Below are 51,618 nucleotides of genomic sequence, written 5' to 3' on the forward strand. Positions count from 1 at the left end.
TTACTTCCTATTTTGAGCAAACACCACTTGCTCAAATTACTCATTTGATATCGATCACTTATACTCCGCAAAAATTGGTACCTGTCCCCCATCGCTTTAATACTGTAAAGCGGTGGGGGGGAGAGGCACCTGATTTCCTATAGCAACGAGCACTGATAAAATTCCTGATGAGAAACTCTGATGTTTAGTCTCTGTATCTGGTAATAGATTCTCTGCTCATTTTCCCTAGATTCCAAAAGTGTTACTCTCTTCTTATCCACATATATCTCCCTTAACCATCTAAAAAGCTTTGCTTTTTAGATAACCTCCACAACCACAATCGAGACGACATTGCATTTGGTGGCATTAAAACAATAAAAATTTATCCCACCTAAAAATACCTCCTCTTTCAATCTCATCTCGATTGTAGCTATAGAATTCAGTTCAATTCCAGCTTCAAAACAAACCAAACCCATCACGCATTCGCATACTCCCTCAACCTCCTTGCTACCTCTGCCACCTCCTTCTCCACATTCACATTCTTATCCTCGTTCTGCTCTCTCTTCGGTTTCACCTTGTGCTTCCCCTCCCGAAACCAATCTGGCACAATCTCCGCAGAAACCTTACCACCAGTTCGATAACCACCTGACTTGCGTGTCGATTTCTGCTCCCGACGACGCCGATACTCCACTTCTTCCGCTCGAGCATCGTCCACATTACGAATCCCCTTCTTCACCCAAGAATCAAGGATTGCTTTTACATATCCCCAGTTCGAACTCCCACGTTCCAGTGCACGTTTCATGGCATACAAAACTAAAGCCTCACCTAGGTCATCGATCCAATGAATCATATCCTCTGCAACATAGGGGCTAACCAAACCGAAATTTTCCTGGAAAAATTGAATCGCGTCTGTTGTGTTTGTTGTATCTTTTTGTTTCGTATTGTTTAGTTTAACTAATGGGTCAGCATTTCCGCTCACATTGTGGTCCAAACTGTGGTTCATACTGTGGTCCATATTGCGGTTCATCTTGTGGTTCACACTGTCGTCCACACTTCCGCCCATACTACCGCTCAACTCAGGCATCTCATCATTCCCCTGAGACATCATCCCATCTAACGAAACAATCTGATATGCAGCCGCTTGATTCCCACCTCGTGACTTCACACAAATATAGCCCTTCTTCTGCAATTCCTTCCTCGCTCTTTTAAAAGTGCTTTCTGTTAAATTTGCTTTACTACAGAGCACAGACATCGCGACCGTAATTTCCTCCTTCCAACCTGCTCGATTATTAACATGCATCAACACATGCCAAAGATTCGCTGCCGTAGCTGTCAACGGATTCGTCTCCAATTGAGTATAAAATGCATTAACTTGTCTTATGTAATTCATCGATTCCACCCCTTCAAATTAATAAACGCTTTCTACTGATGCAAGGCGCTAGAAAAAGCGAAAAGAATTACCAGCATACTCCTAACAGCCTCTATAATTCTATTAACCTCTTAACAAAATTCTGGGAGTAACAGTGCACGAGCCGGGAACAACATCAGTTCATATAGGAGTTAAAAGAGCCGTCTTCACACATTTTTTTTAGTTTTTTCCTAACTTCTTTTCCCCAGCTTTTTACAGCTTCGTCGGTGGTATTTTCTTGAATGGCGATGTCCTTCACTGACATGTCTCCTAAGATGTAAAAGTATACCCACTTCCACTGATTCTCGGTTAGTCGTGATTTTAGTTGTCTCCATTGAGTCGGATCATCAAGTTGGATATCGGAGACACTCGGAAGTGGATAGGTAGTATGACTATTACGGATATAATTGCCGTCCATTAATTGTGTCTTCGATTCTTCGCGGCTTTTCTCTTCTGCTTGGAGTATTCTGTCTTTCTTTCGTAGCAAATCAATTAATCTGTTGCGGATAGTGTAGTTGAAGTAAGTTGCGAGAGGTCCTTTGTCTGGTTGATATTTCTTGTACGCAACCCACATGGCGTATAACCCTTCCATATAAAATTCCCTAGACGGATCGTAAATTCCTAATCTTTGCATCTGGTAATAGATTCTGCGCTCATTCTGCTTAAATATTTCTTCAAAACTCAGATCGTTATCCTTATTCATTTGTTTACTCCCTTTCCATAAGTTCCTTCATTTTCACCACTATCAAATTAGCAAGGTGATAGGTTAATCCTATATAAAAACAAAAAGGGCTGCATCCTGCCTAACTTCTCATTTCCTTGCCTAAAATAATATTTTCTCTAGGGAAAATGAAGAAATACATAAATTAACCCCTCCTAAAAATCAACTTTCTGAGGGGGTATGTAAGTTAACTAATTTTCATAGTCAAAAGTGGTACGCATAAGCGTACCACTTAAACAATTTCGATATGGTAGATTTTTCAATATAGACATATCACTGGATTGTAGGGAAAATGATGGAAAAGAAGGTTAAAATAAAAATTAATGAATTAATTGCTCAACGGGGAATCTCTATCAGAGAATTATCTCGCTTAACGGATATACGTCATGCTACTTTATCTGAGTTATCCAATCAAAAGAGGCAAAATATAAACTTTAATCATATTGAAAGAATTACCGAGGCATTGAATATAGATGACATTAGAGAGTTAATTGATCTCAAAAACGTCAAGGATGAATAATAAAATGGATCCAAATGTAGAAGCAAAATATCCTAGCAAAATCTTTCTTTTTGTCTTTCAGCCGCTATAACAATCCAAGCTAAATGAACTTCTCCTATTTCAATAGTTCTTAAAATACATCACCGTTAAGTAAAGGAGTTCTTCCCCCATGAACGAATTCAAATCCGATTATATTCCTACCAGAGAAACAATGGCCTTGTTACCATACACACCTTTAGGGGACACTAGCCTCGTAATAGAACATAACGAACAGTTCATCGTTCGGAAATCCCCTATCGAGCTAATCAAAAAGGCTTGTTTAGAAAATCACTCCACGTATGACGGAAGAAGGGATGCTGTCGTATACCAAACCGGTTACAAACGAAAGGTTCCAATTCCTATCAACCCAGGGAGTGATCTCTATTCCTTTCCAACTCATTCCACAACGGATCCACATTGCAGTTGGTTATTCTACCATAGCATTTCCAATATAAAACCAGCATCCGGATTAACAAACCCACAACTTAGAACAATTATTACCTTTCATAATGGCAAGCAGATCCCTATAGACATTTCGTATTACACATTGAAAAAGCAAATGGGGCGTACATTAACATGTATTTTTGTGTTTTCTTCTGAAGGCAGGGAAATGTTGATATCGAGGTAGAATTGAGTATGTAAGGAGCTTTAATGAACAACGTCAATCTTGGGCTGTTTTAAAGTAGATATTAGGAAGTGCTGCGCTGTTGGATAGTGCTCTTAATATAACAAGGACCAATATGTGAAAGGTTTAATGAAGATTACCAATGAATTGATTTGAGAATTGCACAAAAAGATTAGCCACTCCACTCTATTTAATGAGTGGCTTTTAATCCTAAGGTATCTTCCTGCAATGTTTTCAAAATAACCTCGATCCATTTCAAGTTCTTTAATCAAATGAAAGCATTCTTCATGAGCAAACGTGTAAAAGTCTCCTATAATTACTAGACTCTGGTTTTACTTTTTCCCGACAACCTCCACAATGAACTTTGCCATACATATGCATATTAACCAGTCTTCCTGATTTAATAAAAACTAAAGTTACTTTTAAAAGTTACTTTTCTCCCCCTAGCTATGTTCTATTTCTGTTGTATTTGTAGGAAGGGATTTATTATGGCTCTAGCTGAATCAGTGAGTGGTATTGAAAAGTTATGATAATACCCACCCTTTACACTTATCATATTCGACATAAAGCGGGTATATCCTCTAAATTCTTGGAGTTCCTGCGCTTTCTGAGGAATTAGATCCGATACTTATCATGCGATTATATCAATTAGTGGTAGATGAAGATAATGAGTATTAGCCGTTACAGGAATTGACTGCATTTAGCTTTGGAAACCGACTTGAATTTCATAACTTTTTAGATAGTCTTCCAGATATAATTGGTTTGAATGATAAGACTTCTATTGTTGTTAATTATTCTAAAGCCAATATTTTTTATTTAGAGCTTACTAAATTTCTAATACCTATAATATATTCCCAATTCCCATTCAAAAGTCTCGCTAGTATAAGTTTACATCATGCCGCCCATAAGTCCTTTTGTTTGTAACATATTTCACGACAGATAACATAAGTTGATTAACGTGCGGCATACAAACATTTTCACAGGGTACGTCTTGTAATATTTAAAACAATGGATAACTGTTTTTCACGGTATTGCGTTACTCTTTTGTTACTCTTAGATAAAGCCTACCTTTGTTGGCTAGATTTTATTTCGCACAGCCTAAACCAGTGGAAAGATTTGCTTAGACCGAATCTTTTAGGTTCTTTTATGCCTGTATATAATTGAATAAATGGTAACTTCAACAAACATGTTCAAAAGTTTGGCTATTTTTATAATATCCCACATAGCATAATGAATGTAATTATATGTTGTGAGCTAAAGCAATTATCTTAATTTTATTAGAAAGGAATCTTTGGGAGGCTAATAAAGAGACAAAGCACAGCATTCGTACGTAATCTTGTGCTTTGTCATGCATCATTGATTAATACTGAATTAAAATTGCTCTATTTAACTATAGTAGACGCCTCTTTTGCGAGCTCATTAATTGATTGTCTAGCTTCTATACGAGAATTAATTGTTTCTTTAATAGTATCACTAATAGATTGCTTTGTTTCTTCAGCATTTGGAATAGGAATTATTACTTCATCTAATCTATTACCAATTGTATCAATTACATCTCGAGTAAACTGTTTGGTTCTAATTTGACGTTTAACGATATATGAGTTTAATAAACCTAGCAAAAGATAAGGATCTAAATACTGCTTTTCCAAACTCCTAATTTTGTATAAGCCACCACAAAACAAAGACTTCTCATTATAAGTGGTTATCATACAGGAAGTACCTATTAAATAGGTACCGTCACGTACTAATAAAATATCTTCAGCCTTAACATCTTGCTTTTCTGCATATTCATTATAAATATCCTCTGAAATACCTTGTTTTGCATTATATTTTATTTCCCAATTGGAAAAGTCACTTGTTCTTAAAAATGGAATATCTCCAGTTCCATATGCCATTTTTCCTATTTCATCACCAGTAAAATAACTAATAATATTTTTTTTCTTCAACTCTCCCATTGAAATTAAGGTACATTTTTCTTGTAATTTTTCTAACTCCTCTTTAATTGATGGATCATAATATTTAGGTATGAGGATATTATTTTCAATAGAACTTGAAGAAATTGTAAAGTTATTAAATCCACCAAATTCTAAGGTAACAGTATCAGAAGAAACGACTTCGGCGATTTCATCTATCGAAAGTGCTTTATACTTATTAACAGCTTCAGGTGTTCCTGTCAAAAGTACTTCTTCAATAATCTTAGGGCTATGTTTTATAAATGCCTTACCTGTGTTCCTTGTTTTTATTGCAGTTTGAGCAGAAGAAACAATTTCTTTTCTTAATTTTTTTGACTTTGGAATTGGTATTATTATTTCATTGAACCTTTGACCAATTGTATCAATTATGTCAGCAGTAAATTGAACAGACCTTATTTGTCTTTGAACTATATCTGAATTAAGTAATAAGAAGAAAAGCTCTGGTTCGAGTTCATCAGTGCTTTTCATTCTAATTTTTATTATATGTGATTGATAAATTATCTCTTTATCTAATTTAGTTATAAAACAATTATGTCCAATTAAATACGTTCCATCTCTTACTAAGAGTATATCTCCTTCTTGTACATCCTGTTTTTCTACGTACTCATCATAAATATCTCTAGCAACGCCTTGTTTTGGAATAGTTTTTATTTCCCAGTTGGATATATCAGAAGTCCTAACAAAGGGGATATCACCTGTTCCGTACGCACTTTTACCAATTTCATCTCCTGTGGAGTGTTCAATTATCCCCTTTTTAACTAGCTCCCCTACTGTAATACAATTATGGGATTCGCTTAATTCACTTAATACATCTTTTATTTCAGGATCATAATATTTCGGTATATATATATCATTCTTAATTTGTTTAGAATTCAACATAAAACTAATCATTTTTTATTGCACTCTTCCTATGAAAAATTTCAGCAACTTTTGGTATATCATCTAGTAATATTTGTTCACCCTCTTCATTAATTCTATAAGTAGGATTTCCACGACTGTCATGACCACACCACTTGACATCACTCATAAAGATATTATAATTATCAGGGACATTATCAGTTTTTTCACATATTACTACGCAAGTTTTTGCATGCGTATGCGGTTGAAATAAATCTTCAGGTAAAGTAACTATTGCTAGTATCTTAGTTTGCTTTGTTAAATAATCAACAACATACCTGTATTTCGGCATACCAAATATACTCTCTAATAAAACTATTCCAAGCTTACCACCAGGTGCTAATAAATCCAAACAACGCTCAATAAAAAGTATTTGAGGCGGTTGTTTATCTTGAAGTTTACCTTTTTCAAATGTATCGTTATCTTTATTTTGCTTCCAGACATGTCCTAATTCATAATTATTTAATATATCATCAGAATCTATTGCGAGCTTTTTTCCAAAAGGTGGATTTGTTAAAACCACATCAAAGCCACCAAAGTTAATTTCACTCCTAGTATCGTCGGACCAATTAAAATTACTTTCCAAGCTATTTTCACAATAAACTCCACCACGACCATCGCCCAGTATAGCCATATATGCCTTCGCTACCTTACTTAAGAAATTATCTTTATCTATTCCTCTAAAGTTTCTAATAGCAACTTTTTGTTTTTCAGCAAATATCTCATGATCTGGCCATCCATATTCTTTACCTTGCTGTTCGACCTTATTCCACACATACCTTAGACCTTCAACTAAGAATCCACCACTTCCACATGCTGGGTCAATTATTTTGTCATTAATACCGGGATCTACCATATCTATAATCATTTTAACCACATTTCGCGGTGTAAAGAATTGCCCTTGACCGCCTTTTAAAGAAGGACCGATAAAAATTTCAAATGCTTCAGCTACAGCATCCCTTTCACTATCAACTAAACAATAGTTTTGCAATTCCCCGACAACGTATGTTAATGATTCTTCATCAAGAATAATTGAATCAGCAACTTCGATGACATCATCATATTGCATTTTAACCTTTTCAAACAAGGTAACTATTCTTTCTTTAACTTTATTGCTTTTTTCTCCAATTCCTGCTCTAAAAGTTACAACATCATCTGTTCTAGTAAATCTTTCATCATAAATCTTACAGAAAATAAGATTTATCAATTGTTGTGCAAAAACTTCATCTCTAGTTATTCCAACAGCATTTGCTGCTAAATAGTTACGTATAGCTTTAAATACACTTTTTAAATTATGTGCAGGTTTTAGGTCCATGCGTTTAAAATATCCAATATCTTCAATTCTTTGACCATAAATTGGAATATTAGGGATTTCATTGAAGTGTACTTCCCCGTCTTTTTCTGACTTCAATAAAAACAGACGATTTTCACCATTAAACCAAACACCTAACTTAGCCTTAGAGAATCGTAAATAAGCTTCTAGCTGATCCCTTCCATCCTTTCTAGATCTTTTCTTACATTCTACAATTATATATGTGTTTTCTTCTTTTTTTGCTTCAGAAGTAAATATCGCAATATCAACAGGGTATTCTTTCTTTGTATCCGATGGCCTCACCTTTACTCGCCATTGAGGCCGTGTTTGTATATATTCTTTTGGATAACCATAATCTTCTACTAAAGCTTTTGAAAAAACCTGAACCGCTTCTCTTTCTTCAGGAGTTTCTTTAACCTGTTTTCCAGATATAAAATCAATTAAATAGCCTTCTTTTAGTTCATTTTTTTCCTCAAGCATACTTATTTCTCCCTACATTTTTCTTTAGTATAACATGAATAAAAGTGTAATTAGAACAAAATACGACATATTTCCTACCATTATGTTTACTATTAAGAAAAAGCCGTTTTAATCATATAAATTAGTAAAAAATAGATACTGTAAAAAGTTTGATACATGACTTCCAGCTAACTTCCATCATATGCCATGTTTATAAGAACCTTCTTTTTTATATCCCCTTTGACTAGAAATAGTAAATTACAAATTTTCTGTTCCATAATGCCCTATTAGGTGTGATGAAACCAAGTTCAAATATGAATGAGTATTTATTTGCTCCGTTTATCTACCAAAAGTTTTATAATTTCTTTTATTTGGTTTAATTCTATGTCTGTAACCTAATCTAACTATCCGGTGTAATTCATCTGTGGCCTTACCATTAATAACACTGGATATGTATCCTCTATCCAACGGAACTCCATTGTTGGTAATACCTTCATCAGCAGATTCCTCTAATATTTTTCTAATGCTATTAGAAATTGCATACCTCTTTATTATCCACTTCTCCAATGTATAAGTTTCGTAGTTTTCAACTAATTCTATGTATTTCTTTAATCGCTCTACTTCCTTTTTTGCTTTATCAATTGTAATAAGTTTATTTGACATGTCCATCTCCCCTTTATCTAAAAAGGATATTGTTATAATTAATTGTTATTTCTCAAAAATATTCTCATAATGATATGAAAGATAACTAGTAACTAAATCTCCTCTATTGTAGGCACTTTTCTTATTATGAAAGTGATTGTTAGGGTCAATATGCTTAATTAAAAGCGAATGTGGTTCAATGGCAATGGATCCATAATCAAATTCAGTATGATGCGTTGGGCACAGTATAATGATATTTTGTCTTATATCAGGACCCAGGTGTGCCCCACCTAACGGACGTAAATGATGCCCTTCTGCATATCCCTTTCCATTTGGCAATTTAATGGTTGTACCACAAACCTGACACAGATAATGATTTTCACTTTTTATATTGCGTACTAGCGCCGTATCTCTAATTATTCTAGATAAAATTGTTTCTATCCTTCCTGGATTGGAAACATCTACTTGAAGCGGTTTATTATCAGTGGGGATTTGAGTAATAAGCTGAAATTCAAACTTTCCTAATTTCAAAATCATGTTATCTCAGCTCATCCCTCAAAGGAATAATTGCATCATCCAATATCTTTCTCCACTGTCGTTTCATCTCTGGTCCATATTTTAATGGCTTTGCATCAGGATTGACAGCTTTATACTGCTCAAAATCCCTGCTATTAATTATGTCACTAATATTTGGTATTGGATCCATTCCAACTAGATATTGAACCTTTGATAAATGGAGTGCTTCTTTGTCAACAAACCATGTGTTCGCAAAGTCTACAATCGCTTTATTTTGTGCATCTGTGAAGTAAGCACGTTTGACAATGAAAATATCTTCATCTGCAGCAACTTCCTCATCATCAATCGCATTTAAAATCGCACGGTACACTTCTTTAACGATTTCTTTCTTCTCTAATTTTTGCAAGGCGTTCTCAATATCATCACGAATATTCTTATTATTGGCTGAGTAGGTTTCTAGTAACTTGTCAATATAGCTTGAGTCCACATCATAAATTTTAACAGCATTTTCCCCGTAAAATTCAATATCAGAGAAATCTACTTCTTCTCCTCCTCCACCATCATCTACCTCGATTAATGAACCTTTCACCGTATTATAAACACCGACAGATTCTTCGATAATCTTCACTTGACCTTGCAACGCTTTGGAAGATTCCACATCATCGTTGTATTCGTTATATGTGACGAGTGCTTCATACGCATTATTAAACTCTTGGAATGCTTTTACAAATTCTACTCGCGTTTCAATTGCTGTATGCTCATCGATTTCTCCAATATTTGGCGAAACACTTTTTAACTTTTTATGCGCTTTTTTGAAACGTTTCTTTGATTCCTCATACGTTGGATAAATGAGTGTCGATGCTTCATCTTCATTAGAATACACTTTGGTTGCCTCTTGGACATTGTATTCCATCGTATGTGGCTTTCGGAAAGTCACGATTAATCCCTTTTCTTTACCAGGATAGGTTCGGTTTGTTCGCGAAAAAGCTTGAATCAAATTGGCATATTCCAAATTACGATCTACAAACAAAGTTTGGACAGTCGGTGCATCAAAACCAGTTAATAAACGCTCAACAACAATAACAAGATCCACTTGTTTTCCAAACTCTTTAAACTCTGCTCTTTTACGTGCCAAGCGATTATTAATATCACCATTGTAGCGATCGATACTCTCGAGCGACCATGCAGTATCGTAATAATCGTTGTATTCTTTTATAATTTCCTTCATTTCATCTTGGTTTGCTGCTGCCTTTTCATCGTTTTCTTGTAAAGAATATGTAATCGCAATTCGCGGAAAATCTGGATCTTCCATTGTTCTTCCTGTTCGAATTGGTTGATTAGCAAACACATTCTGTAACCATTCTGGATCCTTCGTCATCTCTTTTATCGCATGATAATACTGTTTTGCCATATTAATCGAACTCGTTGTTAAAATGGCAGACTTTTGCGGACGACCGTTTTCAAAATTAAATTTCATATAAGCATTATTTGGTCTGAAAATCTTCCGAATCACCTGTTGAATATGCTCTTCCTTTTCATAAATAGCAGGATCAAGATAGGTCTCTTGCTCGATTCCATCCATTTGGTCAATCAATCGATTTATTTCCTCATCTGTATAATCTGCGTACTTGGTAAGTACTCGCAGTTGATCAAAAATAGTATTTTTCACCGATGTTTGCTCAATTGTATTTTCATGTTCGACTTGAAAGCCTAGCACCGCACCATCTTCTAGCGCATTTTTAATCGTGTAGGTATGCAAGACATCGCCATATTGGTCACGTGTTGTCCTTGCTAAGTTCCCTTTCGCCTGCTTTTTATTAACTTCAAATATCGGTGTTCCAGTAAATCCAAACCAGGTGGAATTAGGGAAAAATTCTTTCATGTCCTCCATTCCTTCGGCGCTTAAAGCACGATGACATTCATCAACAATAAAGACGATATGTTGGCCAAGTAATTTTTTAAAACGTTGTGTACCTTTCTTCTCTTCTACCTTTTCTGCATATCTAATAGCAGATTCTAGCTTTTGACGCGTCGTAATGATGACTGTATTGGTATTCGCATCCGATAGCAACGTATCACTTAATTCTTTCGCACTCCCTGTTCCGACAATTAAACTATTCGACCGTGCATTGCCAGTTGAAATTCCCGTATTATACTCCGATGCAAATTTTGTAAATTCGGAAGTTGTCTGGCTATCTAAGTCTTTCCGGTCAATGAGCATAATCGTCCGGTCTACACCCGGTTTTTTAGCGAGTAACTTTGTAGAAACAAAACTCGTTAATGTTTTACCTGAACCTGTCGCGTGCCAAATATAGCCGGACTCATGTTTACTTGCAGATCTATATAACGCTTGGATGGCATGGATTTGATACGGTTTTAAGACCATTAACACTTTATTATCTTGGTCTTCACTTACAATCGTATAATCAGCAACTAACCGGTGCGCATCGGGAATATTTAACGCTTGTTTCACAAATTCATAGAGATTCTCTATTTTTTGATTGTCTGTCGTTCGCCAGCTAAAGAGAAATTTCTTATGCATATCTTTCGGCATGGCATTGGCAAAATAGCGTGTCGTTTGTTCATTGGAAACTACGAATAGTTGCAGCGTAGAAAAGATATTCCCACGAAACATTCCTTCTTCTGCATACTTCTTAATTTGATTAAATGCTTGAAACACACCATCTTTCGCGCTCGCTTGTTTTAATTCAATTTGAACAATTGGCAAACCATTAATTAAGAGCGTTACATCAAAGCGACGATTCCTATCTTCTACCGATGCTTTTTGCTTGGCGATTTGATGAACGACTTCATACCGTGAAATTCCTCCGCCAATATCATGATTCGAGTACAATACGACTGACATCGGTCCCAATTCAACATTTTCTCGTTCAATCGTAATACGAGCAATGCCATTCTCCCCTTTAAGCCATTTCGCGGCTTCAAACGGAGTTTTTGTTCGTAGTAAAAGTTCTGTTTTAATCGTGTCGAATTCTTTATCTGTAATCGGATGTTCACCAATTTCTGATAAGTTATTTTGCGTAATAATCTGCCGTAAATTATTCCATAAATCAGCTTCTGACTTTAGTTCTGGACGATAATTCCATTGATTATATCCTTCTCCTAGCACTTCAATGAGTCGGCGTTCGACTTCGGATTCATTGTTGAGAGATAGATTTGTCATGACTCTCCTCCTTTCCACTTTTTTATCACTTATACGAACATTTTTTGTAGGAAAGCTTTTTTGGTTTGTTTTAGGATTTCTAGTTCTTGCTGATGAAGAGTGATGAGATTGTCGAGTTGCTGGAAAAAGGCACCGATTTTCTTTTGTTCCTCAAGATTAGGCGTGATTTGTGTATGGAATTTTTCAAGTTCTCGCATACCTAAATTTGGCTGAGTACCGGTAGATGCTTTATCTTTTACTTGGTTTTGCATCTTTCTTGTTTGCAATAAGAAATACAAAAAGTACGGATCAGACACTTCACCAACGCGCATGGCAGCTAATGGAGACCAAATATTAAAACGCTCTTTAGTTTCAACGATTGCCGTCTTACCCACAGTTGAACCTGACTTAACCAAGAAGACATCGTGATATTGAGGTCTGTACTTTTTAGAGTACAACTCATCAGTCTCTTCAGAAATATATCCACGTTTTCTGTCAAAATCAATCTGATTATCAACGATTGCATCAACTGAGATAAATGGGATTCCACTCTCTTCAAGTTTGGGAGTTTCATGAGGTCCATCAGTAACAGGCTCTGCCAACATTTCACGAAGTTTACGCTGTTCCCAAGTGTTAGTAAAACCCGGAAACCTAATTTCAGGTACAGTCTCTCCTTCTTGTGGAAACATTTTTTGCAAGAAGCCCTCTTTTGATTGTTTGAGGGTTTCTAGTTCTTGCTCATGAATAGCAATTGTATCGTCTAATTCATCAAAAAAATCTCCAATCTCAATTTGCTCATTTTTAGAAATTGGCAATACTATATTTAAAGATAGGAGGTTTTCCGGTTTAACAGATTGGCGCTTTGTAACTGTTCCTTCTTCATATTGTAGAGCTCGCTGTTTAAATGCATTGCTTTTAACAATTAATTCAATAAATGATGGTATTTGATTTGTTTCAAATGTAACGTAGATTGGTGATATTACACCCTGACCATGTTTGTTTCTATCAATCGCTCCATATTTTAAGTTTGAGGGGTTATAAACAATATCATCTAATTTAGTTAGCAAATATGTTTTTTTTGTAGAATCTTTTGTTAAGAAATCTCTATTATTAGTTTTTCTCTCACTACGACCAATAACTCCTTGGCCAGCAGCAAATGCTAGAAGTGGTGCTTCTTCTGAAATTTTTTGTTTTACTTTTCTTTCTTTTAAAATTTCATCTAATTTACGGTCTTCCCAATACTCGTTAAAACCAGGAAACCTAATCCCTGGTATCTTATTATTTCCCACGATTAAACACCTCTAATGCGCCTTTAATCCATTCATCATTTTCCTTGTCATATTGCAGTGAAGAAATAGTTTCATACAAACTATCTTCCAATTCCGCTTTATCTTTCCGAATATCTTGAATCGATGCCCCAAGCGCGGCCATATCAACTGGCTTTTCTTCTTCAAACGTATCTACATAACGCGGTATGTTTAAATTAAACTCATTCTCTTGAATTTTTTCAAAAGAAGCTAAGTACGCATACTTCTCCACGTCTTCTCGGTTTTTATACGTTTCAACAATCTTATCTATATTTTCTGTTGTTAGCTTGTTTTGGCTTTTTCCTTTAGTAAACTCTTTACTCGCATCTATAAAGAATACATCACGGTTGTTTCTATTTTTCTTTAAAATGATGACAGTTGTAGGAATCGACGTTCCAAAGAACAGATTCGCTGGCATACCAATTACTGCATCAATACTGCCATCTTCTAATAACTTCTGTCGAATGGTGCCTTCTGCCGCACCACGGAATAAGACACCATGTGGCAGGACGATAGCCATTGTTCCAGAGTCCTTCATATGATAGTAACCATGCAGGAGAAAGGAGAAATCCGCTTTAGATTTCGGTGCTAGTTTGCCATATCGATTGAAACGTGAATCATCTAAGAAAGATGCGTCAGATGACCATTTTGCTGAATATGGTGGATTCATTAAAACAGAATCAAATAAATAAGGCTCATCTGTCGGCCAATCTTTGTTTAATGTATCACCATTACGCAGACGCATATCTTCTTTGCGAACGCCATGCAAGATTAAGTTCATCTTCGCCAAGTTGTACGTAGTTGTGTTTAGTTCCTGTCCATGATATTTCACGCTATCCGGGTGATTAAGATAATTTCGTACATTAAGCATCAATGAGCCAGATCCCATTGTCGGGTCATAGACACTAAACAATTTCCGATCCTCTTGATCAATCGTAACAATTTGCGCCATCATGTCTGATACTTTGCTTGGTGTATAGAATTCTCCAGCTTTTTTTCCAGCTTCTGAAGCAAATTCACCGATTAAAAACTCATAGGCATCACCAATAACGTCACCATCGTGACCAATCACATCAATTTCATGTAGTTTCTTTAAGACCTCAGAGATTGTAATGTTTCGTTGCTGATCGTCTGACCCTAGTTTTTTCGAAGTTAAATCAACATCATCGAACAAACCACTGAATTGGTCGTAACTCGTTGATAAATTGATAAATGCCCTGTTCAAATCATTTAATTGGAATGTATTTTGCTTTGCTTGTTCAGCTAATACATTAAATAAATAATCTGGCTCGATATGATGTCCTAGCGTATCAACAAGTGTTTCAATTAAGTCATCTTTCACATCTTCATCTGCTAATAAATCTCGATATAATGCTGCTTGTTTTTCTTGTGTGTTGTATTCTTCTGGTGATTCATCTGCCAACTCTACTACTTTTACTAATAATTTATCCGATAAGTACTTGTAGAAAATTACCCCCAGTAAGTAATCTTTATATTCGGACGCATCCATTTTACTGCGCAAGCTATCTGCAGCACTAAATAATTTTGAATTTAATTCAGACATCGTATTTCCTCAACCTTCTATTATTTTCTATTTCTTCAATGTTTCTTTTAATATCATAAATAGTGTTCCTTGAAATACCCACTTCTCGATGTATGTCCATCACACTATTTTTTTCTTCTAACAATTGTACCACTCTGTCATAAATAACTTTATCTTTACCAGTAGCCCCAACATGATACTTTTTCTTACCACCCCGGAATTTGCCCTCTTTCTTAGCAATTTCTATACCTTCTTTTTGTGCTACCCTTATCCGTTCTCTTTCCTCATCGACCATCCAAGAGAGCAATGTTAACACTAAATCAGAGACTAATTGCCCCATACCTTCCAGTTCTCTATATTTCCTAGTATCAAGAACCGGCATATTCAGGACAACAATATCAATGTCTTCATCCATTAATGCTTTCCATTCGTCCCGGATTTCTTGCTTGTTCCTTCCAAATCGGCTGAGATCATGAACAACCAAAACATCCCCAAAGCGCATTTTAGACCGCATTTCATTATAGGCTGTACGTTCTTTAAAGTTTTTACCTGATTCTTTTTCTTTAATGATACGGTCACAACCAAATGCCTCAAGTTCTTTTATCTGCCGAGCGAGGTTTTGTTTTTTTGAACTAACCCTGGCATATCCAATAATCAACTTTTCCACCTCATTCATTGAACAAGTCAGTTTGAACAAACCTATATATTGATAGTACTACATTTCCATTTGTTTAACCAGAGTGTACTCAAGGTATACAAATATTAATAAATTTAGTTTCCGATTTTATTCGCAATATAAATAACTGGGAAATAGCCCCTTTTTCGTCGAATATGTATTACAATAAATTTAAAAAGACAATCAGGGGGATTCAATATGTTACAAGATAAGCAGTTATTTGTAGGAAACTTTAATTGTACTTTTGGTAGGAATAACGATCCGATGCTAGATTACTTTTTCGATATAGTTTTTCCAGCATTTAAAGAGGGAGAAAAAATATCCAAAGATCCAAGTAGGAAAGACTTTTTTGTTTTTGAAAATATAATGTTAACGATGCAAAATGGTGTATTTGTTATAGGTGGGTTAATTGTTAAAAGAACCGAACTTGAAGTAAAATCTAATTATGATGAGCTAGGCAATCTAATACCAACTGATAAAAAAATTCCTTCAGATCCCTATTCGTATTTCATGATTAACCTTAAGAATCATAGAATGACTATAGTCAAAAACCAGAAAGGGAGCCCAACCTTAAAAGACTTCGAAAAAGCTTCAAAATATCTACTGCTTGATTATGTAAATAATTACAATCAAAAATTAAGTTCAGGTGAAGAGAAGTTACCTAGACCGTACGTAAATGTTGTATCGATTCCTCATTCCGGCACAATAAAAGAGGAATTAAAAGAAGTATCTAAAATTGAATACTTAACATTAAAGTTTTTCCCGAAGAATAGAGATGTATCACATGAAGATACATTTGAATACCTAGGGAATATGCTTGAACGAGCTGGAAGTAAAACTGGGAACACAACGATAAATACCCCTAAAAATCACGATGAGGTAGGCAAGATTATTGAGGAAACAGAAGCTTTAGCAAAACCTACTCTTAGAGTTCACTATAATGACGGAAGAAAAAGAACATTGAAGCATAATGATTTCAGTGAGACATCTCACATACAATTAGACGAAGAATTTTCTTTTAGTGAAAATCTAAATGTGATTTCTGGAAAGGTTATTAACCAGGAAGGATATAACACATTAAGTGAAGAAAACAAGAAGTTGTATGACAAATATTATTCCCAATTTGAAGAGTTTTATGATCAGAATAGGTGATATCTTTGAATGATAAATTACGCGAATCAATATCTGATCTTTTAAAAGATAAGAATTCGGACAAAGTTATTTTGAGTGCTTTAAAAGTAATGTTACCAACAAGAAGAAGATGGGAATTTTTGCTTTTTGTATTTGTGTTTTTATTTTTTAGCTTTAATACAATATTAAAGATAAAAGAGCCGGTTAATTCTGTCTTAGAAAGTATTAACACGATTAATATTGTGCTAATACCTATTCTTACAATTGCGATTACTGGCTATGCTATATTTCAAGCTCTTGTTAGTGGCAAGACTCTTATAACGCTTATGGAAGTTTCGGGAGGAGAGTATAGTAAGTTCAAAGAATATAACTTTTTCTTTTTATCTTTCTCGGTAGTTTATCTTTTCTCTATAATACTAAATTTTTTTCTTGGTATATTTTTCTTTAATATCGAATCAGATTGGAGTATTCCTATTTTTAATAATGAGTTAAATTACTTATTATTTACTTTAGCATACTCACTTTATTTAACATTTATTATAAACTTACTAGTTGAAGTAAAATGTTTCTTGATAAATCTTTATCAAATATTTGTCACAAACGCAATAGCAAATGGAATTGAATATATTAATAAGGATTCTAATAATAAAGATGAATAAAAATAAACATAACAATAATTAAAGCCTCACTCAGGAGGCTCTTTTTTTTTTGACTACAATTTCACCACACATCTCCGCACCATAGGTCAGACTCAACGGGGCTTAATTCATACTTAAAACCACAAATCATATTAAGATTATTGAAAAAATTTTCCATTTATATCTCATCAAATTTTAGATGTATAATTTGAAAAATAACCCCTACCAAAAATAAGATGGTAGGGATTATGGTAGGGAACTATATAATTTTTAACTTATTTCTTCCGTCTAGATTAGTATAAATACTGTTAAATAGGCGTTCTCTCTTCAAATCAAGTTATGTCTTTATTCCCACTCAATTGTAGAAGGGCTTTACTATTTAAAATCATAATTTCTTGTCCAATTCAATTCTGGATTCTATGCAAAGCTAAGTTTATAGTTCTTTTTGTCCAAGTCGCTAAATTCACCAAAAAAACTTCCCTCTATTTGTGATAAGGATCCCACTCATCATAAACAACCTCAAGCTTCCCCAAAATACCCTGCAAATCCTCATTTTCATAGAACCCATTAAAAACATCCAACAGCGCTGCCTCTTCCAATCCCTCAATAGACACTGTCTCAGTATGAATCCGATTGTATTTCGCTTTAATTGTAAGTCCCTTTTTATGAAACATAATTCCTTGTTCTTTCAATTTTTCCATTAACAGAACCCGTTTATCTGCTTCTATCGGGCCAACCTCTAACGTAAAGTATAATGATCCTTCGTTAATACTAATCCAAAATAAAAATGGTCCATTATGCCACCACCACTTTTCTCTTGTTTCTCCTAGCTTCTCTTTATACGCATCAAATAATAGGATTTCAAAGGGTAGATGTCGCTTAGATACACGATAGTGATTTTCACTTATGCCTTTTGTTTCCATCCATTTTTTAAATGTATCTTGAACTTTAATTTCCGTATCATCAAGTACTGGCAGCTCCACATGCATCTTTGCGTTGAATGAATTTACCTGCTGATTGATTTTCTGAAAGTCTGTATCATTTTCTAACTCAAATAAATCTCGTATTTCCATCTATGTTCACTCCGTTTTTTAGCTGCAATTATGTCTGCATTTTCATTCTATCATTAGAACATTTAATGTGCGATTCACCACAATCAATCTATACATACTTAAAGGCTTGTAGTATATAAACATACTACAAGCCTTTACAATAATGATCTATAAGTCAGTCCCTTCAGGTTTCTAACGTAATTTATAGGCTAAAATCTATTTAGTGTCGAATTTTATATGACGTTCCAAGTACATTCTTTTTATTTGTAACAATATAAAAATTGACCCCATAGTCGCAAGATATGAATGTTTCGACAATCATAAGTTCCACCCCTGATTAATAGAAATATAATGTATATGCCATATAAATTATTAAAAATGAGGTGAAAAGTTGTATTTTTTAAAATCTATTTCTGATGAGGTTCATTTATCTCAAAAAACATTCAGTAACTATAAAAAAGTAAGGAAGCTCCTTATAGTGTCTATTTTTGCCTGTATCGCTGCCATTCTCCAGACTGCAGGCGGTCTTCTACCTGGTATAGGATATTTTATAAGTCCGCTTGCTACTGCACCTATCCTGTTATGTTCCATGTTTTCTATTCGATTTGGAGTAATGTCCTATTTTCTGACCATTATGCTGTTATTCATCTTACAGCCAACGGAACTAATTATATTTCCCTTTACTACAGGATTATTAGGACTTGGCTTAGGAGCAGCTTTTTCCATTTTTAGAATGAGAATAAGTATGATTGCTTCTGGTGCAATTGCTTTAATGCTGGGGGTTATGATTCTTCTATATATTTTCCACTTTCCAGTTTTAGGCCCAGTTGCCTCTGATTCCTTTTCTCTTCTAACAACTGGAGGTATTGCTTTATTTGCTTTCCTTTATAGCTGGTTATGGGTTGAGGTTGCTTTAATTATTTTTAAAAGGATAAAAATAATGATAATCGTTTAGTAATTCTCTCTAGTTCATCAAACAATCTCAAAAATGGTGCCCTGGTTTAAATCAGTCACTAGCATAGAGTTGTAAACCCCTAAAAATAGCCGACTTTGATTTAGATTCGTTCCCAGACTAACATAATAAGCAGATTGTGACCCAAAATCATAATCGGTTTGGATTACACTGAAATCATTTTGTTTACCGTCTGGTCTCACTCTCGTATAGGCTAAAGCACCTCTAACCGGAGATTGAGATTCTTTCCTTGCGATATCGGTAAATACAACACTTCCTGTTAAACTTGGAATTGCATTTCCCATATAGGGTTGCACTCCTGTAAGTGCAGTTCCTTCAAACTTATCAGGTCTTTTATCTTGATGAAAATAACTAGTTAAAGGCTTGAGACGACTCCCTGAAAGTGCTACTGCTTCATCGTAATAAGCAATTGTTTTCTTATCTATGGACGAATTATGATTGCAGTCTTCTAGAATCGACGTAGGAAAAGCACCTTCCCATCCTCGCCAGCCAAAGTTAACCAACCCTTCCCGGTGACTTTCAGAATCCTGAAGCTCGGTAACCGGTATTGGTTGATAACTTCCGAATGAAAAGATGGACTCTACCAAATCCTGTCCAACAATCCCCGTATATTTCATGTACTGATTATCAACCCGTTGAAACGAAATCCCCGGTATGTTGCGAACCCCTTTGGCCATTACGGTAAGTGAATCCTGAATCGTTGCGGGAAGTTCATTAAAACGCGTAACAACGGGTGGGTTGTTGATCAATGTATTCTGGCACACATCGATTTCAATAATTTTACCGGCTATTTCCATATTATCCTGACTTAAATTAAATGGATCATAGCCTGATCCACCGTCTCCAGTTGTTAGCACTAGTTTTCCTGTTTCAGGCGAGAAGTTTAAACTATTGACACCATTATGATTGGAAAATGGTCTTCTTAGGTTAAGTAATGTACGTCGTTTTTGAGGCATACCATTAACCTGTAAACACCATTCTTCAACGGTATCAATATGATCATATAACGATTCTCTGTTTACCCACTTTAAATTTAACGTATTAGGATCACACGGGTCAGGATGAAAGTCTTTAGGAAGAGCCCCTGGTCCTTGTGTTCCAGCCACCGAATAATGAAGATAGAACAAACCGTTATCATAAAATTCAGGATGAAATGCCAGTCCTAACAATCCCCGTTCATCATATCCACCATCAGCACCTAGTTCTATGATTGAAGAACGAATATCTAAAAATAGCCTTATATCCCGATTTCCTATGTAAAATATTTCTCCTACTTGGGTTGCCATAAATAATGTTTCCATGGAGTCACCTGGAAGTATGGTCGTTGTCAAGACGGTGGGTAAATTAATATTCCTTACAATGGGTTGTAATCTAACAGTAACGGCTTTCAACTAACTTGACCTCCTCTTATTTTTCTCTTTTTATAAGAGTATGATTAAAACGGTTAGATGAGTACCGAATTCACAATCGGTGAATTTGAATAAACACTGGCACTGTTTTTTAAAGGAAGGGTGCTTTTTATAATGTTTTGGTTTCGTATTTTCTTACTGATAATATAAAATTTAAAAACCGCACCTACTTAAAGAAATAGTTCCTGTCCCCCAACGCTTTACAGTATTAAAGCGATGGGGAACAGGAACCTGATTATTGGTCAAACTTACATTGTTGATGGTGGAAAAGATACCATTTAACCCTTTAAAATAAATATGTAGTTTATAATTTAAAATAAAATCCCTAAATTGATCGCTTTTTAATGCGACAATTTAGGGATTTCTTATTTGGGGGAATCGGGGCAGTTACCACTTCGCTTTCACTTTAACGTAGCAAGGTACTGACGCTTTATATCAAGCTCATAATTACCCGAATAACCATCCGCATGTATTGTTTGTTCTATTGTTTTCATCAATGGCTGGAAAAGTGATAACTCCTGCTGATTCAACTCGGGCAAGAATATCTGACTTACCTCTGGCATTTAGTCATTATAACCTACTATTATTGGACGCCAGCTCTCCATAAATTTTAACAAGAAATAGCGAACAGTACTTAGCACTGTTCGCTATCGCTTTAACGCAATTGGCCTGGGACAAGGAACTGGGGTGCACCACACATGCCTGTCCCTCTGTCCCCATCTTATAATAACATTCCAGCAATCGCTGCACTTAATAGGTTTGCTAATGTACCGCCAATAATGGCAAGGAAGCTATATCTTGCAAGAAATTCACGGCGAGATGGAGCAAGTCCGCCAATACCTCCAATTAACATACCGATCGCGCCTAAGTTTGCAAATCCACATAAAGCAAAGCTGATGATCGCTACGGTTTTATTTGAAAATGTGTCTATATCTTGCGCAAAAGTACTAAATGCTACAAATTCATTTAAAACAAATTTTTGTCCAATATACGACCCTGCTTGCAGTGCTTCATCCCAAGGAACACCGATCACGAATGCTAATGGAGCTAATAGGAAGCCAAGAATACGTTCTAGTGTAAGATTATCAAAACCGACAATACCACCGATCCATTCAAGACCAAGGTTCACTAATGCAATAAGGGAGATAAACGCAAGGATTAGTGCACCGATATTTAGCGCAATTTTTAGTCCGGTTGATGCACCTTTCGAAGCCGCATCAATGATATTAACGGTATCTTTATCTCTTTCTAGTTTTATCACTTCGTTCTCTGTTTGTGTCTCCGTTTCTGGTAATAACATTTTTGCCATTAGTAGACCAGCTGGAGCAGCCATAAATGCTGCAGCAATTAGATAGTCTAGTGGAACACCAAGAAGGGAGTATCCAACTAGCACAGAACCCGAGACAGAAGCGGCTCCACCTGTCATGACAGCAAATAATTCTGATTTAGACATTTTTTCTAAATATGGCTTCACGACGAGTGGTGCCTCCGTAATTCCGATAAATATATTCGCTGCAGCGGACATGGATTCAGGCTGTGAAGTTTTTAACATTTTGGCTAAAAATCCTCCAACCGCTTTTGTGATAAACTGCATGATTCCTAAATAAAACAAGACAGAAATAAGAGATGAGAAAAAGATAATTACGGTAAGCACCTGAAAGGCAAATACAAATTGTACGCCTTCCCCAGCAAGTACGCCACCGAATATAAATTGGATCCCCTCATTCGAAGTATTAATAATACTTTGTACGAAATTCGTGATCCAGCCTAATATCTGACTACCTGTTTCCCACTTTAAGACAATAACTCCAAAGGTAATTTGAAGTAAAAGTGCACCGATGACAGTGCGAGCATTGATTGCTTTTTTATTTGTAGATAGTAAAAAGGCAATACCTAATATAACGACGATTCCTAACATTCCCCATAAAATTTGCATAGTATGTTTTCCTCTCTCTTGGTGTGTTCACAATGAAGTTAAAAGGATTTTAATACGTCCAATAATTGATCCTTAAACATGTCTCGATTCACTTCTTCACAAACGATAACATTCGGTTCTTTTCCACTACGATTGTTCCTATCGACCAGACTATAACCTCTCGTTAACTCCCCTTTTGTTTCCACATCTACATAATATTTCGTGGCTTTTGTCATCACGTCTTCGTTCGCGGCAATTGCTACGAGCAATGTATCTGGATGGGTCGTTCCATTTAGTCGATGCACTTTTTTGTTAAATTGCTTTACGACTTTATTAATCTGAATAAAAAATTCAGATCCTTTCGAGGCTAGACGTTCAATGTCTTCGTGATCTCTATCATCCATAATCGAGAATTTGGTACACATATCCCATCCTACAAGTGTAATAGGAACCCCGGAATGCAATACGATTCTTGCAGCTTCTGGATCGACCCAAAAGTTATATTCCGCTGCTGCGGTAATATTACCTAGTGAATTATTTGTACCACCCATAATATAAATATGTGGGATATCCTTCACAATCGATGGTTCCTTTTTGATAGCCATTGCAATATTGGTTAATGGTGCAATGGCTAATAGATGAATTTCCCCAGGGTTGGCTTTCACTTTCTCAATGATAAAATCGACTGCATGTCCCGCTTCAGGACGCTGTTTTGCTTTTTCAAAAAAGCTATCACCCATGCCGTCGCTTCCATGCACATCCTCGACCGTTTGATGACGTTCCGTGCCATTTGCTAGAAGGGGAACTTCAAACCCTTTATAAACAGGGACAGGTTCATGGGGACCTGCCACTTGGATTGTGTAAAGGGCATTTTCAACTTCTTGATCAAAGTCTACATTCCCTCCCGTAATTGTCACGCCTTCTACTTTAAAATAATGGAGGGCGGTGAGTAGGGCAATTGTGTCATCGCCTGCTGTATCTGTATCGATAATCACTTTTCTCATGAGCTCGTCCTCCTTATTTATCCTGTTTGGCAAGTTCAGTAATGTAATCAAAGAATGCATCGCGCTCTGCTTCATATACTAAATTTACTTCTCTTCCACTTTCTGAAAGCTCTGTTTTTCCTTGACTAGCTCCACTGTCATGAACGATAGATTTCACGGTTTTCTTCTTTACTAAATTGGTCTTGCCGATACTTGCCGTCGTTAAAACATCCCATAAGAAGTAAGTAGAGTTCGTTTGGAAATGGACTAACGGTGGAACGATTGCATAGCATTGTCCTAAGAAATCTATACCGATATCGTTTCGTTGGGATGCCCATTTTTGTCTGACATCCAATGTAAGAGGGACCATATTCGTACTTTCCAGCGCTACTAAGTCAATAGCAATGTTGCTATCCCATACCACTTTTACTGCCTCCGGATCCCAGAACGCATTCCATTCTGCTGTTCCATCATGTTCTGGTTCCTCCACGTTTCCTTTTTCTAAAAACGTACCGCCCATCCAAACTAATTTCTCAATTTTCCCCTCAATGTCTGGTGCGATTTGGAGTGCACGAGCTAAATCGGTTAATGGCCCAATAAAGATTAATGTGGTAGGTAAATCATTTTCACGGAGCACTTTAATCATATGTTCATGAGCTGGTAAATCAGCTTCTTTTGTTTGCACGGGTGGATATTCATTCAGAATGGGTAATGCATCTACGGTAAACGCGTGCATACGCCAGTCTTTCGGGAATGGGTTTTTACCACGGGAATTAGAAGCCGCAACTTCTATTTGTTTTCCATTGCCAAACCGATCGACGATTTTTCTACTTGCATACATCGCTGGTTCTAAATAACAATCTGCAGGAATAACACCTACTCCTGTTAAATTTACGTTTTCCATTTGTAACAGTAGGAATAGTGAAATTAAATCATCTACCCCGCCATCATGATTGAGATATACATTTTTACTTTTACTCATGCTGTGGTCCTCCTTGTTGTTTACCTATTTTATATTTTGCCAAAAGAAAAGGTCTATACATATAGATGGAATGCCTCTACATGTATAGACCTACGAGTAAAGTAAATATCATAAAGCGCCAAATATATGCTTCATGATAAGATGATGTTGTTATGAGTTTAACAAGCATCACATACTTTACCTCGTAGTCTAGTTCGTTTATGGGAACCAGGTAGAGACTCTCAGACCATATTACTGAGAATATACGAGTTACGATATTTAATTAATATTAGGTTAATAAATATACCAGATAAATTTGTGATAAGCAATATAAAATGGATCATTTTTTTAAAAAACGGCACCATTGTTCGTGTTTTACGTTGTTGATAGAGGTTTTTTATAATAATATACGTATTTTGACGATTCTAAAACTCGCGACAAAAGGGATCTTACTACTCCATCGTCGAAATGCACTTCAATGATAATGGTGATTTTAAAACTAATTTGGTATGTGGAGTATTAAAATAAAAGTATCAAAGGCAGTTTTTTTAAGTAATAGTAAAGCGAAAGTAATCTAAGGAGTAAATTTTCATGAAAATAAAGATAGCAGGAACTGGACTTGTTGGTTTATCCAACGCAAGCAATATAATGAAGTAATCGCTCTCGATATTATCCAAGAAAAAGGAGATATAATCAATAATAAAAAATTTCCAATTGGTTGATGAAGAGACATGCTTCGCTGAGTGATGAGAAAGCACTCATCTTATTCAGGGTAATTTAAATAAACAAGGTTACATCTCTTATATATTAACAACAAATGAATTGTAGCGAACGTTATTTTCACTGAACAGGAGGACGATCATCAACGCCGTAAAAGGTGGATAGTAGCTTAATAGTTCGTTAGGGCATTATCGGAATTTGAAAATCATTTTGAAAGGGATTTAAAGTTACCATTAAGAGTCCCTCCTTTGGCTTTTACTCACCAATTTGGCTATTATCATTATTGCTTTCCTTGCCACCGTTTCATTGGGAGTGGAATAAAAGGTTTGAAATTAAAAATCTTATATACTTGTAAAGTTTAATGGGTACAAATCAAATCAAACTGTACCCTATAGAGTAGACACTAAAAATAAAGAATCGGAGATAAATCAATGCCAAAAACACTTAGCTGAATCTGTTATTGTGATTATAAAACTGATGTAAATAAAATAGATATTGATCACATGAAATGGAACTTTCATGATGGTGAATGGCGGTATGTTGGATTTTATAAGAAATTACGCTTCGAGAGTACATAGAAAGATTTGCGAGGTTTTTAAATGACGGCCTTGCGATAACGTTTGAGAGATAGGCTGAGCGGTTGCTACCGGGCTTTCTCATCTCATTGAGTGCTTGAATCATTTGTTCAGCGTTCCTTATGCCCAAGCCATGTCCAAAAAATGTTCCATCACCTAGATCAACTGCATTTTCACCTCTCCACCAGGACGTATCCGGATTCACATCCGGATTATTAAAATAGACAACATCTCCAGGCAAGTAATGGTAACTATCAACGGTATGAATTCCGAGATCTGGATCGAAATGCCAGCTGTACAAATAAATATTTTGGAATAACTGATTAAATAAATCTTCATCAATGCTATTTAAAACAGCATGGTAAAAAATTATTACTTTTGCTACCGCACACTCAAACCCATATAGGGAACTGTTCGTGAAAATGTCCTGGATTGCAATAGATGGCAAGACTCCATCCTTTAAATGAAAACCACCAGCACTTGTTAAACGCCAGTATTGAGAATTACAATAAGATGTTCGAAAGACTTCAAACTGTGCTTGACCATTATTCATGGCTCTTGCACTTGCAATGATGTTTTTGCGTAACGTCAGTTCGAAACCAAGCTCTTCGATCGATGAAAAGGAATAAATTTTTGGATCTTGATTCATCCGTTGAATGATGACACTTTCAATACTTCCAGGAGGCCATATGTTACTATGTTCAAAACCAATTCCTGATACTTGTATCATACAATACCTCATTCCAAGATTACGTATTTTTTTGTATTATTGCCTAGTTTATTCACCCTGCATTTAAATGTGTAGGATTAACCGTGTATGTATAAAATAATCTTATTGCCAATAAAATTAGGTAAAAAATCGATGCATTCTTATGTGAATGCATCGAATGCTTCTTCTTTTATCCCCAAATGTATTTGGCATTTAATTCATGTATGGAATGGCAGTATATTTTCTGTATACAAAAGACCTTAAACATACTGCCCCCTGTATAAAATGGTGTATATTTAAGGTCTTTTGCTCATGGAGCTTATTCAAGTAAAGCACCCGTTACTTTAAGTATCTTTCTTCACAAACTATTAAGGTTCATTCCAAAAGAAAGTAGTGACTATGAAAGAAATAACAATTGTAATAACTAAGATAATGCCAATATAAATCCAATTGCAGATACAATAACTGCACCAAATAGAAAAATATCATTAACTAAAAGAACAACACCATATGACACTAATCCCACAAAAAATAAAATGGTTGAAAACACACCTAATTTGTTTTTCATAGTTATCACACTCCAATCTATTGATTAGTTAAAAAACAATTCCTTGTTTAACTCTTGCACTTGAATAAGCATTACAATTTTTTTTATGAACAACAATAAATTGCATCATCAAAAGCATCTTCAGGAATATAAATTATCCCATCTTTAATTTCATAAGGTATTTCATTCTTTTCTAGCAATTCAGCTGCATTACTGTTGGTTTTCTCGCCCCATTCAATATATTCACCACTATATTCCTTTTGGCAAGCTGATAAAAATATGAATAGAAGAGTACAGCACATTAGTGATATAAGTTTTCGTTTCACAATGAACCTCCTAAAAGCTAAATATTCAAATAAACATTATTTAATTATTGCACCATTTAATTTAGTAGATCTGTTATAATCGTAACAATATCTCAATATATTAGTACAAACATTTCCTTATTGTATAAGTCGTTAAAAAATCCACAGTATGCCTGACTCCAACCCAACATACGACATAATTACTGCAAAAATATTTCTTATAATTGTAACTTTATACTCGCCGTCATTCACAGAATAACGCCAATCCAAGAAGATATAGAAAGCTGAATGAAATGTAAACCAAATAAGAATAAATCTAATAATAAAGGTGGGATAAAAATCTAAAACAATTTTAAAACAGAAAGAGAATAAAAAAATAAGTATAAAACCGAATCTTTCTTTAAATTTTCTTATGCTTTTAGATTCAGTGCTTTGCTCAATTCCAAGCAACTTCCTCACTATTTGGCTTAGCTTAATTGTTAATAACATTATAACTACTAGATAAGCAATAAATATTATCAGAGACACTCTTTCACCTCAGTTAGTTAAGAATAATCAAGGAAAACATTTATAATAATTTATAGGCCTCATTCATTTAAAGTAACGCACCATTCAATACAATAAGCATTGATTGGATGCCGTTTTAATAACAAACCCTAGTTTCATTCTTGCACCCGTTAATTTTTGGTCTTCTTTCCAGAATTAGCAGCAAATAAACCACTAATTAAAGCAATAGCTATTGCCACCCAAGTCCAAAAGCTCATATACCTCCCCCCCCCCTTTATATATATAAAATTTACCACAATAAACCAATATCCTTATTAAAGAAATTCTGCCCCATTAGTTAAACAAGACCGCCATATCTATAATCTTGTTGTTTTATTAAAGCACCAGATACTTTAAGTACACTTTTTCACAAACTTCATAAAACATCCATGTTTAATAAAGTGTTATTAATTAAAAACGTAATGTCATTTTTCTACTGATGGTATTCATTCTAAAACTCTCATAGAGAGAAATGGCTTTCTTGTTAAACTCCCAGACGTTTAAATCTAACGATGTAGCATCTTTATTTTTAGACCATTCCAAACAATATTCAAATAACATTTTCCCCATTCCTTTTCTTTGATAGCTACTCTTTATACCAAAATCATTCATATAAGCAAATTTCCTTGGTTTCATAGAGTCAAATGGTGGAGACTCCTTTAGTTCCATAACCGCAAATCCAACCACTTCTTCATTTATTTTTGCAATTAGAATTTCACTCTTCGGGTCTTCTAACAATTCACCGAAATAGCTTTCTGGCATAACTTGGTCAACCTTATTAAAAATATGCGGTAATGCTTCCGAATGTTCATCTTGACCTTCCTTAACTATCAAGTTTACAGCATAGTGATCCCCAATTCTTGCCGTCTCAATTGAAATATTCATCAATCAATCCTCCTATTTTTTATAAACTTTATTGTGTTAACCTGCCAATTACTAAAGAATCGTCACCATTTATTGTAGTAACACACCAGTTAGCACAATGGAAATCCCTTAATTATTAGTATTAAAAGAAAAGAAAAATACAAATATAAGAGTAATAACCAGGGCTTGGGCAAAACAAATAACTAAATCATTTTTCCAATAAGTTTTACCAAAGGGACTCCATTTACCACCAAAAAAGCTACATAACCAAATACTAAAGAAAGTTATTATAAACCCCATTGTTGTCCCCTCTCTAATTGTAAACAAATAAATCTAATGAAATTTAAGTTTCTTCAACTCTACTGCCCCGTTAGCTCAAGAACCTAAAGTTATAATATCATAATTTTCTGTAATTGGGATAGCGTCAGGAAAATGCGGATTTACAACGTTAAGGAAATCCCCATATTAAAAATCCCAATTTACAACATTTATATTTAGAAATTAGGCTTTTTTCGTTGCTCCGTTAAAGCGTCCTTTCGGAAGACTTGATTTCAAGATAAGTTTTTCTGGACTCATCGTTCCGAAACCTTTATACTAACTTATATGAATGGGGGTGTTATAAGTTGGGTAGAAGTATTAGTTTTAACAAAGAACATGCTTTGGATAAAGCTATGTATTTATTCTGGGAAAAAGGTTATGACGCTACATATATCTCAGATCTTATTGAAAAGATGGGAATAAGTCGATCTACTCTCTACGATAGTTTTGGAGATAAGGATGAACTATATAAACTGGTTTTAGAACATTATAAAAACTATGGCCATCGAAAGAGAAATTTACTTTTTAGTGGTATAAACACTAAAGCATCACTTAAATCCTTTTTTTATCAACATATTGAAAAATGCTATTCAGATGACATTCCAAAAAGTTGTATTATAACTAATTCTTCACTGCTTATTGGACATATTGATCCTTCCATAGAAGAAATACTTCTAAATGATTTTAATGAACTTGAAAAAGTATTTAAGCAAGTTATTGAAAAAGGAAAAAACAATGGAGAAATTTCACAAGAAGCAAACCCTGAATTAGTGGCATATTCTTTACTAAGTTTAAATCATAGTATTAATTTAATGTCTAAGTATAAAAAAGAGAAGAACCTAGCCTATAATCTAGTGGATAAGACTATTGCAGACCTATAGTCTTTCTTTTTTAAATTATTTCGGAACGAACGTACCAAAACAAAAAATAAACATAAGGAATGATACAGTTGACTAAAAAGACAAATTTTCTAATATTTATTTTGGCAATTAGTTGTGGTTCACTTGCTGCTAATATTTATTATGCACAACCAATTGTACAATTCATTGCAAAAGATCTAAACATCTCTTCTGATTTATCTGGATTGCTCACTACCTTGACACAAATTGGGTATGCATTGGGCTTATTTTTCATCGTACCAATGGCTGACTTATTTAAAAGTAAGAAAATAATAGGAATTCTTATCGGGTTTACTATTATTTCATTAATTGGTATGCTAATTTCGACAAATGGAATTATTTTTACAATATTAACAAACATAATTGGCATTGGTGCATGTGCGGCTCAAATGTTAGTTCCACTAACAATGAGGATTGTACCCATTGAAGAGACAGGTAAATATGTGGGTAAAGTGATGAGTGGTTTATTGATTGGGATTATGATTGCTCGCCCATTATCTATCGGAATAGCTGACTGGTTCGGCTGGAGAATGGTATTTCTTTTTTCATTAATCACGCTAGTTGCCGTATTACTGTTAATTATAAAATTTTTGCCCAACTATGAGGTAGTAACGTCTAGTAACATGTCATATCCAAATTTAATCGCTTCTATGGTGAAGCTACTAATAAATACATCTCCTTTACAACAAAGAGCTTTTTATCACGCATGTTTATTTGCAACATTTAGTCTATATTGGACAATACTGCCAATTTTATTGAGGTCTGAGCCATTAAATTTTTCAAATAATGAAATTGCATTAATTGGCTTTGTTGCAATAGCTGGCGCCTTATTAGCTCCTACAATTGGTAAACTAGCAGATAAAGGTTATATTTTTACAATGACTAATGTGTCAATGGCGCTCGTACTATTATCTATCGTACTATTATTTTTTGTTCAAGATCATTCATTATTGAGTGTGATTTTAGTCCTTATCTCCGGAATTAGCATCGATATTGGTGTATCAGGAAATTTATTATTAGGTCAAAAAGTTATCTTTGGTTTGAATCCCGAGATAAGAAACAGACTTAATGGATTATATATGACTATTTTCTTTTTTGGAGGAGCCTTTGGGTCATGGGTTGGAAGTTATACTTACTATAAATTTAATAGTGAAGTCGCTTTACTCATTGGAACAGCTTTGCCTATAATCGCCTTATTCGTTCATTTAATAAAAAATAATACAATAAATTTATCAAAAACCAAAAGTAAATACATTTCCTAACTATCAATGCCCCCAAAAGTTAGAGTCAAAATCTAATTTTTGGGGTAGTATTAGCACTATCTTCTATATGGCTCTTTAATGGAAAAAGGAACAATTATTGTTTCCCTTCCGACAGCTTTCTATATAATGAAGCCCTAGACACATTTGTAATTTCACAAATTTGATTTACAGTCATACCGCCCTCTTTATATAGCTTTACTGCATAATTCATTCCGGCGTGATTTTTATGATATTTCTTTAACCGGCTGTCACTTTAGACGCTATCTTGCACCTGTTTTGATCGATATTTTGCATGTTGGATATTACCACCAACATTTCTTGGAATTTAACTTCTTAAAGGGGTTTTATGGTAAATTCGAATGAAGAGTTTGAGTCGTATACATAACAAATTTTTATACCCTCTATATTATGATTATTATTAGCCACTATTATTTAGGTATTTATGCTTCTCCGAAAAGATATTATTCAGATTATTCCGCCTTATATAACCACGTATGTACTCAAAAGAAAAGCCCCGACTGGTTATAGTCAGAAACTTCTTTTTATTGATTCCATCTCCTCAATTTTGATAATCATCATAACTTCTCACCTTAATTTCTACTAGATTATTTAATCAATTTACAAGAAGCCATGTTTAACGACTATTTCTTTGTTTAACAGCTGAATATACTACTTATATACAAGTTAGGAGGTTTTTAATGGCGAAGGAGAAAATAGTTATTGGCACAACCGATAAGAAAAAAAGTGCACAACACCAGTATAATTTATAACCAAGAACAAAATTAACGCAGATATTAAAATCTATAAAACGGATAGCGGAGAACTCTATAGCGTGGAGGCCGGCCCATATTCAATGAGAAAACAATTGCTTCAAGATATAGATAAAATTAAAGGCCTTGGATTACCAAACGATTTTATTACAAATGCATAGTAGGACGGTTACCACACATCCCTAAACCACCCACACCCTTCTCAAACACCAGTTCCACCGTTCAGTTCGGTCTATTCCGTTGTTTGGAAATAATGACTTCCGTGAAGATCAACTGAATTTTGCGGCAACGAATGAACATGCAAAGCGAATCTACGAAAAAGTAGCTTTCCGATAAGTAGAAGGATTAATCATTAAAGGCGAACAGGTTTCCACTTGACCTTTTAACATAACGCAAAAGAGCTAAGAGGATTTCCTCCTAGCCCTTTTTGTAGATTACATATTACTTTTTAAACGTTTTAAAATACGCTGATAATCATCACGATCAATCCCTGGAGCAAATTGCTCTGGAAGTTCTGGAAAATCAGGTACTGGCGCCCCCTCAGGCATTCCATCAATCACTCTCAACGGTTCACCAGTTTCAGGGTTTGGCCCTTTCCAAATTTGATTGATATCTCGATAATCAGACTCTCCCCATGTATACAATACATTATACAATCCTTGATCCATAAATTTTTTGGCATGATCAAACTTATTATTATCCAAACTTGGAACAGGAAGCATCTTACCTACTTCTACTCCTGTAGCTACTTCGATTGCTTTTGCATAAGCAATAATATGAGTTCCGCCTCTAACGAGTAAGTAGCCAATCATTTCTAGGGCAGTTGGATGAGTAGTCATTTCATAAACACGCATTTTATGGGTTCTTGCGCCAATTTCCAATAAATAATTAGCAAGCAGATCTTCAACGAGCACACCAGAGTTATTGACGTATTCTCCATTCCATGGTCTTCCCATTCCATCTCCTGGATAGGCTGTTTGGGGGGTTGTTGTAAAATGCAGCGAATAACGGGCATCTTTTCCATTTTGTAGTGGTGCGGTGTCAGGATCACCAGGGACAGTATTGCCAATAGAAAGTAGATTAATGGCATTAGCAACTAACTCCACATGACCAAATTCCTCAGCCGTAATACTAGCAATTAAATCATAAAAAGGTTTGAACTTCTTTTTAGCACGAAAATTAAAGGATTGAAACATATAATTATTTAGTGTAGACATTTCTCCAAATTTCCCACCCATTAATTCCTGAACTGCTGCAGCAGCGTTCATATCGCCATGCTCTGGGTAGGGAAGTTCAATAGCGATTCTATTCACACGCTTCATCATGAGTTTTACGCCTCCATCCATAAATAAATAACCTTTGACATCATATGTCGGATGAGTCTTGACTTATTCGTACAGCTTCTGGATGAAACCAAATTATTTGATCTGTACGAATATAGAATGGTGCCCCCCCCATATGAATAACGATATGATCTGGCATAACCTTTCTTAATACCCCTCGTACAGAACCGCGTGGCGTTTGAACGGCAAGAGATTTATTTAGTAATCCAGTTAATGCTTCATACACATATGGATCACTGAGATTCCATTTATCATTCATATGCAACACTCCTTTTCTCGAAGCCCATTGCAGTATATGCAAGCCACAAAGGAAAAATGTACATTTGTCTAAATGAATCTTGGTTAGCTGATTAGTTACTCGAATTGAATAAAGCGGTGATGGAAGATGAATCGATTAGTCCTACTGATGCAGCGTGTTTTCTAATTGCCAATGGTTTTTTCCAAACCTCATTTATTTATGATAAGGCTCTCTCTATCGTATCTTAGATAGATAGGTAACAATTAGTTGTGGCCATGTTGTCAGTCCCCTATTAAGCTAATACTGTGGTGTAGTGGAGGACTGACCGTATTTCCCCACCCCTACCTCCCTACCTAAAAAAAACAATTAACACCTCTCTGTACCCTCATATAGTTCAGCATGTGCCTAGCATGCCGCCCCTCTACCGTATACGGATTTTGCAGCTTTGCAAGCCGATTAACAAACTGATCATCACATCGACAATAATCTCCTGTCTTCCGGTAGCAAATATCATGTTCTCTGCACGCAGCATCTACAGCATTTATGGGGTTACCAGGCCCACTGCATCCTGGACCACACCAATTATAACCAGGAAAAACACAAAAACGTGGAGACCTCCTTACCCTTCGATTCATCTTCTCTCCCCCCCTAACATGTAATCAAGGCAGGTCTATATAAATAAAATATGATTTAGAATGAAAAATTGCGTAGACATACGTTCTAACGTACTCGGTTATGAGGAAAAAATCATACAATGCTGAAATGGTTTCAGTTTGTCACGATTTGTCATAAGCGGCTCTTTTAACGCAAAAAGACCAACACTTTGCGTTCACCAAAGTATTAGCCCTAATTACGAGAGAAAGGTTTCAGTCCCCTACTTCCCGAAAGCATTCATACATGCTGCAATACCCGCAGTTCCCCCCTTATAACTATAGTGTTTATAAACAAATCATTATTCAATGGGATCAGGAACAACTGCTGCTTTAGGTGCGCTTGATTATATGATTCGTAATTAAATATTTTGTAAAAGCCGGTTAACCACCTATTTGGTAGTTAACCGGCTTTTTACTGCATGTCTTTGGTTAGCTTTAGAAAAAGTTCAAATGAATTATTTCTAAACAGCTTTTTTATATCGAAATACATTAAGTTTATAACCATTAATATGCTTTATATTGTATTCCACTTTTATTATCCATTAAATCAATTGTTTTTAAAAACCTCACTTACTTATGATGAGTCTCATCATGATGTATCTAAATGAGGTTTTTATAAAATTAATATCCTAATATTATACATAACACGCTCCTTTACATAATACTTATAATCATCATTTTCCTACATTCTAAAAGAATCCAGCTACTGTTTATTAGTTAATTATTCACCAAAATGGAGGGGATTACATGAAAAAATTCAGTCCTGTTCATGGTACGGTTACCATGATTCAAGATTATTCAGTTGGTTTAGACGAGGAATTAAATGGGTGTTTTAAATTAATGTCCTTATTAACAGGAGATGGTTCAACAGTAAATTTCGTTATTAGTCCAACAACCTATTTTCTTGACCATGTGATAGTTTCAATCGGAGACCGTGTAACGGCTTTTTATGATGTCAATGTACCTGTTATTCTTATTTACCCACCACAATATCAAGGGCTTATTATCGCAAGGGATAATCCCTATCAAAATGTAAAGGTAGACTATTTTGACAGTCAACTGGTGAGTAGCGATGGTCAGTTACAATTAAATATTTCCAATCATACCCCGATATTATTACCGAACGATCAACCCTTTACCTTAAATCCTGCAAACCGAAATTTACTCGTTGTATATGGACCTACCACAATGAGCATACCAGCCCAAACCACTCCCTATAAGATTATTGTTATGTGTTGAATCCGAAGAAGTCTATATTTGTTGGGCAGATGTGCCAAACAATAATTATAATTCAGCTAACATTTGCGATGCTTTTATATAAGGAATCGTCTTTTTGATTCAATCAACGCGAGAAAAAGTTTCATGCTAAATAATTCAAACAAGTTAAACTTTAACGGTTTTTTCTAAACGTGCGGATTCTAACTCATTTGTTTTAATTTCTTAGTGTTAAGGCATATGCCCAACCCCAATAGGCTACTTAAGCATAGCCTTTAGTGTATAGAATAAATAGGAGGGATTTGCTTTGACTAATAATTATCCATATTTCGGTTTACCAGAAGAATTTAATCAAGAAATCATTGATGTTAATGATCAACGAATACGCCCTGGATTCGGTGGACCGGGCTTTGGTAGACCTGGTTTTGGCGGCCCAGGATTCGGCTTAGGCTTAGGCTTTTTAGGAGGACTTGCTACTGGTGCACTATTGGCCCCAGGACCTGGATTTGGTTATTACCCACCATACCCTTATTATCCTCCTTATCAGCCATACCCGTACCAACCATATCCATACTCACAATATCCAAATTATAATATTCCATACTCTCCTTACTAAAACGTAAATATAAAACAGGAAAGAGGAGCGACAATTTTTGTGACGGGTTCCGTTTTGAGGTGCATATTGATTAAATGAAAGACCAACTGACGTATGGATTGGCATACGTCAGTTTTGTTGTTATTTCAACGATTAATAGTTAAATTAGGGTTATTTGGCATACGAATATCTCAAATATTTTTTACAGGACAATAGATATTGTACATAGAAAAACGGGTGTCAATTGATATGTCAATTTGGCTGTCAATTGCGCTGTCATTCGATAGAATACCTCTGTTTATTTAATACAAAAGAACCTCTTTTAAGAGATCCGATCAATTTCCTTATTAAACTTAAGCTCCATTTAGTTGCATAAGAAATCGCATTTCTTTCATTTAATTTTTGCCAATTGGTTTATTACTTTTATTAACATAAATCTGACACCTTTTCTTTCATAAGAAAAGTCATTAAAAGTACCAATTAAATAGGTATCCATCTTAGCATGATAAAACAAATAGGCTCCTGTGGCACCCGCATGTCCCCAAACATTAAATATTTTTGGCATGAGTATTGGAATTGTTTTAAACAGCATAATGCCATAACCATATTCAATTCCTACACCATACTTCGCTTTATCATTCATCATTTTCTCAAGCGTTTCCTTTTTCACTAATTGATAGGATACTAACGCTTTCATAAACTTCAACATATCTTCTCCAGTAGATACTACTCCACCGCCTGCATAGTCGAGACCTGCATATCCTTTGTGATTTGTTATATTGTTTTTATTAACATAAAAGTCTGCTAAATATTGGGTATCTTTGTCTAATGGATTAGAATAGTGTAGCACAGATGAATTCATCATACCAAGGGGCTGATAAATATGTTGTTTCATAGCTACATGAAATGGTAGACCTGTTATTTTTTCTATGATTAACCCTAAAAGATGATAGTTTGTATCGGTATATTTAAAGCCGTTACCTGGAGAAAAATGAGGTTTTTGATGTTTTTTCGCCCAAGTTATTGCCTCTTGTGGGCTTATAGTAAAGTTTGGATCATCCAGAAGTTTTTCTAGTAATGGACGGAAATTATCATACAAACCAGACGTTTGATTTAGTAGATGTTTAATTTTTATTTCATTCGTATAATCTTTACCTTTATAAACATGAAGGTGTTTGACTAATTCTTGATCTAAATATTTGGTTATACCGTCCTCGAATGATATTTGATCGTTTTCATATAAAATACTAATCAAAACGGACGTGAATATTTTTCCTACACTTGCCATATATGCTGGCTGTTTTGTATTCATTGACCCTTCTGCGATATGTAAATGGATACCTTTCTTTTCTGAATGAACAAGTAAAAATGCACTCTTTACCTTTTTGTCTTTTTGTACTTGTTTTCTGAATGACTTTTCAATTGAACGGATTACCTTTTCACTTTGTTTTGTTTGCACAGACACCCCTCCATTATTTGATACTAATTTTATTCTATTTACTGCTCGTTAGCTTAATATATATTTTTAAAAATCCTTATTATTACTTAGAAAATTCCAGATTATTCAAAAGGTTAAATATCCATTGTTATATTTCAACTGTATTAGATGACGTTACGTCAACTATAATCTTTATTTCCAGGAGGAATGAAATGATGGAAAAATTGGTGCCTGTCCCCCACCGCTTTACAGTAATAAAGTGATGGGGGACAGGCACTTAAATTTTCAATCTCAAGCTCATAGTTATCCGAATAACCGTCGGCATGTAATGTTAGTGATGTTGTATTTTCATCGATGGCTGTAAAAGTGATAACTCCTACCTAAAAACGATGCCTGTCCCCAACTGGATATAGTCAGAAGCCTATTTTTATTGATTCAATCTATAAAATCAGTGTCTACTAGTTTATTTAATCAATTTACAAGAAGCCATGTTTAAAGACTATTTCTTTGTTTAACTGCTGAATATACTACTTATATACAAGTTAGGAGGATTTTTATGGCGAAGGAGAAAATAGTTATTGGGACAACCGATAAGAAAAAAAGTGCACAACACCAGTATAATTTATTAACCAGGAACAAAATTAACGCAGATATTAAAGTCTATAAAACTGATAGCGGAGAACTCTATAGCGTGGAGGCCGGCCCATATTCTATGAGAAAACAATTGCTTCAAGATATAGATAAAATTAAGGGCCTTGGATTACCAAACGCTTTTATTACAAATGCATAACGGTTACCCCACAACCCTCCTCTCAAACACCAGTTCCACCGTTCCAGTCGATCTATTCCGTTGTTTGGAAAAATGACTTGCGTAAATCAGACATAAGTGGGCGCTCTCCTTGGCGTGATCCCACATTACGTGACAAACTGGGAAATTAACAGGATGGGGATGTTCCATTCATTCGCCAGTAATTTGACCTGAAAAATTGGTGCCTTTCCCCCACCGTTTTACAGTAAAAAAGTGATGGGGGACAGGCACTTAAATTTTAATTAGTCTACATTATCTAATGCACCATTAAGTTTATCAAAGTGCTCTAAAAGCCAATCGAAATGTTGAATATACAATTCTGGGTTGTGTATATCTGCTTCAACTGAATATAGCATCCTTTTTGCGGCACTTTTTTCCTGGCTGGTGTACCACTCAAAAGAAAAACCACATGCATTTTCAATCTCAGCCTTTTTTAATTCAAGATTTGAAAAATACTCTGGTTGGTAAACACAAATCCCTATACCCAGTATTTTCCTTTTAAGAAGCTGAAAAAACAAATGATAGTTTGGGCTTCCAACTGTAACGTCATACCAATCATCATACGATGGCTTGAGTAGCAATATCACCACGCCCGTTGTCACAACAGTACTGAACAAAGTTTTTCCAGAAGCCCATCCTTAGCAATTGAAGTTCTGATAGTTCCCTTGTTGTCGCTTTAGTAGGGTCAGATATTCCATCAATGTCTGGTTTTTCTATTTCTGGTACATCTTCTCTTCCGTCATTCACAAACGAAATGTATTAAAGCGTTGGGGGACAGGCACTTAAATTATTAACTTCCTTAAATTATTGTAAATATTTAGTAAATAACATCACTTTTTGTATTCCTTTAACTATACTGAAGGAGGTTTAACAATTACATCTTGTCACGGGCAAGCGTATGTAACTTTGCAAGGAATGGTGGGGACGGAAAACACTAACTCATACTCCATTGTGCAGATTTACAAGGATCGCTTGGAAATAGACGGCTATGGCGGAGAGCCGGATCGTGTGTTAAATATACAGCAATAAAAGAAATAGAATCTCGTTCATTATGGACGAGATTCTATTTCCTTTATCAATCCAATTTCCGAAATACAGGTTCATCTATGGTGAAATCACGTTTCCGCTTTTTGGCGATAGCCTTAACGTAAGAGTAAATACTTTGAGCAGTGTATCCAAGTTTTTCATAATACCATCACAATTCCCCAGCACCAAAAGTATCCCCATTCTCAAGATCCCCTGATTCAAATCCGCGATGAAACCATCGTTTACGTTGCTCTGATGTGCCATGTGTAAATGTATCAGGAACAACATAGCCTTGCGCCCGTTTCTGCAAGGTATCATCTCCGATTGCGTTAGCGGCATCAAGTGCTTCTTCCAGATCACCTTCATCAAGCAAGTTCATGCTCTCTGCATGATGGGCCCATACACCTGCTAAATAATCGGCCTGAAGTTCAGAACGTACAGTCAGCTCATTCAATTCCTTCTCACTGACTCTCCCGCGTGCATTGTTTAGGTCTTTATTTAAGGAAAGAAGTGTCTGTACATGATGACCAACTTCATGCGCAACCACATAGGCCATTGCAAAGTCACCAGGTGCTTGGAAATTCTTTTCCAGTTGATCATAGAAACTCAAATCGATATAAAGCTTTTCATCACCCGGGCAATAAAATGGTCCTACTGCTGCGCTTTGACCTCCACAGGCAGATTGTACATAATCAGTAAATAATACCAAGGTTGGTTCATTATATTCCATCCCATACTCATTGAATATGCTTGACCAGACTGTTTCCGTATCTGCAAGTACAACAGATACGAAATCAGCGAGTTCCGCTTCACGCTCTGTTTCAACGTATGGTGTTGTATTTTGGTAGTTAGAGTCTTGAGTTCCTGAAAGAAAATCAAGTGGATTCCCACCGAGAAACATGACAAGTAACAGGATGATAATTCCTCCGGTCCCGCCACCTGCGAGCATCGGAATACTTAAGCCTCTACCAGAGCTTTTTCCCCTTCGATCTTCAACATTACTGCTTTGCTTTCTGCCACGCCATTTCATTGCCTGTCCCCCATAACTTATCATATGCTATTAGTTATATACCCAATTGCTAAGGTTCTTATGTATCCTAAAGGGGTGCCAATGGATAGTGGCAGAAATGTAATGGTAACACGTTACTGCAGTCCACCTAGCAAAGGATCAATCCCCCACTTCTCTATCACTTTAACGTGGTGCCGGACTGACCCTTTATTTCCATTTCCCTATCTAAAAACACAATTAATCCCCTTCTGTATCCTCATATACCTCAGCATCATTCCAGCATGCCGCCCCTCTTCCGTATACCGATTTTGCAACCTTACAAGCCGATTAACAAACTGATCATCACAAAGGCAATAATCTCTTGTCCTCCGGTAGCAAATATCATGTTTTCTGCATGCAGCATCTACCGCATTAACGGGGTTACCAGGCCCAGCACACCCTGGGCCACACCACTTATAGCCAGGAATAACGCAAAAACGTGGAGACCTCCTTATCCTTCGATTCATCTTCTCTCACTCCCTTAATATTTAATCACAGCCAGGTCTGTATAAATAAAATATGATTTAGAAGAAAAATTGCGTAGACATACGTTCTAAAGTACTTGGTTATGAGGAAAGAATCATACAAAAAAGACCAACACTTTGCGTTAACCAAAGTGTTAGCCCTAATTACGAGAAAAAGGTTTCAATCCTCTACTTCTCGAAAGCATTAATACTATACTTAACAGAATGGTATGATCTCCTAAGAGTAAAATTGAACCCTTCTTCCTTACTAACTGAAGAGAGTCCAAGCTCTTCATGCAATTTCACCCTAAATTTTCCCTTTACCTTTCCCTATTAACTTTTACCATTTTCCATGACTTTACAAGAGCATACACCATAAGCAGCAAATAATCGAAAATGGGAATGCAGTAATAATCATTACTTTTTGCAATGCCTGAGCTATAGGCGCATAAAGATAAATTAAATGGTATGAGTCCAGTTAAAAACCGAACCCATACCATGTAAGCTGCTTATATAATTGTATCTAACAATTAGGCGTGCACTTCAGCCTTGTTCCCTTGATTAAGCTGATTGATTTGTTCTATCATGGAAGGCAGCTCGCTCATCGATTTGATGGTAAAATCTGCCCCATTTTGTAAAAAAGTTTGTCTTGTTTTATTAATAGCTTTCTCTTGATCTTCTTCAGACAACGCATCGAATTCCTCTATGCTAAGGCCCATTTCTGAGCTGCCAATAATAACACCTACCGCCCAAACACCTGCACTGTTCGCCTCAGCAAAATCAGGGATTGTATCGCCTACTTTTATGACGTTCTTGGCTGCTGATAATTTTAATGCTTCCATGTTTCGATAGATCATATAAGGATACGGTCTTCCAAGCGAATTTGTTGCATCAGGTGTTATGTAAAAATCTGGACTATAGCCTTTTTTCGCTGCTTCCGGAACAACAACATCCATCATCTTTTGGGTATATCCTGATGTAGAACCAATTTTAAGCCCTTGGTTTTTTAAGTCGTTTATTGTCTCAACAACCTCTGGCTTAGGATCAGTGTACTCGGATAGGGAAGCCATAAGACCTGTTTCAAAATTAGTATATAAACTCTCTACATCTTGTTCATTATAAACTCTTCCAAACTTCTCTTTCCATAAAGCGGAAATTCGAGGCATGTCCAGCATCGCACGAATATGATCAATCTTAAGCAGTCCCATTGGGCCTCTTGCCTCTTCCATTGTTACCTCAATACCCACATCTTTAAAAATATTTACAAATGCATTTACCGGTGCAAAACACCCAAAATCAACCGTTGTTCCTGCCCAGTCAAAAATTACGCCTTCTATCTTTTTCATTTTACATTCACTCCCATATAATTTTCGATTACATTACATAATGTTTGTATATCTTCTTCATAAATTTCACCAATGTTTCCAATCCGGAATGTATTTATATGTGTCAGTTTTCCTGGATAAAGGACAAATCCTCTCTCTTTTACATAGTCATAAAAGTCTTCGAATGAAAAGGATTCATTCGGGAAAAGAAAGGTTGTAATGATTGGTGATTGTTTTTCATCTGTTATATACGCATGGAATCCAATTTCTTTAAGCCTCTCTCTTAAAATTCGATTATTATTCTGATAACGGGAGAATCTCGCTGGAATGCCTCCTTCTTCATCCAATTCATCGAGGGCTTTAGCAAATGCTGCCACTACATGTGTCGGAGAAGTGAAACGCCATTTCCCATCCTTCTTCATTTCCTTCCATTGATCATATAAATCGAATGACAAACTGCGCGAATTACCTTCACAAGCTATGAGCTTATCTATTCTAGCAATGACAAAACCAAAACCAGGAACACCTTGAATGCATTTATTGGCACTGCTTATTAAATAATCAATCCCTAGTTCAGGAACATTAATTTCCATTCCACCAAAACTACTCATGGCGTCAACGATGTACGTTTTCTCAAATTCCTTTGACAGTTTTGATACCATTTCAATTGGATTTAATATGCCTGTGGTTGTTTCACAATGGACCATGACGATATGCGTAATGTCTGAATCCTCTTTTAAAATATTCCTAATTTCTTCTTCATTTGGGTATTCATTGTTAGCTACACGAAATTCCCTAAATGCTATTCCAATGTATTTTGCTATTTTTACAATTCTTTCCCCATAGGCACCATTCGTTATAATTAAAGCCTTATCTTGATTCGAAATGGCAGAATTCATTACAGCTTCAACCGTAAACGTACCACTTCCTTGCATCAGTACAGTTGTATACTCTTTTGGATCACCACCTGCCAATTCAAGAATCTTAGCTCTTATTTTCTGTGTAAGGCTTTTATAATCATTTTCCCAAGTACAACGATCTAACAGCATTTCCTCTTTCACACTGCTTGTCGTCGTCAAAGGACCCGGTGTTAACAGTTTGTAGTGATTCATGGCTTTTTCTCTATTCTCCTTTATTTATGATTTAGTCAGAAGTTGCTGGGAAGTACCGTTTTTTCAAACGAGTTGAAATAACCTCTAATAGAAAGGCAACAATGAGAATCGCATAGGTAATAAATCCAACCTCCCGCAGATCGAAGTAAAAGCTAGAAGCCATAAATAGATCAAATCCAATTCCGCCTGCTCCAGCTGCCGCTCCCATTGCGACGGCTACACCAAAGTTGATTTCAAACCGTAAGAAAACCCAGGATAATAAATAAGTAAAGGTAGACGGTAAGACACCACTTTTTACGATATGCCACCAGCTCCCACCAGCTGATTGCAGTGCTTCCAAGATTCCCTTATCGACTTCTTCAAATGCTTCAGAAAATGCTTTGACTAAATATGCAATCGAATGAAACAACATACCAAGAACCGCCGCTTCACTTCCCAACCCTGCGGCAATTGCAAAGATCAAAACCCATAATACCGTTGGAACAGCCCGAATAAATGCAACAAATACGCGAACAATTCTTGTTATGCCTACAGGGGCTAAATTTGTCGCAGCCATCAAAGAAAGGAAAAAGGCAATAACCGCACCAATTATCGTAGCTAAGAATGCTAAGCTAAGTGTTACCCCAACTTGATAAATGGCTTCTCCTAAACTCAAATGACTTAATGCCGGCTCAAGAAACATCACTTTCAAGTTATACGCTGTTTCCGTAATCGCTGAGCCTAATTCCAGCCCCGCATAGTTAAAGAATAGAAAGGCAACAAATGTCAAAATAGTTAGAATAACTACTGTCCATCTTAGTACTCGATCACCTTTATTACCCGATTTTATATGAATTCGGCCGTCTTTCTTTCTCTTTATATAGGTTGCTTCCATTATAGAATCACCTTCCGCACATAATTTGACATAAGGTCGACAATGATAACGGTAATGACAATACATAATGTCACAAGCGCTACGGCATTATAATTTAACATCTTATAATACATATCAAAGGTATATCCAATTCCTGTTCCTGTTAAGATTCCTACCAATGTAGCATTCCGAATGTTGGTTTCTACCATAAACAACACCCAGCTGATCATCTGTGGCAAACATTGTGGAATAACAGCCTTACCTACAATTTGGAAATAAGTAGCACCGGTTGCAGTTAAAGCTTCAACAGAACTTTGGCTCGCTTCATCAATCGATTCAATAAATGCCCTTGTTAAAAACCCTACTGTCCCAACAAATAGAGCGAGAAAGCCTGTTACAGAATTTTGTCCAAAAGAAAGGAGCAAAACCAACGACCATGCAACAACTGGGATATTTCTTGATACGGAAGCAATAAAACGGGCAAATACACTTAAAAAGTTATTTACTTTTGTCGTTTTTGAACCGAATACCCCTAAGAAGAGAGAAACAACAGCTGCTATCGTTGTTGCCGCTATAGACATAAAGGTGGTTTCAGCTAGTTTTTCCAGGATGGTTGGCAATTTATCAAGCGTTTCCTGCGTCACCATCAGATTAGAAAACATCCAGCCGATCGCTTTAGGGATTGTCACTAACCCATCTACAAAGTTAAATGATGTAATAGCTGATGATACATAGGTTAGAACGATGATGATGAGAAGTAAGATTACTGTCTGCCATCTGTTCTTTCGCAACGTTTTTTCATTCACAGTCATATCTCCTTACGCTGTTATTAAATCTTCCGTTTTGGTTCCGTAAATTTTGTTAATCTGTTGTTCAGAAAGTTCACGACTTGTTCCATTAGATACAATTTCCCCTTTATTCAAACCAATGATACGATCTGAATAATGTTGCGCCACATCCACTTGATGTAAATTCACCAAACATGTAATGCCCATTTCTGTACTTATTGATTTTAAAAGATCCATGATAATCTTAGAGGAACTCGGATCCAGTGAAGCAATCGGTTCATCACATAGGATAAGTTTTGGTTCTTGAATAAGCGCTCTGCATATCCCTACACGTTGCTGCTGACCACCACTTAATTGGTCACATCGCTTATATGCATGTTCATGAATTCCTAGTTTTTCTAGCAGGTGAAAAGCATGTACCTTTTCTTCTTCTGTATATCTTCCTAACAGCCCCTGCAGTGTTGTTTTATAACCAAATCGACCATGCAGTACATTCTCAATCACTGTCAAACGAGGGACGAGATTATAGTGCTGAAACACCATCCCAATATTCGCTCGCAAATTTCGTAATTCTTTTTTATTCAAACTTCCAACATCATGATTGTTAAAAATAATCTTTCCTTCATTAAATTCAACCATTCGATTAATACAACGCAGCAAGGTAGATTTACCAGCACCAGACGGACCAATGATCGAAACAAGTTCTCCTGCTTTTATTTCAAAATGAATATTCTTTAATATTTGTTTGTCCGCTGTATATGACTTCCCAAGCCCTTCTACTTTTAACAATGACATATGTATTGACTCCTTTTTAGAGCATATTAAGTAAGATTAAACAATTAAATTTAAGTACACTCTTACCCTTTTCATTTTCCCCTAATATGAAATACGTGTATTACTGTGAAATCTCGCGAATCGGGTCATACCATTCATCTTCCACAGCCACTAGTCTTTCTTTATCACTTTTAGAGAATAAAGCGCTCTGTTCTGAATCTTCAGGGGCAAAGATTTTTTCATTATTTGCTACTTCATCTGAAGTTAATACCTCTTGAATTTTATCAAAATCCTCTTGTCCTATTACATCCATATTCACAACAAATGGTTCATTTAATACTGGGGTGGAGCTCAGTAATGTGAATTCTTTGCCTGTAACTGTATTGAAGGGTTCCGCAGCATTTTCTTTAATGCGATAAACAGCACCAACTGTACTTTCTTCTCCTTCAGCAAGCTCCACATATTCATCCACACAAGTATCACAGAATGCCGCAACGTCTGCATTACCCGATAACAGATTGACTGCCGAACCTTGATGAGAGTTGCCAAATAATACTTGAGAGAATAATGGTCCGCTTTCCATTAAATTTTCTTCCGTTAGATCTGCATATTCTTCTTGTTGTGAGAAATGAGCAATAATACTAGATGATGGAACTTTAAACCCTGAGGTTGAACTGTTTGATACGAATGAAAATCTTGTATCTGCAATCGTATCAAGGGAGAATTCCCCGTCTTCTTTAAACTTGTCTTGCTCATCCACATTCACAGCTAACCAGCTATAGTATTTAGCATCATCCAATGTTCCGGATTCACCAGATTTTACGGCTATCGTTTCAATCGCATCATTTCTATTCTTTGCTTCGACATAACCTTGTGCACCCATGAATGCAAGGTCCGCATTGTTGTTTGCTAAAGTTTCAATTGCAATAGCGTAGTCCGTTGTTAATTGATGCTCTACCTCTTTACCTGTAGCCTCTGTAATAAGTCTTCCAATTTCATCACGAGATGATTTCAAATCTTCACCAGACTCGTTGGGATACCAAACAATCTTAATCACATCATCAACTGTCGCAGTAGCGTTATTACCTCCACTACATGCCGTTAACAAAACAGTGAATACTAAGAGCATAATCAATAAAATTTTCGTTTTCATTTTTTTCTCTCCTTTTCCTTAATAAATAGATAGTAGAATTTGTTTGACCTCTTCCTGCGTTAAAGCAACTGGGTTATTATCCATCCGGCCCTTTGTAAAGGCATTTGCGGCAACTTTATCGATTATTTCTTCATTAGCCTTGTAATCTCTAAGCTTGCTTGAGAAACCGGATAACTGATTGAAATGCTCAATAAGCCCTTGAACTTCATCGCAGCTGCTTACACCAAATGCTTGGAGCAACTTATCGTTTTCAATAATAGAGTCAAAATTGATTTTCAACACTTTAGCCAATGTGATGCTTGTTGCTATCCCATGGACCATTCCCAGTTCCAATGTCAGCGGATAGGATATCGAATGACATGCAGTCGTCCTCGTGTTACTAAATGCGAGCCCTGCATACAAGCTACCCAAAGCCATTTCATTTCTATATGTAACTTCAGTCGGATGGTTTAATACTTTTTCAAAGTTATGGACAATACGTTTGATTGCTTCTAAAGAATAGATTCTTGAAATTTCATTGGAGCTCTTTGACCAATAAGCCTCTGTTGCATGACATAAAGCATCCAAAGCAGTGGAAGCCGTTAATCCTTTCGGTAATGATACGGTTAGCGTCGGATCAATGATGGCTGTATGCGCATATAAGTGTTCACTATCAACCGACATTTTCACTCCGTTCGCGTGATCCCAAATCGTTGCCCAGCAAGTAACCTCAGAACCCGTACCTGAAGTTGTAGGAATGCCAATCCATGGGACGACGTTTTGATTTTCTACATATTGTTTTTGATCAATCATCGTACGTAATGCAGAGACAGACTCTATTTCCAAATCCTTTAATCCAGCTAATGATTTCGAAAGATCAAGAACACTACCTCCCCCAATTCCTACGATGCATTGATAATCAAAGTTTTCAATTTGTTTATAGTAATGAAACAAGTCTTCCACATCAGGATTGGATATGTTTACTTCAATCTGCTTGACTTCAAAGTTCTCAAGGCTTTTATAAAGGTTACGTCCTGCCACCGATTCTGGAAAATCACCTCCTCGATGTAAAAGGACAATGTTGGTGAATCGAGGTTTGATCGTATTTAATACATCTTCAATGACATCTATGGAGTCTATTTTAATTCTGACTGGATTGTAATAGTTTCCCATTCGGCTATTTCCTCTCTACTTTCGTCTTGTGTTTTGCTGTACAATGCAAGGTTAATCCGTTTTTTGCTGTTTTGCAATGGCTTTTACAGTTTATTTACATTAAATTTATATTCTTTACATAAAATTCATACAACTTTTACTTTACAAAATGTTATTATTTGCTTTGTTTTGCTTCTTTTTAATGTATGTTATGATTTATATACAGGTTACAGATGGGAGAGCTGGATAATGTTACAAGAGCAAAGACATCAAATGATTGAATCCTTTTTAAAACAGCAAAAAGCTGTAAAAGCTTCAGAGCTTGCTACTTTATTAGATATCTCTATTGATACGGTACGGAGGGATCTAGAGGTTCTTGAGAAAAAAGGAATCGTAAAACGAGTTCATGGCGGGGCTATCTTAACCCAAAAAAGTGATAATGTACTTAACAAACTTTTTAAAGAAAGAGAAGTCAAAAATCTAGAAAAAAAACAAGAAGCTGCAGCTATTGCAATTGAATTAATTGAAGAAGGGCAGGCAATTGCTCTAAACGGCGGGACAACGACCATTGAAATTGCGAAAGTTCTTGTTGACAAGTTTAAGCGATTAACGATTATTACAAACGATCTTCGGATTCTATCTATTCTTGGATCGAATAAAAATTTCAATATAATACTAACCGGCGGCTTTTTTAATCCAGAGGAGTACACTTTATATGGGAAACAATGTGAAGAAATCCTTTCTAATTTTAATATTGATATTGCCTTTCTTACGGTAAACGCATTATCACTTGAACATGGTTTAACAGATTTCAGAAAGCATGAAGTAGGCGTTATTCAAACCATTCTCTCACGTACAAGACATAAAGTAGTAGTTGCTGATTCATCAAAATTTGAGACATTTTCATACATCAATGTATGTCCACTAAAGGATATTGATCTAATTGTTACGGATAGCTCACTTTCATCTAATATCGTGGAGGAATATAGTAAACGTGATATTCGGATTCTTTCTCCACACTAATCAACAATGATTTGGAAATGCCTGCTAGCAGCGATTAATGAGATTCTGTAGAGGTCCCTTCCTAATAGGATATTTAGTCATAAATTAACCTATGGTGGTAAAGTTTCATTATCTATTCCTGAACAGCCAGGTACGCGACAATTTCTGATATAAAGGCTCTAGAGTCAAAGACAGAACTTGTCGCTTTCAACTAATTAGATCACTTTTTGTTTGTCTGAATCACCGTTGTACTCGTTTCGATAATTTATTCCACTTCACTTAATGATTCATCATAAATAATTTGAAGTTTCCTCCATATCCCCTGCAAATCCCCATTCTTATACAACCCATCAAAAACAACCAAAAGCTCTTCCTTTCTAGCCATTCCATAGACACTGTTTCTGAATGAATCCGATTGTATTTCGCTTCAAGTGTAAGTCCCTTTTTAAGAAACCTAATTCCTAGTTCTTTCAACTTTTCCATTAACTGAACTCGTTTATCTGCTTCGCTTCTATCGGACCAGCCTCCATTATGCCACCACCACTCTTCTCTTGTTTTTCTTTATACTCTCAATCCTAGAACAATTAAAAAACACCACTAAATATTTTTTAAAAATAAGGGGAAAATAAATTTATCATGACTTGAAAAGCGATTTTTAAAGTATGAATCATCACTATTTTTAGGAATAGCCTAGAAAGGCGGTCTTACCCATGGGTAGAATAAAAAAAGTTAAATTATGGACAAACCAATATGTAATAATCGTATTATTGTCTTTAGTAATGTTCGCTTCTTTCTATATGATTACAGCAGGTTTCCCACTTTTTGTATCGACCATTACTGATAATCCTGCGATTGCGGGAATCATGACCACAACCTTAATGGTAGCATCATTAATTACACGTTTCTTTGCAAGTGTCATTATCCAAAAAGTTAATATGAAATTGCTTCTCATCATTTCCCTGGTTTATTTTTTAGGTACCATCGCACTGACGTTTGTAAACCAGTCCATCGGATTTTTGATCTTCATTCGAGCGCTTCAAGGGATTGGTTTTAGTATGCTTACGATGTTAGTGTTTACGATATCAAGTAATATTGTTCCTAAATCTCGATTAGGTGAAGGCATTGTTTTTTTCGCAATGTCTACAAGCGTTGGAACGACAATTGGGCCACTCATCGCCATTTCTTATCTAGCAAGATTCTCATTTGAGTCTATGATGATGTTAACACTGGGTCTTATGGCTTTTTCATTATTGTGCAGTTTTTTCACAAAAAATACGAAAGTTGAAAAAGAAAAGGAAATCCCACAGACGAACAAGGATGAACCTTTCTATAAGTACATGTTCGATAAACGTGTCCTACTCCCCTGTATTCTGGTAGCATTTAATTATATGACTATTGCAGGGACTGTCAACTTCGTCGGGGCGTTTGGAAAAGAGATTAATGTTGGCGGGAGTATTTCGCAGTTTTTTATCGCACAAGGGATTGCAATGGTAGCAGTTCGATCTTTCTCTGGTAAAATTTTCGACAAGTTCGGCCACCGAATCCTTATTATTCCAGCCGCTATTTCAGGGACTATCGGTTTGGTTTTATTAGGCTTCTCTACTACCATGTGGATGGTTTGGGTTTCAGGGGTATTATTTGGTATCGCATTTGCCATCATCCATCCAATTACCCAAGCTTGGGCATTAACGCTTGTCCCACCCGAAAAAAAAGCAACAGCCAATTCGATGCTGCTTATTTTTATCGATTTTGGACTAGCTGTTGGATCAATAGGCCTTGGATTCTTAGCTAATATTGTTGGATACGGCATGACATTTAGTTATTCAGCAGCTTTTATGATTATTATTTTGTTGTTATATCTAATTGGAAGCAAGAAAATAGTGCCATTCAAAGCTAATAAGGAAACATCATCGTGAACGAAACATACTGGCAAATGGAATGGGATAAAAAATTTAATGGGCTCGGTTAGCCTGTCGAATTCTCGTGAGCGATCAAAAGTAAAAGGCGTAGATGAGGAGAATATTAAAAAATAGAATTTAAATGACATTAAAATTGATCGATAAAATGGTAAAAAAAGTCGTCTAGATGACGACTTTTTTTATTATAATGACAAGTGTATTATTTAGTTTTTTTAGTATTAGGACTATATGGTAAAATAATATTGTGAATTACTGTACGTAAAGTAACTGGCAGCTTAGTTTAATAAGAACATATTTACTTTTTTTGCGGTATAATTAAATTTTTATTTACAGACTTAATATGAAAGTGAGTGAGACTTTTGAAATTTGTTTTTGATTTAGATGGAACAGTTTGTTT

Annotated in this window: 47 protein-coding genes, 2 pseudogenes and 1 riboswitch; of the genes and pseudogenes, 13 read left to right on the forward strand and 36 right to left on the reverse strand. The window is 35.7% G+C overall.

Annotated features, from left to right (window positions below; genetic code table 11):
- Positions 1-454: 454 nt before the first annotated feature.
- Both BV906_RS17115 and BV906_RS17120 read right to left on the reverse strand, forming a co-directional pair.
- A complete protein-coding gene (locus tag BV906_RS17115) occupies positions 455-1,369 on the reverse strand; it encodes a DnaD domain protein (RefSeq protein ID WP_087974845.1) in 915 nt (304 codons plus the stop codon).
- Positions 1,370-1,523: 154 nt separating this feature from the next.
- Positions 1,524-2,090: a sigma-70 family RNA polymerase sigma factor gene (locus BV906_RS17120; RefSeq protein ID WP_087974846.1), complete on the reverse strand. Its 567-nt coding sequence runs from the start codon at positions 2,088-2,090 to the stop codon at positions 1,524-1,526.
- A 313-nt stretch (positions 2,091-2,403) separates the two neighbouring features.
- Between BV906_RS17120 and BV906_RS17125 the strand changes: the two genes are divergently transcribed.
- Both BV906_RS17125 and BV906_RS17130 read left to right on the forward strand, forming a co-directional pair.
- Positions 2,404-2,628, forward strand: coding sequence for a helix-turn-helix domain-containing protein (locus tag BV906_RS17125; RefSeq protein ID WP_087974890.1), 225 nt, complete (start codon positions 2,404-2,406; stop codon positions 2,626-2,628).
- Positions 2,629-2,776: 148 nt separating this feature from the next.
- A complete protein-coding gene (locus BV906_RS17130; RefSeq protein ID WP_087974847.1) occupies positions 2,777-3,274 on the forward strand; it encodes a competence protein ComK in 498 nt (165 codons plus the stop codon).
- Positions 3,275-4,653: 1,379 nt separating this feature from the next.
- Here BV906_RS17130 and BV906_RS17135 read toward each other — a convergent pair.
- From BV906_RS17135 to BV906_RS17170, 8 genes are all read right to left on the reverse strand, one after another.
- On the reverse strand, positions 4,654-6,120 hold the full coding sequence (locus BV906_RS17135) for a restriction endonuclease subunit S domain-containing protein (protein WP_217896394.1): 1,467 nt from the start codon (positions 6,118-6,120) through the stop codon (positions 4,654-4,656).
- Positions 6,121-6,127: 7 nt separating this feature from the next.
- A complete protein-coding gene (locus BV906_RS17140; RefSeq protein ID WP_087974848.1) occupies positions 6,128-7,933 on the reverse strand; it encodes a type I restriction-modification system subunit M in 1,806 nt (601 codons plus the stop codon).
- 318 nt (positions 7,934-8,251) lie between these two features.
- Positions 8,252-8,575 (reverse strand): hypothetical protein, encoded by a 324-nt coding sequence (locus BV906_RS17145; protein ID WP_087974849.1) that lies wholly within the window; start codon positions 8,573-8,575, stop codon positions 8,252-8,254.
- A 45-nt stretch (positions 8,576-8,620) separates the two neighbouring features.
- On the reverse strand, positions 8,621-9,091 hold the full coding sequence (locus BV906_RS17150) for an HNH endonuclease (protein WP_087974850.1): 471 nt from the start codon (positions 9,089-9,091) through the stop codon (positions 8,621-8,623).
- Position 9,092: 1 nt separating this feature from the next.
- Positions 9,093-12,254 (reverse strand): type I restriction endonuclease subunit R, encoded by a 3,162-nt coding sequence (locus tag BV906_RS17155; protein ID WP_087974851.1) that lies wholly within the window; start codon positions 12,252-12,254, stop codon positions 9,093-9,095.
- A gap of 29 nt (positions 12,255-12,283) precedes the next feature.
- Positions 12,284-13,522, reverse strand: a complete 1,239-nt coding sequence (locus BV906_RS17160) for a restriction endonuclease subunit S (RefSeq protein ID WP_245844274.1) — start codon at positions 13,520-13,522, stop codon at positions 12,284-12,286.
- A complete protein-coding gene (locus tag BV906_RS17165) occupies positions 13,512-15,104 on the reverse strand; it encodes a type I restriction-modification system subunit M (RefSeq protein ID WP_087974852.1) in 1,593 nt (530 codons plus the stop codon). The genes BV906_RS17160 and BV906_RS17165 overlap by 11 nt, the downstream gene beginning before the upstream one ends.
- The gene (locus BV906_RS17170) at positions 15,097-15,759 is read right to left on the reverse strand and encodes a recombinase family protein (protein ID WP_245844276.1); all 663 of its coding nucleotides are present in this window, start codon (positions 15,757-15,759) and stop codon (positions 15,097-15,099) included. The genes BV906_RS17165 and BV906_RS17170 overlap by 8 nt, the downstream gene beginning before the upstream one ends.
- Before the next feature lie 198 nt (positions 15,760-15,957).
- On the opposite strand from BV906_RS17170, the gene BV906_RS17175 reads away from it, so the two are divergent.
- Complete coding sequence (locus BV906_RS17175; protein WP_087974854.1) at positions 15,958-16,911, forward strand: hypothetical protein; 954 nt, start codon at positions 15,958-15,960, stop codon at positions 16,909-16,911.
- Positions 16,912-16,916: 5 nt separating this feature from the next.
- Positions 16,917-17,549, forward strand: coding sequence for a hypothetical protein (locus BV906_RS17180; RefSeq protein ID WP_087974855.1), 633 nt, complete (start codon positions 16,917-16,919; stop codon positions 17,547-17,549).
- Between the two features lie 461 nt (positions 17,550-18,010).
- On the opposite strand, the gene BV906_RS17185 is transcribed toward BV906_RS17180, so the two are convergent.
- On the reverse strand, positions 18,011-18,601 hold the full coding sequence (locus BV906_RS17185) for a hypothetical protein (protein WP_087974856.1): 591 nt from the start codon (positions 18,599-18,601) through the stop codon (positions 18,011-18,013).
- A gap of 457 nt (positions 18,602-19,058) precedes the next feature.
- Here BV906_RS17185 and BV906_RS17190 point away from each other — a divergent pair, with 457 nt between their 5' ends.
- On the forward strand, positions 19,059-19,535 hold the full coding sequence (locus BV906_RS17190) for a hypothetical protein (protein ID WP_342744414.1): 477 nt from the start codon (positions 19,059-19,061) through the stop codon (positions 19,533-19,535).
- 17 nt (positions 19,536-19,552) lie between these two features.
- Here BV906_RS17190 and BV906_RS17195 read toward each other — a convergent pair whose 3' ends face one another.
- The 5 genes from BV906_RS17195 to BV906_RS17210 form a co-directional block, all read right to left on the reverse strand.
- Positions 19,553-20,944, reverse strand: a complete 1,392-nt coding sequence (locus BV906_RS17195; protein ID WP_087974858.1) for a PQQ-dependent sugar dehydrogenase — start codon at positions 20,942-20,944, stop codon at positions 19,553-19,555.
- Between the two features lie 419 nt (positions 20,945-21,363).
- Entirely contained in the window at positions 21,364-21,525 is a 162-nt protein-coding gene (locus BV906_RS19600; RefSeq protein ID WP_176330395.1) for a hypothetical protein, read from the reverse strand.
- 158 nt (positions 21,526-21,683) lie between these two features.
- Entirely contained in the window at positions 21,684-22,898 is a 1,215-nt protein-coding gene (locus BV906_RS17200; protein WP_087974859.1) for a NupC/NupG family nucleoside CNT transporter, read from the reverse strand.
- Positions 22,899-22,936: 38 nt separating this feature from the next.
- On the reverse strand, positions 22,937-23,881 hold the full coding sequence (locus BV906_RS17205; protein WP_087974860.1) for a nucleoside hydrolase: 945 nt from the start codon (positions 23,879-23,881) through the stop codon (positions 22,937-22,939).
- A gap of 13 nt (positions 23,882-23,894) precedes the next feature.
- Positions 23,895-24,842 carry a nucleoside hydrolase gene (locus BV906_RS17210; RefSeq protein ID WP_087974861.1) on the reverse strand — a complete coding sequence of 316 codons (948 nt, stop codon included), beginning with the start codon at positions 24,840-24,842 and terminating at the stop codon, positions 23,895-23,897.
- Positions 24,843-25,007: 165 nt separating this feature from the next.
- A riboswitch (purine riboswitch) is annotated at positions 25,008-25,110 on the reverse strand.
- Positions 25,111-25,412: 302 nt separating this feature from the next.
- Here BV906_RS17210 and BV906_RS19940 point away from each other — a divergent pair.
- Positions 25,413-25,537: pseudogene (locus tag BV906_RS19940) on the forward strand (UDP-glucose 6-dehydrogenase); the annotation flags it as partial.
- Positions 25,538-25,985: 448 nt separating this feature from the next.
- On the opposite strand, the gene BV906_RS17215 reads toward BV906_RS19940, so the two are convergent.
- From BV906_RS17215 to BV906_RS17230, 4 genes are all read right to left on the reverse strand, one after another.
- Entirely contained in the window at positions 25,986-26,846 is an 861-nt protein-coding gene (locus tag BV906_RS17215; protein ID WP_087974862.1) for a protein-glutamine gamma-glutamyltransferase, read from the reverse strand.
- 403 nt (positions 26,847-27,249) lie between these two features.
- A complete protein-coding gene (locus BV906_RS19605) occupies positions 27,250-27,393 on the reverse strand; it encodes a hypothetical protein (RefSeq protein WP_176330396.1) in 144 nt (47 codons plus the stop codon).
- 83 nt (positions 27,394-27,476) lie between these two features.
- Positions 27,477-27,698 (reverse strand): hypothetical protein, encoded by a 222-nt coding sequence (locus BV906_RS17220; protein ID WP_425435207.1) that lies wholly within the window; start codon positions 27,696-27,698, stop codon positions 27,477-27,479.
- 936 nt (positions 27,699-28,634) lie between these two features.
- Complete coding sequence (locus tag BV906_RS17230) at positions 28,635-29,108, reverse strand: GNAT family N-acetyltransferase (protein ID WP_087974864.1); 474 nt, start codon at positions 29,106-29,108, stop codon at positions 28,635-28,637.
- A gap of 602 nt (positions 29,109-29,710) precedes the next feature.
- Between BV906_RS17230 and BV906_RS17235 the strand changes: the two genes are divergently transcribed.
- Complete coding sequence (locus BV906_RS17235) at positions 29,711-30,286, forward strand: TetR/AcrR family transcriptional regulator (protein ID WP_087974865.1); 576 nt, start codon at positions 29,711-29,713, stop codon at positions 30,284-30,286.
- A gap of 59 nt (positions 30,287-30,345) precedes the next feature.
- Positions 30,346-31,566, forward strand: a complete 1,221-nt coding sequence (locus tag BV906_RS17240; protein ID WP_087974866.1) for an MFS transporter — start codon at positions 30,346-30,348, stop codon at positions 31,564-31,566.
- Positions 31,567-31,660: 94 nt separating this feature from the next.
- On the opposite strand, the pseudogene BV906_RS17245 reads toward BV906_RS17240, so the two are convergent.
- The 4 genes and pseudogenes from BV906_RS17245 to BV906_RS17260 form a co-directional block, all read right to left on the reverse strand.
- A pseudogene (locus BV906_RS17245) lies at positions 31,661-31,810 on the reverse strand (helix-turn-helix domain-containing protein); the annotation flags it as partial.
- Between the two features lie 960 nt (positions 31,811-32,770).
- The gene (locus tag BV906_RS17250) at positions 32,771-33,661 is read right to left on the reverse strand and encodes a manganese catalase family protein (protein WP_087974867.1); all 891 of its coding nucleotides are present in this window, start codon (positions 33,659-33,661) and stop codon (positions 32,771-32,773) included.
- 40 nt (positions 33,662-33,701) lie between these two features.
- Positions 33,702-33,938, reverse strand: coding sequence for a YuzF family protein (locus BV906_RS17255; protein ID WP_087974868.1), 237 nt, complete (start codon positions 33,936-33,938; stop codon positions 33,702-33,704).
- A 332-nt stretch (positions 33,939-34,270) separates the two neighbouring features.
- Complete coding sequence (locus BV906_RS17260) at positions 34,271-34,552, reverse strand: phospholipase (protein WP_087974869.1); 282 nt, start codon at positions 34,550-34,552, stop codon at positions 34,271-34,273.
- A 765-nt stretch (positions 34,553-35,317) separates the two neighbouring features.
- Between BV906_RS17260 and BV906_RS17265 the strand changes: the two genes are divergently transcribed.
- Together BV906_RS17265 and BV906_RS17270 are read left to right on the forward strand one after the other, a co-directional pair.
- A complete protein-coding gene (locus BV906_RS17265) occupies positions 35,318-35,809 on the forward strand; it encodes a hypothetical protein (RefSeq protein WP_087974870.1) in 492 nt (163 codons plus the stop codon).
- Positions 35,810-36,092: 283 nt separating this feature from the next.
- Positions 36,093-36,401: a hypothetical protein gene (locus BV906_RS17270; RefSeq protein WP_176330397.1), complete on the forward strand. Its 309-nt coding sequence runs from the start codon at positions 36,093-36,095 to the stop codon at positions 36,399-36,401.
- 370 nt (positions 36,402-36,771) lie between these two features.
- On the opposite strand, the gene BV906_RS17275 is transcribed toward BV906_RS17270, so the two are convergent.
- Entirely contained in the window at positions 36,772-37,839 is a 1,068-nt protein-coding gene (locus tag BV906_RS17275) for a serine hydrolase domain-containing protein (protein ID WP_087974871.1), read from the reverse strand.
- A gap of 535 nt (positions 37,840-38,374) precedes the next feature.
- On the opposite strand from BV906_RS17275, the gene BV906_RS17280 reads away from it, so the two are divergent.
- Entirely contained in the window at positions 38,375-38,608 is a 234-nt protein-coding gene (locus tag BV906_RS17280; RefSeq protein ID WP_087974872.1) for an SPOR domain-containing protein, read from the forward strand.
- A gap of 260 nt (positions 38,609-38,868) precedes the next feature.
- On the opposite strand, the gene BV906_RS17285 is transcribed toward BV906_RS17280, so the two are convergent.
- The 11 genes from BV906_RS17285 to BV906_RS17330 form a co-directional block, all read right to left on the reverse strand.
- On the reverse strand, positions 38,869-39,228 hold the full coding sequence (locus BV906_RS17285) for a DUF4268 domain-containing protein (RefSeq protein ID WP_176330398.1): 360 nt from the start codon (positions 39,226-39,228) through the stop codon (positions 38,869-38,871).
- Entirely contained in the window at positions 39,185-39,373 is a 189-nt protein-coding gene (locus BV906_RS19610) for a hypothetical protein (RefSeq protein WP_176330399.1), read from the reverse strand. Before BV906_RS19610 ends, BV906_RS17285 begins: the two co-directional genes overlap by 44 nt.
- A gap of 448 nt (positions 39,374-39,821) precedes the next feature.
- A complete protein-coding gene (ypfJ, locus tag BV906_RS17290; RefSeq protein WP_087974874.1) occupies positions 39,822-40,682 on the reverse strand; it encodes a KPN_02809 family neutral zinc metallopeptidase in 861 nt (286 codons plus the stop codon).
- 200 nt (positions 40,683-40,882) lie between these two features.
- A complete protein-coding gene (locus BV906_RS17295) occupies positions 40,883-41,167 on the reverse strand; it encodes a phospholipase (RefSeq protein WP_176330400.1) in 285 nt (94 codons plus the stop codon).
- 527 nt (positions 41,168-41,694) lie between these two features.
- On the reverse strand, positions 41,695-42,510 hold the full coding sequence (gene phnX, locus BV906_RS17300; protein WP_087974875.1) for a phosphonoacetaldehyde hydrolase: 816 nt from the start codon (positions 42,508-42,510) through the stop codon (positions 41,695-41,697).
- Entirely contained in the window at positions 42,507-43,601 is a 1,095-nt protein-coding gene (phnW, locus tag BV906_RS17305) for a 2-aminoethylphosphonate--pyruvate transaminase (protein ID WP_087974876.1), read from the reverse strand. The genes phnX and phnW overlap by 4 nt, the downstream gene beginning before the upstream one ends.
- Before the next feature lie 31 nt (positions 43,602-43,632).
- On the reverse strand, positions 43,633-44,475 hold the full coding sequence (locus BV906_RS17310) for an ABC transporter permease subunit (RefSeq protein WP_087974877.1): 843 nt from the start codon (positions 44,473-44,475) through the stop codon (positions 43,633-43,635).
- Positions 44,475-45,266 (reverse strand): phosphonate ABC transporter, permease protein PhnE, encoded by a 792-nt coding sequence (gene phnE, locus BV906_RS17315; protein ID WP_425435208.1) that lies wholly within the window; start codon positions 45,264-45,266, stop codon positions 44,475-44,477. Before phnE ends, BV906_RS17310 begins: the two co-directional genes overlap by 1 nt.
- Positions 45,267-45,272: 6 nt before the next feature.
- Positions 45,273-46,037, reverse strand: a complete 765-nt coding sequence (gene phnC / locus BV906_RS17320) for a phosphonate ABC transporter ATP-binding protein (protein ID WP_087974879.1) — start codon at positions 46,035-46,037, stop codon at positions 45,273-45,275.
- A gap of 100 nt (positions 46,038-46,137) precedes the next feature.
- A complete protein-coding gene (locus BV906_RS17325) occupies positions 46,138-47,169 on the reverse strand; it encodes a PhnD/SsuA/transferrin family substrate-binding protein (RefSeq protein WP_087974880.1) in 1,032 nt (343 codons plus the stop codon).
- 18 nt (positions 47,170-47,187) lie between these two features.
- A complete protein-coding gene (locus BV906_RS17330; protein ID WP_087974881.1) occupies positions 47,188-48,321 on the reverse strand; it encodes a phosphonoacetaldehyde reductase in 1,134 nt (377 codons plus the stop codon).
- Positions 48,322-48,549: 228 nt separating this feature from the next.
- On the opposite strand from BV906_RS17330, the gene BV906_RS17335 reads away from it, so the two are divergent.
- Both BV906_RS17335 and BV906_RS17345 read left to right on the forward strand, forming a co-directional pair.
- Positions 48,550-49,323, forward strand: a complete 774-nt coding sequence (locus BV906_RS17335; RefSeq protein ID WP_087974882.1) for a DeoR/GlpR family DNA-binding transcription regulator — start codon at positions 48,550-48,552, stop codon at positions 49,321-49,323.
- Positions 49,324-50,012: 689 nt separating this feature from the next.
- A complete protein-coding gene (locus BV906_RS17345; RefSeq protein ID WP_087974884.1) occupies positions 50,013-51,218 on the forward strand; it encodes an MFS transporter in 1,206 nt (401 codons plus the stop codon).
- The last annotated feature ends 400 nt before the right edge of the window (positions 51,219-51,618 follow it).

This window comes from Oceanobacillus rekensis, assembly GCF_002153375.1.
Lineage (GTDB): Bacteria > Bacillota > Bacilli > Bacillales > Amphibacillaceae > Oceanobacillus > Oceanobacillus rekensis.

Bases quoted from the DNA above. Each gene is read 5' to 3' on its own strand.
- BV906_RS17115 (WP_087974845.1), bottom strand. From the start codon at position 1,369: ATGAATTACATAAGACAAGTTAATGCATTTTATACTCAATTGGAGACG.
- BV906_RS17120 (WP_087974846.1), bottom strand. From the start codon at position 2,090: ATGAATAAGGATAACGATCTGAGTTTTGAAGAAATATTTAAGCAGAAT.
- BV906_RS17125 (WP_087974890.1), top strand. From the start codon at position 2,404: ATGGAAAAGAAGGTTAAAATAAAAATTAATGAATTAATTGCTCAACGG.
- BV906_RS17130 (WP_087974847.1), top strand. From the start codon at position 2,777: ATGAACGAATTCAAATCCGATTATATTCCTACCAGAGAAACAATGGCC.
- BV906_RS17140 (WP_087974848.1), bottom strand. From the start codon at position 7,933: ATGCTTGAGGAAAAAAATGAACTAAAAGAAGGCTATTTAATTGATTTT.
- BV906_RS17145 (WP_087974849.1), bottom strand. From the start codon at position 8,575: ATGTCAAATAAACTTATTACAATTGATAAAGCAAAAAAGGAAGTAGAG.
- BV906_RS17150 (WP_087974850.1), bottom strand. From the start codon at position 9,091: ATGATTTTGAAATTAGGAAAGTTTGAATTTCAGCTTATTACTCAAATC.
- BV906_RS17155 (WP_087974851.1), bottom strand. From the start codon at position 12,254: ATGACAAATCTATCTCTCAACAATGAATCCGAAGTCGAACGCCGACTC.
- BV906_RS17165 (WP_087974852.1), bottom strand. From the start codon at position 15,104: ATGTCTGAATTAAATTCAAAATTATTTAGTGCTGCAGATAGCTTGCGC.
- BV906_RS17170 (WP_245844276.1), bottom strand. From the start codon at position 15,759: ATGAATGAGGTGGAAAAGTTGATTATTGGATATGCCAGGGTTAGTTCA.
- BV906_RS17175 (WP_087974854.1), top strand. From the start codon at position 15,958: ATGTTACAAGATAAGCAGTTATTTGTAGGAAACTTTAATTGTACTTTT.
- BV906_RS17185 (WP_087974856.1), bottom strand. From the start codon at position 18,601: ATGGAAATACGAGATTTATTTGAGTTAGAAAATGATACAGACTTTCAG.
- BV906_RS19600 (WP_176330395.1), bottom strand. From the start codon at position 21,525: ATGCCAGAGGTAAGTCAGATATTCTTGCCCGAGTTGAATCAGCAGGAG.
- BV906_RS17200 (WP_087974859.1), bottom strand. From the start codon at position 22,898: ATGCAAATTTTATGGGGAATGTTAGGAATCGTCGTTATATTAGGTATT.
- BV906_RS17205 (WP_087974860.1), bottom strand. From the start codon at position 23,881: ATGAGAAAAGTGATTATCGATACAGATACAGCAGGCGATGACACAATT.
- BV906_RS17210 (WP_087974861.1), bottom strand. From the start codon at position 24,842: ATGAGTAAAAGTAAAAATGTATATCTCAATCATGATGGCGGGGTAGAT.
- BV906_RS17215 (WP_087974862.1), bottom strand. From the start codon at position 26,846: ATGATACAAGTATCAGGAATTGGTTTTGAACATAGTAACATATGGCCT.
- BV906_RS19605 (WP_176330396.1), bottom strand. From the start codon at position 27,393: ATGAAAAACAAATTAGGTGTGTTTTCAACCATTTTATTTTTTGTGGGA.
- BV906_RS17230 (WP_087974864.1), bottom strand. From the start codon at position 29,108: ATGAATATTTCAATTGAGACGGCAAGAATTGGGGATCACTATGCTGTA.
- BV906_RS17240 (WP_087974866.1), top strand. From the start codon at position 30,346: ATGATACAGTTGACTAAAAAGACAAATTTTCTAATATTTATTTTGGCA.
- BV906_RS17250 (WP_087974867.1), bottom strand. From the start codon at position 33,661: ATGATGAAGCGTGTGAATAGAATCGCTATTGAACTTCCCTACCCAGAG.
- BV906_RS17255 (WP_087974868.1), bottom strand. From the start codon at position 33,938: ATGAATGATAAATGGAATCTCAGTGATCCATATGTGTATGAAGCATTA.
- BV906_RS17260 (WP_087974869.1), bottom strand. From the start codon at position 34,552: ATGAATCGAAGGGTAAGGAGGTCTCCACGTTTTTGTGTTTTTCCTGGT.
- BV906_RS17265 (WP_087974870.1), top strand. From the start codon at position 35,318: ATGAAAAAATTCAGTCCTGTTCATGGTACGGTTACCATGATTCAAGAT.
- BV906_RS17280 (WP_087974872.1), top strand. From the start codon at position 38,375: ATGGCGAAGGAGAAAATAGTTATTGGGACAACCGATAAGAAAAAAAGT.
- ypfJ (WP_087974874.1), bottom strand. From the start codon at position 40,682: ATGAAATGGCGTGGCAGAAAGCAAAGCAGTAATGTTGAAGATCGAAGG.
- BV906_RS17295 (WP_176330400.1), bottom strand. From the start codon at position 41,167: ATGAATCGAAGGATAAGGAGGTCTCCACGTTTTTGCGTTATTCCTGGC.
- phnX (WP_087974875.1), bottom strand. From the start codon at position 42,510: ATGAAAAAGATAGAAGGCGTAATTTTTGACTGGGCAGGAACAACGGTT.
- phnW (WP_087974876.1), bottom strand. From the start codon at position 43,601: ATGAATCACTACAAACTGTTAACACCGGGTCCTTTGACGACGACAAGC.
- BV906_RS17310 (WP_087974877.1), bottom strand. From the start codon at position 44,475: ATGGAAGCAACCTATATAAAGAGAAAGAAAGACGGCCGAATTCATATA.
- phnE (WP_425435208.1), bottom strand. From the start codon at position 45,266: ATGACTGTGAATGAAAAAACGTTGCGAAAGAACAGATGGCAGACAGTA.
- phnC (WP_087974879.1), bottom strand. From the start codon at position 46,037: ATGTCATTGTTAAAAGTAGAAGGGCTTGGGAAGTCATATACAGCGGAC.
- BV906_RS17325 (WP_087974880.1), bottom strand. From the start codon at position 47,169: ATGAAAACGAAAATTTTATTGATTATGCTCTTAGTATTCACTGTTTTG.
- BV906_RS17330 (WP_087974881.1), bottom strand. From the start codon at position 48,321: ATGGGAAACTATTACAATCCAGTCAGAATTAAAATAGACTCCATAGAT.
- BV906_RS17335 (WP_087974882.1), top strand. From the start codon at position 48,550: ATGTTACAAGAGCAAAGACATCAAATGATTGAATCCTTTTTAAAACAG.
- BV906_RS17345 (WP_087974884.1), top strand. From the start codon at position 50,013: ATGGGTAGAATAAAAAAAGTTAAATTATGGACAAACCAATATGTAATA.